At 58.4% G+C, this 53,850-nt stretch carries 66 protein-coding genes, 1 tRNA gene and 2 pseudogenes (1 of these 69 only partly in view); 53 read left to right on the forward strand and 16 right to left on the reverse strand.

Annotated elements, in window-relative coordinates; genetic code table 11:
* From B5G42_RS10820 to B5G42_RS10845, 6 genes and pseudogenes are all read left to right on the forward strand, one after another.
* Window positions 1–252, forward strand: a pseudogene (locus tag B5G42_RS10820) (hypothetical protein); the annotation flags it as partial.
* Window positions 239–1,213, forward strand: coding sequence for a DUF3102 domain-containing protein (locus B5G42_RS10825; protein ID WP_087270182.1), 975 nt, complete (start codon window positions 239–241; stop codon window positions 1,211–1,213). The pseudogene B5G42_RS10820 and the gene B5G42_RS10825, both read left to right, overlap by 14 nt.
* Entirely contained in the window at window positions 1,210–1,560 is a 351-nt protein-coding gene (locus tag B5G42_RS10830; RefSeq protein WP_242961202.1) for a hypothetical protein, read from the forward strand. Before B5G42_RS10825 ends, B5G42_RS10830 begins: the two co-directional genes overlap by 4 nt.
* A gap of 13 nt (window positions 1,561–1,573) precedes the next feature.
* Window positions 1,574–3,286 (forward strand): PcfJ domain-containing protein, encoded by a 1,713-nt coding sequence (locus B5G42_RS10835; protein ID WP_087270185.1) that lies wholly within the window; start codon window positions 1,574–1,576, stop codon window positions 3,284–3,286.
* Window positions 3,283–3,690 (forward strand): hypothetical protein, encoded by a 408-nt coding sequence (locus tag B5G42_RS10840; protein WP_087270188.1) that lies wholly within the window; start codon window positions 3,283–3,285, stop codon window positions 3,688–3,690. Before B5G42_RS10835 ends, B5G42_RS10840 begins: the two co-directional genes overlap by 4 nt.
* Before the next feature lie 64 nt (window positions 3,691–3,754).
* Window positions 3,755–4,036, forward strand: coding sequence for a hypothetical protein (locus B5G42_RS10845; RefSeq protein WP_087270190.1), 282 nt, complete (start codon window positions 3,755–3,757; stop codon window positions 4,034–4,036).
* 205 nt (window positions 4,037–4,241) lie between these two features.
* Here the strand turns inward: B5G42_RS10845 and B5G42_RS18165 are convergent, their stop codons facing one another.
* A complete protein-coding gene (locus B5G42_RS18165) occupies window positions 4,242–4,415 on the reverse strand; it encodes a hypothetical protein (protein WP_162611087.1) in 174 nt (57 codons plus the stop codon).
* Between the two features lie 64 nt (window positions 4,416–4,479).
* On the opposite strand from B5G42_RS18165, the gene B5G42_RS10850 reads away from it, so the two are divergent.
* From B5G42_RS10850 to B5G42_RS11040, 43 genes are all read left to right on the forward strand, one after another.
* Window positions 4,480–4,683 carry a hypothetical protein gene (locus B5G42_RS10850; RefSeq protein ID WP_087270192.1) on the forward strand — a complete coding sequence of 68 codons (204 nt, stop codon included), beginning with the start codon at window positions 4,480–4,482 and terminating at the stop codon, window positions 4,681–4,683.
* Window positions 4,683–4,934 carry a hypothetical protein gene (locus B5G42_RS10855; protein ID WP_087270195.1) on the forward strand — a complete coding sequence of 84 codons (252 nt, stop codon included), beginning with the start codon at window positions 4,683–4,685 and terminating at the stop codon, window positions 4,932–4,934. The genes B5G42_RS10850 and B5G42_RS10855 overlap by 1 nt, the downstream gene beginning before the upstream one ends.
* Complete coding sequence (locus B5G42_RS10860) at window positions 4,927–5,691, forward strand: rolling circle replication-associated protein (protein ID WP_087270198.1); 765 nt, start codon at window positions 4,927–4,929, stop codon at window positions 5,689–5,691. Before B5G42_RS10855 ends, B5G42_RS10860 begins: the two co-directional genes overlap by 8 nt.
* Before the next feature lie 337 nt (window positions 5,692–6,028).
* On the forward strand, window positions 6,029–6,394 hold the full coding sequence (locus B5G42_RS10865; RefSeq protein ID WP_087270385.1) for an HNH endonuclease: 366 nt from the start codon (window positions 6,029–6,031) through the stop codon (window positions 6,392–6,394).
* 261 nt (window positions 6,395–6,655) lie between these two features.
* A complete protein-coding gene (locus tag B5G42_RS10870) occupies window positions 6,656–7,342 on the forward strand; it encodes a DNA-methyltransferase (protein WP_087270200.1) in 687 nt (228 codons plus the stop codon).
* Window positions 7,343–7,363: 21 nt separating this feature from the next.
* Window positions 7,364–7,849, forward strand: a complete 486-nt coding sequence (locus B5G42_RS10875; RefSeq protein ID WP_162611089.1) for a phage terminase small subunit P27 family — start codon at window positions 7,364–7,366, stop codon at window positions 7,847–7,849.
* Window positions 7,842–9,587, forward strand: a complete 1,746-nt coding sequence (locus B5G42_RS10880) for a terminase large subunit (RefSeq protein ID WP_087270205.1) — start codon at window positions 7,842–7,844, stop codon at window positions 9,585–9,587. The genes B5G42_RS10875 and B5G42_RS10880 overlap by 8 nt, the downstream gene beginning before the upstream one ends.
* Window positions 9,587–9,814, forward strand: coding sequence for a hypothetical protein (locus B5G42_RS10885; protein WP_087270208.1), 228 nt, complete (start codon window positions 9,587–9,589; stop codon window positions 9,812–9,814). Before B5G42_RS10880 ends, B5G42_RS10885 begins: the two co-directional genes overlap by 1 nt.
* Complete coding sequence (locus tag B5G42_RS10890; RefSeq protein WP_087270211.1) at window positions 9,811–11,037, forward strand: phage portal protein; 1,227 nt, start codon at window positions 9,811–9,813, stop codon at window positions 11,035–11,037. Before B5G42_RS10885 ends, B5G42_RS10890 begins: the two co-directional genes overlap by 4 nt.
* A complete protein-coding gene (locus tag B5G42_RS10895; protein WP_087270215.1) occupies window positions 11,030–11,734 on the forward strand; it encodes a Clp protease ClpP in 705 nt (234 codons plus the stop codon). The genes B5G42_RS10890 and B5G42_RS10895 overlap by 8 nt, the downstream gene beginning before the upstream one ends.
* Before the next feature lie 18 nt (window positions 11,735–11,752).
* A complete protein-coding gene (locus tag B5G42_RS10900; RefSeq protein WP_087270218.1) occupies window positions 11,753–13,045 on the forward strand; it encodes a phage major capsid protein in 1,293 nt (430 codons plus the stop codon).
* Window positions 13,046–13,057: 12 nt separating this feature from the next.
* The gene (locus tag B5G42_RS10905; RefSeq protein ID WP_087270221.1) at window positions 13,058–13,471 is read left to right on the forward strand and encodes a hypothetical protein; all 414 of its coding nucleotides are present in this window, start codon (window positions 13,058–13,060) and stop codon (window positions 13,469–13,471) included.
* Window positions 13,468–13,782 (forward strand): head-tail connector protein, encoded by a 315-nt coding sequence (locus tag B5G42_RS10910; RefSeq protein WP_087270224.1) that lies wholly within the window; start codon window positions 13,468–13,470, stop codon window positions 13,780–13,782. Before B5G42_RS10905 ends, B5G42_RS10910 begins: the two co-directional genes overlap by 4 nt.
* Before the next feature lie 3 nt (window positions 13,783–13,785).
* A complete protein-coding gene (locus tag B5G42_RS10915) occupies window positions 13,786–14,397 on the forward strand; it encodes a hypothetical protein (protein ID WP_087270227.1) in 612 nt (203 codons plus the stop codon).
* 15 nt (window positions 14,398–14,412) lie between these two features.
* Window positions 14,413–14,889 carry a hypothetical protein gene (locus tag B5G42_RS10920; RefSeq protein ID WP_087270230.1) on the forward strand — a complete coding sequence of 159 codons (477 nt, stop codon included), beginning with the start codon at window positions 14,413–14,415 and terminating at the stop codon, window positions 14,887–14,889.
* Window positions 14,886–15,392, forward strand: a complete 507-nt coding sequence (locus B5G42_RS10925; RefSeq protein ID WP_087270233.1) for a DUF6838 family protein — start codon at window positions 14,886–14,888, stop codon at window positions 15,390–15,392. Before B5G42_RS10920 ends, B5G42_RS10925 begins: the two co-directional genes overlap by 4 nt.
* Before the next feature lie 18 nt (window positions 15,393–15,410).
* On the forward strand, window positions 15,411–16,508 hold the full coding sequence (locus tag B5G42_RS10930; RefSeq protein WP_087270236.1) for a phage tail sheath C-terminal domain-containing protein: 1,098 nt from the start codon (window positions 15,411–15,413) through the stop codon (window positions 16,506–16,508).
* Between the two features lie 12 nt (window positions 16,509–16,520).
* A complete protein-coding gene (locus B5G42_RS10935) occupies window positions 16,521–16,961 on the forward strand; it encodes a phage tail tube protein (protein ID WP_087270239.1) in 441 nt (146 codons plus the stop codon).
* A gap of 10 nt (window positions 16,962–16,971) precedes the next feature.
* On the forward strand, window positions 16,972–17,388 hold the full coding sequence (locus B5G42_RS10940) for a phage tail assembly chaperone (protein WP_087270242.1): 417 nt from the start codon (window positions 16,972–16,974) through the stop codon (window positions 17,386–17,388).
* A gap of 148 nt (window positions 17,389–17,536) precedes the next feature.
* Complete coding sequence (locus B5G42_RS10945) at window positions 17,537–19,588, forward strand: tape measure protein (protein WP_087270245.1); 2,052 nt, start codon at window positions 17,537–17,539, stop codon at window positions 19,586–19,588.
* Window positions 19,585–20,355 (forward strand): LysM peptidoglycan-binding domain-containing protein, encoded by a 771-nt coding sequence (locus B5G42_RS10950; RefSeq protein WP_087270249.1) that lies wholly within the window; start codon window positions 19,585–19,587, stop codon window positions 20,353–20,355. Before B5G42_RS10945 ends, B5G42_RS10950 begins: the two co-directional genes overlap by 4 nt.
* A 4-nt stretch (window positions 20,356–20,359) precedes the next feature.
* On the forward strand, window positions 20,360–21,337 hold the full coding sequence (locus B5G42_RS10955; protein WP_087270252.1) for an XkdQ/YqbQ family protein: 978 nt from the start codon (window positions 20,360–20,362) through the stop codon (window positions 21,335–21,337).
* Window positions 21,334–21,699, forward strand: a complete 366-nt coding sequence (locus B5G42_RS10960; RefSeq protein WP_087270255.1) for a DUF2577 family protein — start codon at window positions 21,334–21,336, stop codon at window positions 21,697–21,699. Before B5G42_RS10955 ends, B5G42_RS10960 begins: the two co-directional genes overlap by 4 nt.
* A complete protein-coding gene (locus tag B5G42_RS10965) occupies window positions 21,696–22,112 on the forward strand; it encodes a DUF2634 domain-containing protein (protein WP_087270258.1) in 417 nt (138 codons plus the stop codon). The genes B5G42_RS10960 and B5G42_RS10965 overlap by 4 nt, the downstream gene beginning before the upstream one ends.
* Entirely contained in the window at window positions 22,105–23,202 is a 1,098-nt protein-coding gene (locus tag B5G42_RS10970) for a baseplate J/gp47 family protein (RefSeq protein ID WP_087270261.1), read from the forward strand. Before B5G42_RS10965 ends, B5G42_RS10970 begins: the two co-directional genes overlap by 8 nt.
* On the forward strand, window positions 23,199–23,747 hold the full coding sequence (locus B5G42_RS10975; protein ID WP_087270264.1) for a putative phage tail protein: 549 nt from the start codon (window positions 23,199–23,201) through the stop codon (window positions 23,745–23,747). Before B5G42_RS10970 ends, B5G42_RS10975 begins: the two co-directional genes overlap by 4 nt.
* The gene (locus B5G42_RS17910; protein WP_140399845.1) at window positions 23,744–24,214 is read left to right on the forward strand and encodes a hypothetical protein; all 471 of its coding nucleotides are present in this window, start codon (window positions 23,744–23,746) and stop codon (window positions 24,212–24,214) included. The genes B5G42_RS10975 and B5G42_RS17910 overlap by 4 nt, the downstream gene beginning before the upstream one ends.
* A gap of 9 nt (window positions 24,215–24,223) precedes the next feature.
* A complete protein-coding gene (locus B5G42_RS10980) occupies window positions 24,224–24,841 on the forward strand; it encodes a hypothetical protein (protein WP_087270267.1) in 618 nt (205 codons plus the stop codon).
* Window positions 24,842–24,851: 10 nt separating this feature from the next.
* A complete protein-coding gene (locus tag B5G42_RS10985) occupies window positions 24,852–25,232 on the forward strand; it encodes a hypothetical protein (RefSeq protein WP_087270270.1) in 381 nt (126 codons plus the stop codon).
* On the forward strand, window positions 25,232–25,369 hold the full coding sequence (locus B5G42_RS18170) for a hypothetical protein (protein WP_162611090.1): 138 nt from the start codon (window positions 25,232–25,234) through the stop codon (window positions 25,367–25,369). Before B5G42_RS10985 ends, B5G42_RS18170 begins: the two co-directional genes overlap by 1 nt.
* Window position 25,370: 1 nt before the next feature.
* Window positions 25,371–25,958, forward strand: coding sequence for a phage upper tail fiber protein (locus tag B5G42_RS10990; RefSeq protein ID WP_087270273.1), 588 nt, complete (start codon window positions 25,371–25,373; stop codon window positions 25,956–25,958).
* A gap of 4 nt (window positions 25,959–25,962) precedes the next feature.
* Window positions 25,963–26,127, forward strand: coding sequence for a hypothetical protein (locus tag B5G42_RS18175; RefSeq protein ID WP_162611091.1), 165 nt, complete (start codon window positions 25,963–25,965; stop codon window positions 26,125–26,127).
* Window positions 26,106–26,768 (forward strand): hypothetical protein, encoded by a 663-nt coding sequence (locus B5G42_RS10995; protein ID WP_087270276.1) that lies wholly within the window; start codon window positions 26,106–26,108, stop codon window positions 26,766–26,768. Before B5G42_RS18175 ends, B5G42_RS10995 begins: the two co-directional genes overlap by 22 nt.
* Window positions 26,768–27,142: a hypothetical protein gene (locus B5G42_RS11000; RefSeq protein WP_087270279.1), complete on the forward strand. Its 375-nt coding sequence runs from the start codon at window positions 26,768–26,770 to the stop codon at window positions 27,140–27,142. Before B5G42_RS10995 ends, B5G42_RS11000 begins: the two co-directional genes overlap by 1 nt.
* A 5-nt stretch (window positions 27,143–27,147) precedes the next feature.
* The gene (locus tag B5G42_RS11005; protein ID WP_087270281.1) at window positions 27,148–27,489 is read left to right on the forward strand and encodes a hypothetical protein; all 342 of its coding nucleotides are present in this window, start codon (window positions 27,148–27,150) and stop codon (window positions 27,487–27,489) included.
* Between the two features lie 13 nt (window positions 27,490–27,502).
* Complete coding sequence (locus B5G42_RS11010) at window positions 27,503–27,853, forward strand: hypothetical protein (RefSeq protein ID WP_087270284.1); 351 nt, start codon at window positions 27,503–27,505, stop codon at window positions 27,851–27,853.
* Window positions 27,850–29,226: an N-acetylmuramoyl-L-alanine amidase family protein gene (locus tag B5G42_RS11015; RefSeq protein WP_140399846.1), complete on the forward strand. Its 1,377-nt coding sequence runs from the start codon at window positions 27,850–27,852 to the stop codon at window positions 29,224–29,226. Before B5G42_RS11010 ends, B5G42_RS11015 begins: the two co-directional genes overlap by 4 nt.
* A gap of 1 nt (window position 29,227) precedes the next feature.
* The gene (locus B5G42_RS11020; RefSeq protein WP_087270290.1) at window positions 29,228–29,710 is read left to right on the forward strand and encodes a phage holin family protein; all 483 of its coding nucleotides are present in this window, start codon (window positions 29,228–29,230) and stop codon (window positions 29,708–29,710) included.
* 26 nt (window positions 29,711–29,736) lie between these two features.
* A tRNA-Lys gene (locus tag B5G42_RS18180) sits at window positions 29,737–29,828 on the forward strand.
* Between the two features lie 341 nt (window positions 29,829–30,169).
* A complete protein-coding gene (locus B5G42_RS11025) occupies window positions 30,170–30,844 on the forward strand; it encodes a hypothetical protein (protein WP_206406184.1) in 675 nt (224 codons plus the stop codon).
* A 71-nt stretch (window positions 30,845–30,915) separates the two neighbouring features.
* The gene (locus tag B5G42_RS11030) at window positions 30,916–31,155 is read left to right on the forward strand and encodes a hypothetical protein (RefSeq protein ID WP_242961203.1); all 240 of its coding nucleotides are present in this window, start codon (window positions 30,916–30,918) and stop codon (window positions 31,153–31,155) included.
* Complete coding sequence (locus tag B5G42_RS11035; RefSeq protein ID WP_087270293.1) at window positions 31,155–31,892, forward strand: hypothetical protein; 738 nt, start codon at window positions 31,155–31,157, stop codon at window positions 31,890–31,892. Before B5G42_RS11030 ends, B5G42_RS11035 begins: the two co-directional genes overlap by 1 nt.
* 181 nt (window positions 31,893–32,073) lie before the next feature.
* Window positions 32,074–32,310, forward strand: a complete 237-nt coding sequence (locus tag B5G42_RS11040; protein WP_206406185.1) for a hypothetical protein — start codon at window positions 32,074–32,076, stop codon at window positions 32,308–32,310.
* A gap of 81 nt (window positions 32,311–32,391) precedes the next feature.
* On the opposite strand, the gene B5G42_RS11045 is transcribed toward B5G42_RS11040, so the two are convergent.
* The 11 genes and pseudogenes from B5G42_RS11045 to B5G42_RS11095 form a co-directional block, all read right to left on the reverse strand.
* On the reverse strand, window positions 32,392–34,137 hold the full coding sequence (locus tag B5G42_RS11045) for an ABC transporter ATP-binding protein (RefSeq protein WP_087270296.1): 1,746 nt from the start codon (window positions 34,135–34,137) through the stop codon (window positions 32,392–32,394).
* A gap of 2 nt (window positions 34,138–34,139) precedes the next feature.
* On the reverse strand, window positions 34,140–35,897 hold the full coding sequence (locus B5G42_RS11050; RefSeq protein WP_087270299.1) for an ABC transporter ATP-binding protein: 1,758 nt from the start codon (window positions 35,895–35,897) through the stop codon (window positions 34,140–34,142).
* A gap of 99 nt (window positions 35,898–35,996) precedes the next feature.
* A complete protein-coding gene (locus B5G42_RS11055; RefSeq protein ID WP_087270302.1) occupies window positions 35,997–36,977 on the reverse strand; it encodes a helix-turn-helix domain-containing protein in 981 nt (326 codons plus the stop codon).
* Between the two features lie 18 nt (window positions 36,978–36,995).
* The gene (locus B5G42_RS11060; RefSeq protein ID WP_087270305.1) at window positions 36,996–38,378 is read right to left on the reverse strand and encodes an ABC transporter ATP-binding protein; all 1,383 of its coding nucleotides are present in this window, start codon (window positions 38,376–38,378) and stop codon (window positions 36,996–36,998) included.
* Window positions 38,372–39,067, reverse strand: a complete 696-nt coding sequence (locus B5G42_RS11065; protein ID WP_087270308.1) for an energy-coupling factor transporter transmembrane component T — start codon at window positions 39,065–39,067, stop codon at window positions 38,372–38,374. Before B5G42_RS11065 ends, B5G42_RS11060 begins: the two co-directional genes overlap by 7 nt.
* A gap of 1 nt (window position 39,068) precedes the next feature.
* Complete coding sequence (locus B5G42_RS11070) at window positions 39,069–39,668, reverse strand: MptD family putative ECF transporter S component (protein WP_087270311.1); 600 nt, start codon at window positions 39,666–39,668, stop codon at window positions 39,069–39,071.
* 137 nt (window positions 39,669–39,805) lie between these two features.
* Window positions 39,806–40,630 (reverse strand): class I SAM-dependent methyltransferase, encoded by an 825-nt coding sequence (locus B5G42_RS11075; RefSeq protein ID WP_087270314.1) that lies wholly within the window; start codon window positions 40,628–40,630, stop codon window positions 39,806–39,808.
* Between the two features lie 24 nt (window positions 40,631–40,654).
* Window positions 40,655–41,470 carry a class I SAM-dependent methyltransferase gene (locus B5G42_RS11080; RefSeq protein WP_087270317.1) on the reverse strand — a complete coding sequence of 272 codons (816 nt, stop codon included), beginning with the start codon at window positions 41,468–41,470 and terminating at the stop codon, window positions 40,655–40,657.
* A gap of 41 nt (window positions 41,471–41,511) precedes the next feature.
* Complete coding sequence (locus tag B5G42_RS11085) at window positions 41,512–42,255, reverse strand: class I SAM-dependent methyltransferase (protein WP_343286699.1); 744 nt, start codon at window positions 42,253–42,255, stop codon at window positions 41,512–41,514.
* Window positions 42,229–43,008 (reverse strand): annotated as a pseudogene (locus B5G42_RS11090) (ZIP family metal transporter); the annotation flags it as partial. The gene B5G42_RS11085 and the pseudogene B5G42_RS11090, both read right to left, overlap by 27 nt.
* A gap of 286 nt (window positions 43,009–43,294) precedes the next feature.
* Window positions 43,295–43,774: a hypothetical protein gene (locus B5G42_RS11095; RefSeq protein ID WP_087270320.1), complete on the reverse strand. Its 480-nt coding sequence runs from the start codon at window positions 43,772–43,774 to the stop codon at window positions 43,295–43,297.
* A 156-nt stretch (window positions 43,775–43,930) separates the two neighbouring features.
* On the opposite strand from B5G42_RS11095, the gene B5G42_RS11100 reads away from it, so the two are divergent.
* Window positions 43,931–44,161 carry a helix-turn-helix domain-containing protein gene (locus B5G42_RS11100; protein WP_040411886.1) on the forward strand — a complete coding sequence of 77 codons (231 nt, stop codon included), beginning with the start codon at window positions 43,931–43,933 and terminating at the stop codon, window positions 44,159–44,161.
* Window positions 44,162–44,251: 90 nt separating this feature from the next.
* Here B5G42_RS11100 and B5G42_RS11105 read toward each other — a convergent pair whose 3' ends face one another.
* The 3 genes from B5G42_RS11105 to B5G42_RS11115 form a co-directional block, all read right to left on the reverse strand.
* Entirely contained in the window at window positions 44,252–45,982 is a 1,731-nt protein-coding gene (locus B5G42_RS11105) for an ABC transporter ATP-binding protein (protein WP_087270325.1), read from the reverse strand.
* A complete protein-coding gene (locus B5G42_RS11110) occupies window positions 45,979–47,724 on the reverse strand; it encodes an ABC transporter ATP-binding protein (RefSeq protein WP_087270328.1) in 1,746 nt (581 codons plus the stop codon). The genes B5G42_RS11105 and B5G42_RS11110 overlap by 4 nt, the downstream gene beginning before the upstream one ends.
* Window positions 47,725–47,799: 75 nt before the next feature.
* Window positions 47,800–48,429 (reverse strand): TetR/AcrR family transcriptional regulator, encoded by a 630-nt coding sequence (locus B5G42_RS11115; protein ID WP_006572684.1) that lies wholly within the window; start codon window positions 48,427–48,429, stop codon window positions 47,800–47,802.
* 166 nt (window positions 48,430–48,595) lie between these two features.
* On the opposite strand from B5G42_RS11115, the gene B5G42_RS11120 reads away from it, so the two are divergent.
* Entirely contained in the window at window positions 48,596–49,216 is a 621-nt protein-coding gene (locus B5G42_RS11120) for a TetR/AcrR family transcriptional regulator (protein WP_006572682.1), read from the forward strand.
* Between the two features lie 185 nt (window positions 49,217–49,401).
* Here B5G42_RS11120 and B5G42_RS11125 read toward each other — a convergent pair whose 3' ends face one another.
* Complete coding sequence (locus B5G42_RS11125) at window positions 49,402–50,610, reverse strand: IS110 family transposase (RefSeq protein WP_087270331.1); 1,209 nt, start codon at window positions 50,608–50,610, stop codon at window positions 49,402–49,404.
* A 285-nt stretch (window positions 50,611–50,895) separates the two neighbouring features.
* Here B5G42_RS11125 and B5G42_RS11130 point away from each other — a divergent pair, with 285 nt between their 5' ends.
* Window positions 50,896–52,647, forward strand: a complete 1,752-nt coding sequence (locus tag B5G42_RS11130) for an ABC transporter ATP-binding protein (protein WP_087270334.1) — start codon at window positions 50,896–50,898, stop codon at window positions 52,645–52,647.
* Window positions 52,644–53,850: the 5' portion of an ABC transporter ATP-binding protein gene (locus B5G42_RS11135; protein WP_087270337.1), read on the forward strand. It continues 533 nt past the right edge of the window; the window shows 1,207 of its 1,740 coding nt (coding positions 1–1,207); it begins with the start codon at window positions 52,644–52,646; its stop codon lies off the right edge, out of view. Before B5G42_RS11130 ends, B5G42_RS11135 begins: the two co-directional genes overlap by 4 nt.

A 53,850-nucleotide genomic window follows, 5' to 3' on the forward strand; every position in this document is an offset into this window, starting at 1 on the left:
CGAATATCCGGGGTGCTCTTTAACCAGTGGCACAGGGCTCCGGTGGTGGAGGATGCTATGACCACCATTCGGGAGGAATGCCCAGTCCCCATCTTCGACACGGTGATCCGGCGCACCGATAAGGTGCCCGAGTCCAGCTGGGCCCGGATGGCGGTCCAGGCCTGGAGCCCCTTCTGCTCGGCGGCCCGGGATTACCGGGCCTGGGTGGCGGAACTGGCGGCAAAGGAGGGGATCCAGTATGGGCAAGCCTGACCTGGGGCGGCTCATCGCCCAGACTATGCCCCCGACGGCGGAGGACAGGACCATCGAGGTCATCACCGGCGATATTTTGGAGGCACAGCGGAAAGGCGGGGAGGCTGTTCTCACCATTGGAAAGTGCCTCATCGAAGCTAAAGATATGTTGTCCCACGGGGAGTGGCTTCCGTGGTTGGCTGAGAAAGTGGGATATTCCGAGAAAACAGCACAGAATTTTATGCGATTGGCAAGGGAGTTCTCAAATCCGCAAGCGATTGCGGATTTGGGGGCTACCAAGGCGCTGAAGCTGTTGGCATTACCTCCGGATGAACGGGAGAAATTTGTAGCGGACCATAATGTGATTGACATGACTACCCGCCAGCTGGAGCAGGCCATCAAAGAGCGGGACGAGGCCAAAGCCGCTGCCGAACAGGCCGCAGCAGACCAGCGCACGGCCGAGCAGGCCCGGGATAAGATGGCGGAGGATATGCGGCTGCTCAATGCCCGTCTGGCTGGGGTCCGTGAGGACCGGGAGCAGGCCATGGAGAATGTGGCCCGCCTGGAGGCTGAACTTGCTGACCTGAAGGCCAAACCGGTGGACGTGGCAGTGGAGACCGTGGTTGATCAGGCTGCCATTGACAAGGCCCGGGCCGACGCCATTGCCGAGATGCAGGCCAAGCTGGATAAGGCCAAGGAGGCAGCGGCCAAGGCCAGGGACAAACAGAAGCAGGCTGAGGCCTCTGTGGAGGTTCTGAAGCGGTCTCTGGAGGAGCGGGACAAGTCGGACAAGCAAGCTACCATAGCAGGGGACAAGGAGCTGGCCCAGTTCGAGGTGCTCTTCAACCAGGGGCAGGAGCTGGCCAACAAGCTCCACGGCCTGCTGCTGAAGGCCCGTGGCAGGGAGGATCAGACCGCCGCCCAAGGCATGGAAAAGGCTCTGCGAGCCCTGGCCGAGGCCATTGGGAGGTGCGCGGAATGAATACCTGGTATGAGCAGGCGGAAACCCGTCTGAAGGAGGAGTACAAGTCCGTCACCGGACACAAGGAGTCCGCCATGAAAAGCGCCGTGCGGGACGCCCTGCTGGAGTTCTGTCGCCAGAATGAGGAATTTGCCCAGGCAGTGGCCCAGGGCGGCTCTTTCAAGGACTGTATGACCGCGGTGGCCAAGGGGGTTGGCGGCTCCATTTCCGATCTGGAAGCCTACCGTCGGGCGGCGTCCTTCTACTTCGACGGGGCAAAGGTCAACTTCTCTATGGCCATCCAGCTGGAACCGGCGGAAACTGAGCCGGACCGGGGCATCCTGCTGGATCTGTCCGACTTCTTCTGAGGGGGCGGGCAGGATGTCAGGATATACAGACCGGGAGCGGGAGCTCCTGAACGGCTGGCCAACCGTTACCGGGGAAGATCTCACCCGGATGAACGATCTGTTCCCACACTACTTGTTTTTCAGAAAAAACGGGGACCTGATGGGTCTGGGGGGAGTGAAGCTGTATGCCTCCTGCTGTGGGCACGAGGAGTACCGGCCTTATCTGACCCGCACGGAGACACCGGAGCACCGTGACCTGCTGGACCACCTGAAACATAAAGAACTCTGGACCTGCCCCTGGTGCGGCCGGACTGTGACCGTCATCAACCTGGCTAAGGCCGGAAAGCGGAAGTCTCTGCGTCGGGTGGAGCTGACGGTGCTGCTCCATGTGCAGGGAGAGGCCCTCTATGCCGACGCCCTGGCGCTGCGGAAGGACTACGCTGATGAGACGGACCTCACCGCTCACCCCATTGCCTGGTGCTCCAGCGGCTACCGGTTTGTTCGGGGAGAGGTGATGCAGGTGGATCACCAGTGGGATGACAAACATCCTTACATAACCTACGAGAGGGACAAGCTGGGGCGGAAAAAGCAGGTCAGCGAACCGTTCAAGGATGGACCCATCTACTGGTACCACTATGAGCCCTATTCCATTCTCAACCGGGAGATCCTGCAAGAGCACCCGCTGTTCCGGTACTGCGGCTATTTTGACCTTTGGCAGTACCGGCCAATGGGGTCCCGAGGGTATGCTGCACGCTTCCACGATTTCATCTCCTATCTGACCGCTTACACCATCTATCCCAGGCAGGTGGAGATGCTGGCCAAGGTGGGATACTGGGAGCCCCTGGACGATCTCATATACAGCCGCAAGAAAAACGCCGCGGCCATGTGCTGGGAGGAGCCGGACCCCCGCAAGTCCTTCAGGCTGAACAAGCGGGAGCTGTCCCTACTGATGGGGATGCAGCCACCCCTGCAGACCCTGGCGGTGCGCAACTATGTGGGGCGGCACTGGGGTGAGGCGTGGAGCCTACCCTTCTGCATGGACTTCTGCAATCTGTGGGGATGCCGGCAGGACCCCATGGAGGTACTCCGGTTTCTGAACCGGTACCGGCTGGACCCGGACCGTTTTCTCCGGTATCTGGGCGGGGAATTTGACCGGGACCACATCGAGACGGTCTGCTATGCGGACCTGTTTGAGATCTACCGGGACTATCTGAATGGCGCTTACCAGCTGGGCTATTGTCTGGAGCACAGCCGGGTGCTGTGGCCGCCGGAGTTGTTTACCGCCCACGATTTGACCATGGAGCAGCTGGCCCAGCGGCAGGAGGTGAGCCAGGCCCAAAACCGCCGGGCCCGCCGGCTGAAGTACGAGTTTGAGCTGGACGGATGGAAGATCGTGTTCCCCGCTACGGCGGCGGCCATCAAACGGGAGGGCAAGATGCTGTGCCACTGTGTGGGCGGCTATGCCGACCGGCACATGAGAGGGGTCACCACCATTCTGTTCCTGCGCAGGTCAAGCGCCCCCGGTACCCCCTATGTGACTATCGAGATGGACGGAAACCAGATCCGGCAGGTCCACGGCTACCACAACGATACCCTGCCGGGGAGCCTCAAGCCCCGGGAGGTCCACAAGGCGTTCCTGGACACCTGGCTGCGCTGGCTCAGTGCCGGAAGCAAGCGGAATAAGGACGGAACGCCTAAGCTGCCCAAGAGGACAGAAAAGAAAAAGCAGGAGGTGGGTGCTGCATGAGTAAAAACCGAAGACACTCTGGCCCGGGCAAGCCCCAGGGTATGAACTACGCCCAGGTGCTGGCACGGCAGGCAGCCATCCGGGCCGGGATCGAAAAGGCTGCCCGGGACGCCACGGTGCAGGCCGAGGCCGATGCCCACACCCAGCGGGCCATGTGGCTGATGGTGTGCTCCATCGCGGATGCCTATGGATACGGACCGAAGGGAATGCAGAAGTTTTTCGCTGCTCTCCAGGAGAACACCGACGAGCTGGAGCGGATGCGCACCGAGGTGGACGAGGAGTATGCCTTTGAAAAGCTCCGGCAGAAGGCATCCAAGGTAACCGGTATGGAGGTCCATTATCTGGAGGACCAGCTGGGCATGCTGGCAGAAATGAGACGGGAAGCGGGGGTTACGCTTGGATAGCTTAGACGTGTGCAGTTTTTGCAGGCACAATCCACCATCTGCTTGCGATGGGAAGCCGTGTACTATGTGCCCTGCAAGCGGAAGGCTTATTACTACCAACGCCGACCGGATCAGAGCCATGAGCGACCAGGAGCTGGCCGCTTTCCTGGATGGCATCTGCTATGGCCGGGACGAGCCTTGGGAGCGGGCATTCAAGGCGTCCTGCTGTGACTGTTGCCCAACCGTGGAGGCAACAGATGAATATGGCAAACACTGCAACCTGCACGAGTGCGATTTTGCAGACGGTGTATGCCCTCATGGGGACAGCATCCTGTGGTGGCTGGTACGGACGCAGCAAGTGGAATAGATCTGTCAGTCCCGGCCCTCTGCCGGGTGGGAGCGCGCCTCACCCGGACCTCTCTTTTCTCTCTGGCCGGGGCCCTGCTACGGCGGGGCGCCCGGCAGAGGGCCGGAACAGCAAAGTACCGCCCACAACGGGGCGGTACTTTGACGCAGAATGCTGCAGCTCTTCCAGATCGGCATAGGATCTCTGGTATACCCTATTCTTTGTGTTAAAACAGCTGCTTGACCTCTTCGGCCATGCGTTTCAGGTCTTCCAGGGTGGCAGGCTGCTGCTTGCGGGCGCGGATCTGGGCCTGGATATAGCCGGGCAGCTGGACGAAATAGGCCTCCATGGCCGGGTCCTCCATCAGGTTGGCGTATCGATCGCTGTAAGTGGATTCCATACGAATCACCTCCAGTGATAGCTTGCCCACGAACCGTATACTTCATTTCAAACGGAGGGATTGGATGAAAAACAAAAATTTGCGACGAATCTCTGTGTTGGTCACGGCCCAGACTGCCGCCAACCTGGAGAAGCTGGCCCAGATGGACGGGCAGCCCAGCATCGGCCGGGTGATGGACAAGCTGGTGCGGGAGAAGATGATTTCCCTCCGTCAGCCGGATTTTCTGTGGCAGGCCCACTATCTCAGCCGCTTCGGGAGGTGTGAGTGATGGGACGGTCCAGTGTGCGGAATGACAGGATCCTGACCATGGACCAGCTCCGGCTGATCGTGGCGCTCCATGATGCCGACCTCTGCATCTCCGGCGCAGCAAAAGCGCTGGGGATCAAGGACGGCACCGCACGGGCCAGGATCAACTCCATTGAGCTCCATACCGGGATCGATGTGCTGACGATCCACGGCATGAGCCAGCTCTATGACGGGGCCAGAGCGCTGCTGGATCTGGAGGCGCAGGATGGCTAAGCGACTCAAAACTGTCACCGCCGGGCGGCTGGTGGTCGCGGTCCTCTACTCCACGCCGACACCCCGCAGCACTCCGGAGGAGAGGGCCGCTCTGCGGGAGATCTCCAGTGCCGCCCAGATGGCGACGAATAACCGCAGGGCTTGGCAGAGGCTGGAGCTGCTGCTGGCGTCCAATTTCAGACGTCGGGATCTGGTGGTGGAGCTGACTTATGACGATGCTCACCTTCCGTCCTCCAGGCCGGAGGCCGTCAAGCTGGTCCGCAGATTTTTGACCTGGCTGAGGGCCCACCGGAAAGCCAGGGCCCAGGAGCTGCGGTATGTGTACGTAACCGAGCAGCTCAGCGCCGAAGGGGGTCGGCTGCATCACCATCTTGTCATCAACGGAACCGGGTCGGCGGATCTGGAGGTGCTCCGCTCTCTCTGGCCGTATGGCAACATAAAACTGGAGCAGTTGGACGATTGGCAGGGGTACGAGGCCCTGGCCAAGTATCTGACCAAAGAGCCCAGGGAGGTGGGGCGGCCGGAACCGGGGAAAAAGTGCTGGGTCGGCTCGAAGAATTTGAAGAAGCCGGTGGCAGAGAGCGAGATGGTCAGGGATACACTGACCCTGGCGGCGCCGCCGGGGGCCATCATACTCAGTGCGCCGCCGCCCATTCGTAATCAGTTCGGCGAGTTCGCCACCATAAAATATATCAAACCCAAATCAGGAAAGGAGAAAAGAGGAACCAGGCCACCGTCCAAACGGAAAAAAGAATAGCCCTCGCGTCTTTATTCGTTCTGGAAACAGGGTGCAACAAGTGAGAAGGACTGTAGAAAGTGAGTGGAAAAGTTGAAAACAGAGCGTGAGTGTGGTAAACTATCCGTAAGGAACGGACGGTATGTCTGTCCCAACTGCAAGCAGACGACCAACCAGAAAGCGGACCCCGAAACCGAAGCCCGTGGGCTGATTCTCTGGTGCAGGAGCTGCAAGGCAGAGTACATCGTGAATATCGACCGTGGCCAGTGCTTCGTTGTAAGCCGGTGCCGATGACTTCCCGTGTGGGGGAGCGTCGGTGCCGGCTTTTTTTGTTGCCCGGAGGTGATAGCCCGTGGCCATGAAGCCCCTCCGACCATGCAGGCACCCTGGGTGTTCCGCCCTCACCCGGGAGGGGTACTGTGACAGGCATAAGCCCAGGCCGGCGGCCAGAAAGGCGTCGGCGGAGTGGCACAGCTGGTACAGTCTGTCCGTCTGGACCGACGATCTGCGGCCCGGCCAGCTCCTGCGGGAGCCCTGGTGCCGGGAGTGTGCTAAGCGGGGCATCCGCACCCGGGCCACGGTGGTGGATCACGTGGAGCCCCACTGTGGGGACTGGGCCAGGTTCATCGACAGGTCCAATCTCCAGAGCCTGTGTAAGCGCTGCCATGATCGTAAAACGGCGCTGGAACAGGCGGAAAAACGGAGGGGAAAGACAAGGCGTTAAGGACCATACCGGGGGAAGGCTTGGGCGCGTGTGTGTGGGTGCGTTGTGTGCCTGTGCGCCCACGGCAAGCCTGTGGCTTGCCAGCCCCTCTCCCCGGCCTGGAAAAGTTTCAGGACCAAGTGTGTAAGACCGTGCGGCCCCCTTCGTGTGGGATTTTCTCCCCACGGAGAAATAGGGCCACCTAGCTGGGTCTGGAGAGGAGGAAGTAACATCAATCGCAACCGTCAGATTCGACTGCATAACTGTGACTGCTTGGTAGGTATGAGCCGTGTGGAAACCGGAAGTGTGGATCTGGTCCTGTGTGACCTGCCCTACGGTACCACCAACTGTGCGTGGGATACAGTGATCCCGTTTCAGCCCCTATGGGAACATTACCGACGGGTGCTGAAACCACGGGGGGCGCTGGTGCTCTTTGCGGCCCAGCCTTTTGCCACCGATCTCATCAACAGCGCCCGGAAGCTCTTCCGGTATGACCTGGTATGGGAAAAGAACTCCCCCGTGGGCTATGCAAATGCAAACCGGATGCCTATGCGCTCCCACGAGTTAATGTTGGTCTTTTTTCAGCGTTTGCCCAAATATCACCCACAGGGGCTGATCCCGTTGGAACGCCCGGTGGTGCGGCGTGGCGAACGCAAGGGCAGCGTCTATCGCCACATGGGCAAGGAAAGTGTGCAGCGTTTTACCAACTATCCGCGCTCTGTACTCCGCTTTCCCAACCGGAAGGAACATCGCTTTCACCCTACCCAGAAACCGGTCGCGCTGCTGGAGTATCTGGTACGGACCTACACCGACCCAGGAGATTTAGTGCTGGACAACTGTATGGGAAGTGGTTCCACGGCCATGGCCTGCCTGAATGCCGGCCGGCGCTTTGTGGGCTTTGAACTGGATCGGGGCTATTTTGAGACGGCCAGAACCCGGGTGGCGGAGTGGGCTGGCCCCGCCACATGAATGGAAGAAAGGGGGGACTGTATGCCTGGACCGAGACAACGCCTGGCTGTGCTGGAGGGGAACGGCCGGAAGCACCTGAGCAAAAGCGAAAAAGCCCGGCGGGCGGACCAGGAAGTGGATCTGCCCAAGCCCAAGACCATGCGGGTACCCAAGTGGCTGCCCCAGGACTGCCGGAAGGAGTTTCGGGCCCTGGCTAAGGAGCTGCTGGCCGCCGATATGGGGGCGGCTCAGCTGGACCGGGACACTCTGGGCCGCTATGTGGTGGCTCAGGCCCAGTATGCCCAGGCCTGCAAGATGGCGGGGGAGGCGCTGACGGCCGAGGACTCTGCTCTAGCGGAGAAGTGGACCAAGATCCAGGACACCTGCTTCAAGCAGGCCAGGGCCTGCGCCAACGATATGGGCATGACCATTACCAGCCGCTGCCGTCTGGTGTTGCCGGAGGGGGCCAAGCCCAAGGAGAAAAACCCCTTTGAGCAGATGATGGAGGAGCGGATGCGCCGTGCCTGAGCTGCTCCAACTGGGACCGGTGACGGTGTGCGCCCCGGACGACGGCGCCGTGCTGCGGTACAGCGAGCAGGCGGTGCAGGACGTGCTGGACTTCTTCTCCCTGCTGTGCTTTGGCTCCAACGAATGGGCGGGAGAGCCTTTCCGGCTGTTGGACTGGGAGCTGGACGCCATCCGCAGCTTCTACGGAGTCCAGGAGCAGGACGAGGACGGCAGCTGGAGCCGGTACCGGCGTTTCCTCTATGACGAGCTGCCCAAGAAGAACGGCAAGACAGAGTTTTCCGCCGGTCTGGGGCTGTACCACCTGCTGTGGGACGGGGAGAAGCGGCCCAAGGTTGGCATTTTCTCCTCCGACAAGGAAAACGCCGCCCAGGTGTACGAGGCTGCCAAATACATGGTGGAGCATACCTGCCTGGGCCAGCCTGAGCACGACCCCATCGCCTGGGCGGTGGATTCCAAGCGGGAGATCCACACCAGGTATGGCGGTGTGCTCAAGGTGTATTCCGCCGACGCCGTGTCCAAGCACGGCTACTCCTTCAGCGCCATCATCTTTGACGAGCTCCACACCCAGCCCAACCGCCGGCTGTGGGACGTGCTCACTGCAGGCTCGGACGCCGCCCGGCGGCAGCAGGCGGTCATTGTCCTTACTACCGCTGGCGACGACCCGGACCGGAAAAGCATCGGCTGGGAGATCCATGAGAAGTGCCGGCGTATCCTGGCCTGGCGGCGGGGGGAACCCGAGCGGGAGCTGGACACCGACGACCCGGCCTGGTGCCCCATTATGTATGGCGTTTCTGTCCTTACCGGCGACGATCCGGACAGGATCGCCGCCTTGGACATCTACGACGAGGCGGTGTGGCACGCCTGCAACCCAGGCCTGGGGCACAACCTGAAGCTGCGGGACTTCCGACGGGAGGCCAGGGCCGCTAAACAGAGCGAGGCGGCGGAACGGCTCTTCCGGTGGCTGCGGCTCAATCAGTGGATCGCCACCCATACAGTGGGCTGGCTGCCCCTGGGACTGTACGACAAGACCCAGTGGAACCGGGAGGAATGGCAGGGCCTTAAGGTCACGGATCGGCGGCAGGCCGTCCGGGACTGTCTCATGGGCAAGAAGTGCTACGGTGGCCTTGATCTGTCCACCACCACCGACCTGACGGCGCTTACCCTGCTATTTCCGCCTCAGGAGGGACTGGATATCTGGGTGACCCTGTTCTGGGCCTGGCGGCCGGAGGACGGGGTGGTGGAGGCCGAGCAGCGGGACCATGTACCCTATCGGGACTGGGCCAGAGCGGAGTTTATCACCCTGTGCCCCGGGGATATGGTGGACTTCTCCATGATTGAGCAGACGGTGGCCTGGTGCGCCAGCGTATTCAACCTGGACACTCTGGGGGTAGACCCTTATCTGAGCCGCACCCTGACCCAGCGGCTGATGGACAGGGGCATCAACGTGGTGGAGATCCCACAGACCATCAAGGAACTGTCTCCGGCCATGAAGGAGCTGGAACGGCTGATGCGTGCCCATGAACTGCTTCATGAGCATAATACCGCCGCCCGGTGGTGCTTTGGTAATGTCCGCTGCCATGTGGACGGCAATGAGAACCTGAAGCCCATGAAGAACCGGAGTATCGGTCGCATCGACATGACAGTGGCCTGGATCATCGTTATGGCAGTGGCCCTGCTCAGAATGCCCATCGGTACTGATATCAATGCCCACATTATGTCAGATGATTGGAGTTTGTAATGGACGAGAAAAAGAACTTTTGGCCTGTGCTGGCGCAGGTGATCCGGGCGGCGGTCGGGTATCTTGGGCTGTACCTTGATGACCTGCTTCTGATCGCAGCGGGCGTGTGCCTGACGGCGGCGGCCTATGAGCAGTATGGTAAGCCGGCCGGGTTCGCTGCAGCTGGGGTATGTCTGGCGGCCTATGCCTTTATCATCGCCAGGTCGAGAGGAGGCGGTAAATCGTGATTTTAGGCCAGGCCATGCAGGGTACCAAGGCCGGTATGGAGGAACAGGTCCTCAGCTGGGATGAAGTCCAGACGTGGTTTAAGCGGATCTTTTTGAGCGGGGAGCTGATGGAGGGAAGCCAGGGAAATGCGGAGCGCCTGTCCCCGGTGGCGGCTGCCCACCGGATCCTGACCAACTCCTTCGGCCTGATTCCCTTCGGGGCATATCGCAAAGATAGAGACGCCAGGATCCCGTATGAAGATGAATATCTGCGCAGGATGCTCAAGGTCCGACCCAACGATCATATGTCGCCGTTCATGCTGCGAAAGGTGGTCATGTCCAACGCATTCTGGCACGGCTTCGGCGCCGTGTGGAACCGGAGGGACAGCGCTGGCCAGGTGATCCAGCGCCTGCCGCTGCCCACCGAGTGCTGTTCCATCCTCAAGGACCCGAACAGCGGCCAGTATTGGTACGAGTACAACGTGGACGGCGTGGTGAAGCGATTCTCCAACTATGAGCTGTCCTTCCTGTTTTTTGAGACCTACGACGGTATCCACGGCCGTGGATTTTTGCAGCTGGCCCGGGAGGCCATTGCGGTGGACGCCATGGCCCAGCGGTACAGTAAAAAGTTTTATCAGAACGGGGCCCGACTGAGCGGCATTGTGGAGATCGAAACGGACGCCAGCCCGGACACCAGAAACAAGGTCAAGGATCAGTTCAAGTCTTATGCCACAGACGACGCCTTTGCGGTGGCGGTGTTGGACCATGGGATGAAGTTCACTCCCATGGGTCTCAACCAGAAGGACAGCCAGTTCATTGAGAGCCGGGAGTTTGCTGTGGAGGAGGTGGCCCGATTTACCGGTGTTCCAAAGCATATGCTTCAGACCGGCAAGGAGAGCTACAACAGCAACTCCCAGCAGCGGCTGAACTATGTGACGGACGTGCTGCTGCCCTATGTGGTGCAGTGGGAGGACGAGGATACCTGGAAGCTGCCCACCCCGGCTCAGAGGCTGGAGGGCGTGTATATCCACGGCGTGGTGGAGGTGCTGCTGCGGGCGGACCCAACTACCAGATCCAACTTCTACCGGGAGATGATTCAGAACTCCATGATGAACCCGGACGAGGCCCGGGCAAAGGAGGAGATGAACCCCATCCCCGGCGGTCTGGGTCAGCAGTTCCTGGTGACAAAAAATCTGGGCTCCTTGGAGTCCGTGCTGAAAGGAGAGGCAGTAACAGATGGTTGACATCTCACTCAGGGGAGAGCTGTGGGACAACGATTCCGCCGACGTGCTGCGCTGGTGGGGCTTTCGGGATATCACGGCCCCCATGGACATCCAGGCTGCCCTGGATGCGGCCGGCGGGGATGAGGTGACACTGCTCATCAACTCCCCCGGCGGGGACATGACGGTGGGCACTGAGATCCGCTCCATGCTGCGGCGGTATCAGGGCAAGACCACGGCTCTGTTCCAGGGCTATGGGGCCAGTGCAGCCACCCTGGCGGCTACCGGGTGCCAGGTCATCCAGAGTGAGCCTGGGGCCCTGCTTTGCTATCACAATCCCAGCGCTGTTGCAGAGGGTGATTACCACGATATGCGCCGATCTGCGGAGGCGCTGCGCAATGCCCGGGACTGCGTGCTGGAGGTCTATACCGCCCACAGCAGCGCCAAGAGCCGGGAGGAGCTGATCGCGCTGATGGAGAAAAACATCTGGATCAGTCCCAGCCAGGCGCTGGACTACGGACTGATTGATGAGATCGTGGGCCTGCCCGGCGTGGAGGAGGACCCGGCGGCCTTCGTGGCGGCGGTGGGCGGGCGAATCCGGCTGACGGCCGCCATGAGGCAGCGATATCAGGACCACATGGACGAGGTGCGGCGTGATACCGAGGCAAAGGAAAAGGCAAAATGCGCTCTGGCAAGGCTGAGAGCGCTTGCAAATTTTTAAATGAGAGGAGCCAAGACTATGGATTTTATGGAGAAGATCACTGACCTGCGGGCCCAGAAGAGCCAGCTGCTGGCCAAGGCCCAGGCCTTCGCTGATGATGGCAACTATGACGAGGTGGACAAGATCACCGAGCAAATGGAGGGCATCAACAACCAGATCAAGAGCCTGGAGAGCCTGGCCAAGCAGAGCCAGGAGAATGCCGTTCCCGTCTATGACGGTATCCTGCACGACAAAGGCAAGGTCCCCAAGGAGGGTAAGGGAGGCGAGGACAAGCCCTTTGCTTCCATCGGCGAGCAGCTGGCCGCCATCTACAATTTCCGGAAGAACCATGTGGAGGATAAGCGGCTGCAGCAGGTGAACAACGCGGTGCTGGGCGCCAACGAGGGCATCGGCGCGGACGGCGGCTTTGCCATCCAGACCGACTTCGCCGGTGCCATCCTGGAGAGCGCCGTGCAGATGAGCCCCCTGCTCAACCGCCTGGACCGTTACACCTGCTCCAGCGCGGCCAACTCCATGCGGTGGATCAGTGCCGATGAGACCGACGTGAGCAAGTCGGTATTCGGCGGCGTGCAGATGTACTGGGCGGCCGAGGCTGCCGCAGTGAATGCCAGTAAGCCCCAGTTCAAGGAACTCAAGATGGATCTGGAGAAGATGATGGGCTTCCTCTACTGCACCGATGAAATGCTGCAGGACGCGGCCTTTATGACCGGCTTTGCCTCTACCGGCTTCTCCCTGGCGGCTGACCGGCTGCTGACCGATGCGGTGATTGCCGGTGACGGCGTGGGCAAGCCTCTGGGCATCATCAACTCCAAGGCCCTCATCACCGTGGCCAAGGAGCAGTCTCAGCCCAACGGCACCTTTGTGGGCAACAACGCCGTAAAGATGCAGGCCAGCGCCATGCCCAAGAACCGCAACCGCCTGGTATGGCTGATGCACCCCGACGTGGAGGAGCAGCTGCCTCTGCTGGCCATCAAGAGCGGCGACGAGTCCAAGTTCCTGTGGAACCCCGAGGGCGGCCTGGGCGGCTTTGATACCCAGCGGGTGCTGAACAAGCCTGTCCTGTTTGAGGACAGCTGCTCCGCCCTGGGTACCAAGGGCGACATCATGCTGGTGGATCCCTTCCAGTACATCCTGCTGACCAAGGGCGCCGCCAAGCAGGACTGGTCCATCCATGTGGAGTTCCTGACCGATCAGAACTGCTTCCGCATGGTGTACCGCTGCAACGGCTCCCCCAAGGTGAACAATGCCCTGAAGATCAAGAACAGCACCAAGCTCCGCAGCCCCTTTGTGGCGCTGGCGGACCGAAAGTGAGGAGGAGTCACTATGAAGCGTATTTTTGAAGAGCTGATCTGCGCCAACGTTTTCGCTCCCCAGTCCGTGGATGCCTCTACCGACAAGACCACCTCCTTTGTGGACACCTCCGGTGCCGGTGAGATTGCTTTTCTGGTGTCCACTGCCGCTCTGGGTAAGGGCAAGACCCTGACTGTCACGCTGATGGGTTCCGACCAGGAGAACGGCGGAAGCCCCACAGAGATCGGTGATGCCGTGGTGCTGACCGATGCTGTTGGTACTGCGCCTCAGATGGCAGTGGTGAGCTACAAGGTGGACCCCACCAATCCTCGGTACATTGGCCTAAAGTTCCAGCACAACGGTGACGCCGCCGTCCTGTGCGGTGTGTCGGTAGCAGCACGCAGCCTGCACCTGCCCGCCGCCAATGGCTGGACCGTGGCAAAATGACTGTGCTGACCGATGAGCGGCGGGCCGGACTGCTGGCCTATTGCCGCATTGAGGAGCCCACCGCCGAAGAATTGCTCACCCTGGAGACCCTGTACGACGCAGCGGTGGGCTACCTGGAGGGCGCTGGGATCTCCCAGCCTGCCCCCGGTACCCCCAGGGCCGCTCAGTACGATCTGGCGGTCAACTTCATGGTGCTGCGGGACTTCGACTTGCGGGATGCCACCATTACCGGCACTATCGTGGCTGACAATCCCGCCTTCCGGCGGCTCATTACCCAGCTCAAGCTGACCGAGCCGAGAGAGGGGGCCTGACCCATGTCATACATCGGAGCGGGCAAGCTGGACCAGCACCTGGAGGTGCTGGAGCTGCGGGAGACTTCCACCGGGGTGTGGGAGTGGGTGGCCGTCCGCCGGGCATGGGCCCAGGTGGAACAGACCGACAAGACCAACCTGTTTTCCAAGGTGGGCGTGGGGGCCAGGGACGCCGCCATTGTGCTGCGCACCCAGCCCCTCACCCTCCACAATGCCCTGCGCTGGCGGGGACAGCACCTGTTTCTCACCTCCATCACCCACCGGAACCGCAACCACCTGGACGTGGCAGCGGCCCTGGTGGAACCAGTGACCTGCACTGCACAGGGATACACCACCAAGATGGGAGAGGGGAACAGACCCCAGAAGGTGGAGACGGACCCGGTGACCTTTCCGGGCGTGCTGACAGAAAAATATGTGAAGTACGAACAGGAGGACACCTTTGCCAAGTCCCGCCGTGGCCTGGTGCTGGTGACCGCCAAGCCCATCCGGCTGCGGGAGGGAGATCTGGTGACAGTCCAGGCCGGGCCGGCGGCTGCTGTGTACAATGTCCAGGCCTGTCATGTGCTGGACGAATACAAAAATGAGTATGAGGTGGAGTTCAGCCGGGATGTGTGAGAGGAGGATCCCAAAATGCCTAGTGTGCAGATGGATGGATTGGATCGGATCCTGAACAGTTGGGATGCCTTGCAGAGAGAGTTTCCGGCCATGAAGCGGGATCTCCTGGAAGATCTGGGCGAACAAATGCTTTCCGGGGTCCAGAGCAAGATCCCCGGCACCGGAACGGTTCGCGGGTGGCAGGAACGGTATATCGGCTCCAAAAGCGGCTATGTGGCGGTCCGCCCCAAGGCCAAGACCTACAAGACAACCCCAGGTGGCAAGAAATATGCCGTGGGCTATGTGACCAACGCCATTGAGGGCGGCCACAAGCACCGGCGGCCCAGCCAGCAGAAACGGGACGGGTACAAATACCGGGCGCGGATCAACGTTCCGGCGGTGCCTGGCCTGCACTTTTACGCGTCGGTCCGCAGTCAGCTCTCCGGAATGGGTGCGGAGCAGCTGCAGGCACTGGCCGCTGAGGTGGCAGCCAGACTGGAGGGGAGAGCATGATAACCAGCATTGACGTTTGCAATGCGATTGCGGATGTGATCGCCAAGCTGTGGCCGGACCGGATGATCTACCGGGATTTTTGCCCAGTGGATCACCACCGGCCCAGCTGCTACCTGTACCTGACATCCAGCGAGATGACGCCAGCCAACATCTCAATGGTCCAATGGGAGATGGAGGCCGAGCTGGAGTTATTTTGCTCCACAGATGAGTATGACATCAGCTCTACCGAGGCGCTGAGACAGAATCAGGAGGCAGTGCTGCTGGCCTTCGCGTCCCCATCTATACAGGTGGGAGAGCGGTGGATCTCCCTGACGGCAAAAGGGGATGGCATGGATATGGGCAGCGCCTTTGTCACATTCTCCGCCGCCTGGATGGATGAGCGGCTGGGCTATCATGATCCGGATGACATGACAGATCCTGTGAGCAGCGCAGTGCCAAAAATGGAGCATATCGAGTGCAGCAGAACGTTTTTCGCTCAGTCCCCGGACGAGCGGACAATCTAATATACGAGGTGAGATATTATGGCAACTACAAACGGCCTGCCCGTGCTGAAGATCGCCTTTGAAAAGGCGGCTGCTGAGGTAGCCAACCGGAGCAAAAAGGGCAACGTGGCTATTTTTGTGCGGGACGCCGCCAGTCAGGGTGTCCATCAGCTGATGTCCACGGCCATGATCCCGTCTGGCCTTGGCAGTGATAATAAGGCGCACGTCATGACGGCCTTTGAGGGCAGCGACCGGGGTGTGCCCAGCCTGGTCTATCTGGTGGTCATCGCCACAGGAACCGAGGACACTACCGCCCTGGAAGCCGGGCTCAAGAGCATTGAGGCCTTTTCCATCGATTATCTGGCCGGCCCGCCCGATGTGACCGATGATGAGATGGAGGTGCTTGCAGAGTGGGTTAAGGCCCAGCGGGCCATTTACCGCCCTGTTAAGCTGGTGAAACCATGGAAGACTGCCGGAAGCGACGATATGGGCGTCATCGAGCTGGACGAGACCGGAATGATGAATGCTGCCGGTGGGGTGACGGCGGCGGAATATTGCGCCAGAATGGCCGGTATCCTGGCCGGTATCCCTATGGGTATGAGCGCCACCTATGCGGCGCTGCCAGAGCTGACAGCCGTCACGGACCGGACCACGGAGGAGCAGACGACGGCTATTAACAACGGCAAGCTCATCCTGATCCACGACGGGCTCCAGGCCAAGATCGCCCGGGCAGTCAATTCCCTGATCACCATCCCTGAGAATGGAAAGGAGGACTGGAGCCGTATCAAAATCGTGGAGGGGATGGACCTGATCTCCTACTACCTGCGCACCACCATTGAGAATGAGTATCTGGGCCGGTATCCCAATACCTACGATAATAAGCAGATCCTGGTCACCGCGATTTCGGACTATTTCCGTTACCTGGAGCGGGCTGGCGTCCTCTCTGCTGGGGAGAGCTATGCCGAGGTGGACTACGAGCGGCAGCTGCTGTGGCTGACCAGTCAGGGGGTGGATACCTCCGGCATGACCCGAAAGGAGGTCCTGGAGTATCAGACCGGGTCCTGGGTGTTCATCCGGTGCGGCGGCCGCCTGGTAGACGCTATGGAGGACTTCGAGGTCCTGTTCAATAACCTGTAAGGAGGAACGATCATGGCAAGATCCAATATGACGGCCAAGCGGGTGCCCAATGGTACATACGGGACCGTGTGGCTGGTCGGTGACCGACTGGCCGAGTGCTATGGGTGCCAGGGTAAGGTAGCCATCAACAGCGAGAAGCTGGCTCTGTGCGGCGAGTTTATGACCCAGACCAAGCCTACCGGAGCTGATGGCACAGGCTCTTTGATGCTCTATAAGGTGGACAGCGGTATGCTGATCCGGATGCAGTCCATCCAGGACGGCCAGATCCCCGAGATGACGATCATCTCCAAGCTGGCGGACCCGGACAGCGCCGGCGCGGAGCGCATCGCCTACTACGGTGTGCAGTTCACCGACCTGACCCTGGCAGATTGGCAGGCAGCGACAGCCGGTAAGATCACGGCGCCGTTTACCTTTACCCGGTTTGAGCTGCTGGACGTGATCCCGGTGGAATGAGGAGGAAACTATGGAGAGCAAGGAAAAATCTATCGCCCGGTCTCTGCTGGATATCCCTGTGACGGAGCCTGAGACGGCTGTGGTCCAGGTAACCCGCCTGGGCCTGTCCATTACCCTGAGGGAGATCCCCTACAACAAACTGACTGCCCTGCGGGGCACGGAGGACGCGGATCTCCACTATATGCTGGCCAGCTGTGTCAGCCCCAATTTTAAGGACAAGGCCTGGTATCAGGACCACATGGGATGTCCCACGCCGGTGGACGCACTGAAAAAGCTGCTGAGACCCGGTGAGGTGCGGGCCATTCTGCGCCAGTGCGACACGCTCAACGGTTATGGTCCGGGCGCTGTGATCACCCTGGAGGAGGAGCCGGATGTGCTGCAGGATATGGCCGTGGGCGCCGCCCTGGAGGACCTGGAAAAAAACTAACCCATGACACAGAGCTGGCAGCGGCTCAGCGGCTGCTGATCCGGCACGGCATTTTCCCCGGGGCGTTCTTCCGCCTTCCCCCCGGGGAGCGTGCTGTGATCTGTGCCATGATGATCGACTATGAGAGGCGGAGGGAGGAGGGACCATAATGCCTACAGACGCCAGCATCGCTATGAGCGTGAAAGATAATCTATCATCCGCTATCGTTGGAATGAAGAACTCCATGACCAACTTCCGTTCCGATGTCACCGCCCTCCAGGGCGAACTGGACCGGCTGAATGCTACCCGGGTACAGATGCGGGTGGACCTGACAGGGGCAAAGCGTGAGGCCCAGCAGGCGCAGAAAGCATTTGAGGAGCTGGGAGACAGCGCCACAGAAGCGGAACGACAGGCGGCTGAGGCAGACTGGAAAAAGGCAGAAGAGAACCTGGAGAACATCCGCCAGCAGTATGATTTGGTGGGACGCCAGGTACGGCAGACTACCAGAGATATGGAGGCCGCATCCGGAGCGCTCAGTAAAGCGGATAACCGGGCAGGCAGTGCGGGAGGTGTGTTGTCTGCTCTGGGCCAGGCAGGACTGATCAGTATGGCGGGGGACGCGGCTGGGCAATGGGCTGATGCCCTCGTGGGCTCCGCTTTCGGCAGCAACGCCGGCACCATGTTCTCCAGCGGCCTGAGCGGAGCGGTGCAGGGCGCTGCGCTGGGCAGCCTGCTGGGCCCGGCCGGCACAGTCGCCGGCGCTGTCATCGGCGGCGGTATCGGTCTCATCACAGGTGGGTCCCAGATCTATCAGGAGCGGGACGAGGCCTTTAAGGCCTATGTCCAGGAGGCCACGCAGGGACAGCTTGAGGATCTTTCCACCTCCATCACATCGGGCAGCGCCACCGCCGCCCAGCGGGAGCTGGACCTGATTGCGTTTGACCAGCTTCTGGGAAGCGGGCAGGGCGCCAAATACCTGGCAGATCTTCGGGAGATGGCGGCCAGCACGCCCATGGAATACAGTGACCTGACTGCCATGTCCCGTGCTCTGGCCACCGGCTTCGGGAACGACCAGCAGCGGATGCTGGATCTGATGGAGGGCATTGGCAACGCGGGCAGCGCCGTGGGCGTGGACGCCAGCGGCATGACCTATATGGCCCAGGTCATGAGCCGGATGCAGTCCAGCGGCAAGGTGGGCCTGGAGGATCTGAACGCCTTCCAGGACCGCGGCATCGATGTGATCGGAATGCTCTCCGACGCCCTGGGCAAGAGCCAGGGGGATATCTACGACATGATCTCCAAAGGCTCCATTTCCGGCACAAAGGCGGTGGATATCATCCAGCAGGGGCTGGAGCAGTATGCCGGGGCCATGGACAAGATGTCCCAGACTTTCAGTGGTCTGGAGTCCACCCTGGCCGATGCCCAGACCGAGATGGATAATGCCTACGGTGAAGGGTACAACGAGACCCGGAAGAAGGGCCTCCAGGAGGAGATCAATTTTCTCAGTGGATACAGTGGAGATATTATGGCGGAGGCCAACCGTGCCATGGGCGCCTGGCAGGCCGAGCTGGAGAACAGCAAAGAGCAATATCAGCGGGAAGCCCTTTCTGCCGTCATGACTGGCGCAAAGGCATCTTCTTTCAGCGAGGAGAAACAGGCCCGCCTTAACGAGATGTGGGCCGACTACCAGCTAGCCGAATCGAAAGGCGATGCCGCGGAGCAGGGACGTTTGCTGGCAGAAGCGAGGGTGCTGGCCCAAGGCGAATATAACGCCAGCGAAGGGGCCCAGCTGATGGTTCAGTATGAGAAGGAGCTGGCCGCCGCCATCCGGGATGATGCTGCTTCCAACGACGCCTATTGGGACGCCGGCTACCGGAAGGGACAGGAGTATTCCAAGGGATGGGCGGCGGCTCGGACAAGCCAATGGATTGAGGATGTACCGGACGAAAACACTGTAGCTGGACGGGTACGGGCGCGTAACCATTACCGATATGCTTATGGCCTGGACCGCGTGCCCTACGACGATTTCCCCGCCCTCCTACATGAAGGGGAGCGGGTGCTCACCGCCCAGCAGGCCCGGGAGGCGGACAGCAAGCCGGGACGCAGTATTTCCATCACAATAACCGGCAACCAGTTCGGCGCGGGGGTATCTGCTGAGGAGATCGCCCAGCGGCTGGCCGACCAGATCGAACTGAAATTCGCGGCGGGGGTGCTGTCATGAGACGGATCATATCCTTTTTGGAGCCGTCCGCCGGCAAGGAGCTGATCCTGCCGGTGACGCCGCCCTCTTACGACTGGACTCACGGCAACCGGGTGGAGACCATCCAGCTGGACCAGCTGGGGGAAATCAACCTCCCCGGCGGCCGCCTGATGGGCAGCTGTACTCTGTCGGATGTGCTGTTTCCGGCCAAGCTATATCCCTTCTGCAACCCGGGCGCCGTGGCCAATCCCTATGTGTACCTGGAGCAACTTCAGCGGTGGAGCGACAGCCGCAAGCCGGTGCGCTGGATTGTGTCGGGGACGCCTACCAACGCCCTGGTGCTGCTGGAGAGCGTGACCTATGGCGAGCGGGACGGCACCAACGATGTCTATGCCTCCATCTCTCTGCGGCAGTATACGGCGCCGGAGACGCCGGTACTGGCCATCTCCGGCGGCGATGCCCAGACGTCCAGAGATGCCAGTACGGGCGCGGCTTCCACCCGGACCTACACCGTCCAGGCGGGAGACACCCTCTCGGGGATCTGCCGTAAATTTTACGGGGACGGCAGCCTGGCCTACCGGCTGGCCGCCGCCAACAGCAAGATCATCAAGAATCCCAATCTGATCTATCCCGGGCAGGTGCTCACCATCCCGCCCAAGGACCAGCTGCCGGCGGCCATGCAGGTGAGCGCCAGCGTCAAGACTGCAAAGGCCACAAAGACGGTCTACAGCAAGGAGGATAAAATCTGGAAGGTGCAGCTTGCCAAAGAGCAGGCGGCCATGAGGTGACGGTATGGACTATGAGCTGATCCTGACGGCCCCCAGCGGGACCTCCAGAGACGTGACGCAGCTGGTCCAGACCGTTACCTGGAGCGGATCGGACAGCCAGACCGCCCGGGAGCTGTCGGCCTCACTGGCGGTACCCAGAGACGGCAGTGTTACCCCGCCCGAGCTGGTGGAGGGCGCTCAGCTGATCTTCAGGCGGGAGGGGACCCAGCTCTTTGCCGGGCCGCTGCTCTCCGCCACCACCAGCTCTCAGTCCTCTGTGGTGGACCTGTCCGCCCTGGACCGGGGGCGGTACCTGGTAAAAAATGAGGGTTGGTACCAATTTGCGAACGCGGCGCCGGAGACCGCCGTGGCCGCCATCTGCCGGGACTACAGTATTCCGGTGGCAAGTCTGGCCAGGACGGGGCTGACCGTGTCCCGCAAGTTCCCCGGCGTAGCGCTGGACAAGATCATCAAGTCTCTGTATGCCCTGGCTGCCCAGAAAAACGGGAAGCGCTATCTGGCCCGGTTTACCGGCGCGGGCGAACTGGAGGTGGTGGAGAAGCCCAGTGCCGCCACCCTGGACATCAAGAGCACCATGGGGGTCACCAACACCTGGGACATCTCCAATCTACAGAACAGTGTGGTTATCCGTACCGATACCGGCGCCCTGGTGCGCCGGGTGGAGGACAAGGACTCTATCGGCCTGAACGGCCGGTTGGAGCACGTCCTGATCCAAAAGGATGGGGAGGACGCCGGGGCGGAGGCCAAGGCCTGGCTGGAGGACCACGGCCTCCAGCAGAACCTGACGGTGGAGACCCTGGGGGATATCCGGCTGATCTCCGGCAATGCCGTCAAGCTGCGGGACACCGGCAGCGGGGTGACCGGCCTGTTTTGGATCGCGAGCGACACCCACACCTGGAAGAACGGCCAGTATTACTGCAAGGCCAAGCTGAATTTCCGCAATCTGGCGGACGACACCATTTCGGGGAGTGAGCTCAAATGAACACATTTGAAGAAAACGCCGGGCGGATCGCCCGGAGCATGGGGGCGGCTGCCAGACAGGTGGCCGACCCCTCCCCGGTTTTGATCGGGACTGTGGTCAGCGTCTCCCCGCTGAAGGTCCGGGTAGATGGGCTGGACGTAGGGGCGGAGTCCCTGCGGATCAATGCGGCGCTGCTGGCCGGATATGATCCAGGCTTGTCCGGCACACTGACCGGCACGGGCTCCATGGGCCCTGTAACCACGGAGGTCAAACCGGGGGATCTGAGCCGGGAAAAGGATGCCTTACAGGCGGGGGACAGCGTGGCGGTGCTGTCCACGGACCGGCAGACCTACTACATCCTCTGTAAGGTGGTGGCGCCATGACGCTTTTCCCCATGTTTTCCACACCGGTGGCTGGTGGGAGTGTGGATCTGCCCCTCTACACCGACGTGGCCATGGACTATGACGCCGGGACGCCCCGATGGGAGAGCGGCCAGCCGGTGGTGGTCACCGGCCTGGAGGCGGTGAAAAGCTGGGCCTGGCGGGCTGTTTCCACCGCCCGCTATCAATGGGCGGCCTTCTCCTGGTCCTACGGCTGCGAGCTGGAGGCCCTGGTGGGCCAGCCATACCAGGCGGATACCAAAATCAGCGAGGCCACACGATACCTGCAGGACGCCCTGCTGGTATCTCCTTATATCACCGCTGTGGACGTGACCGAGGCGTCCTTTGATGGTTCCACCTTCCACATGAGGGTGGAGCTTACCACAGTCTACGGGAAGGAAGGATTCTATGTTTGAGGACCGCACCCAGGAGCAGATCAAGAAAGAGATGCTGGCCGACATCGACCAGACCACCGGCCTGTCCTCCATGGCGGGCAGTTATGCCGACGCCACCGTGGGGGCAGCTGCCCGGCAGATCAGCGAGTTTTACCAGGCTCTCCCCGCCGTGGTGTCCATGCTCTTTGTGGACGAGACCAGCGGAGGGTATCTGGACCTGGTGGGGCAGACCTATTTCAACATCACCCGCCGGCCGGGAACCAGGGCGCGGTGTGATATCACGATCACCGGCAGCGCTGGGACTGTGATCCCGGAAGGGACCCTCTTTCTGACTGCCACAGGCCTTCAATTTGCCCTGATGGAGAGTGTGACCATCCCGGAGGGCGGAACGGCCAACGATGTCCTGGAGGCCGCTCAGGAGGGTGCTGACTATAATGTAGGCCCTGGAGCGATTGTCAGTATGTTTGTCAATCTGCCCGGCCTGACCTCCTTCTCCAACCAGCAGGCCTCCGGCGGCACCGACACCGAGAGCGACGCCGCTCTGCTCCAGCGCATCCAGGAGCGTCGGCAGAAGCCGATTAACGGCGCCAACGGCTGGCAGTACCGGGCGTGGGCGCTGAGCGTCCCCGGCGTGGGGGACGCCAAGGTGGTGGAGTTGGCGGAGGGCCCCGGCACTGTGGGGGTGACCCTGGTGGACAGCACCATGGCCCCGGCCTCCCCGGAGATCGTGAGCGCCTGCCAGACCCTGATTGACGCCCAGCGTCCCGTGGGGGCCACAGCTCTGGTATCGGCGCCCACCGCCGTTGAGATCGATGTGACGGCGGTGGTGGTCATCTCCTCCGCCACCACGCCGGAGACCGTCAAGGCGGAGCTGGGAAAGCGGCTGGGAGCCTACCTGGCCGATGTGATCCGCTCCAAATACGATGTGATCTATTACGGGCCGGGAGAGGACAAGGCATACACGGTGATCTATAACCGCATTCTGGCGCTGCTGCTCACCATTGAGGGCGTGGAGAACGCCACTACCCTGACGGTCAACGGAGGCACGGCCGATGTGGAGATCCAGCCGGACGAGGCCCCAACGGCGGGAACGGTGGAGGTGACGGCATGACGGACCGATACGACCTCATGCTCCAGCTGCCTGAGCTCTACCGCAGCATCCCCTTTGCCGAGCTTCAGCGGGTGCTGGGGGAGATGTGCCGGCGGGCGGGAGCCGATCTGGAGCTGACCCTCCGCCAGCTTTGGCCTCAGACTGCCAGCGGATGGGGCCTGGAGCTGTGGGAAACGGCCTACGGTATCCCGATAGATCTGTCCAAGGATGAGGCATTCCGGCGCACCCGGGTAATCTCCAAGCTGCGTGGACAGGGGACGCCCACGGTGGAACTGATCCAGGCGGTGGCGGCGTCCTTTGTAAACGGGCAGGTGGAGGTGGTGGAGCACAACGATCAGTATTATTTTGTGATCAAGTTTGTGTCGGTGCTGGGCATCCCGCCTAACATTGACGACCTTACCGCCGCCATCAATGAGATCAAGCCGGCGCATCTCAGCTTTGTGTTTGAGTATTTATACCGGCTGTGGAGGGACTTAAAGTCCTACACCTGGAGAGAATTGTCCGGGAAAACTTGGAAAGATGCGAGGGAGGCCAGCTTACCATGACAGAGACCACCAATTATAAACTGAAAAAACCAGGCTACGAGGATTACGTGGACATTGGAGCCCTAAATGGAAATGCCGATATCATCGATGCGGAGATCAAAAAACTAAATGATGATAAGGCTGTGAAAAGCCATAAGCATTCTGCCGAAGATATTTCCAGCGGAACTTTGTCAGTGGGTCGAGGGGGCACAGGAAAAGCGACATTGCCATCTGGAGAAGTGCTGATTGGAAACGGAACAGACCCAGTATCTGGGCGACCAATTACAAATCTAACGAGCACATCACAATCCCTTAATCCTGACACGAATTTGATTACCGCCAATACGCTGCGCTATATGATGAACCGTACGGGATCTGTCGCTGCCGCAAACACATCATACACCACACTGATGGCGAGGGGATCAAGTCTACACAATACGGAGGCGTCTCCGTCTGTAAATGGCGCTATCGCATGGCAGTATGAATGAGGTGATGATATGGCCGGAAGCACAAAAATAGATGGAACCATTTACGCTGTTTCCGGTGGAAAGACGAGGGTCTCCGGAACAATATATGACATCGCTGGCGGGAAAACGAAGATAAACGCATCTATTTATGAGATCTCATTTGGTCCAGATCCGCTGCAAGTTTATTCTGTAGGGGATACAGATCTAAAAAACGGGGCAAGTATCGTAACTAATAATGACAGCACCTTTGCCAGCGATGGAATTAAAATGCGTTCAAAATATGGATCTGCGATAGTTTATATCGGAATAAAGTTGCCCAAAGATGCCATGCTTCGGTACCGTAAGTTAGTATTTTCCTTGTTGTATGTAGATGCTGGAACTCCGCAAGATGCACGCATAGGCTGGGGAAATGGTAATTATGCTTTTAATATGGCCTACTATCCACCGTCGTCTTACGCCAACTATGGGACAACAAAATACCAGGAAGTCAACTATATTGGCGCAACGGAGGAACGGGAATTTGTTCTTGATATATCGGAAATAGCTGGAATTGAAGAAATTCAATTTGGAGTGAAATTTCAAGGTTCCGGAGTTGACGGTAGCAGGGATAAGACCTACGCGTTGATAAAAGATATTCATCTGGAATAAGGAGGTAGTCATGACTGAGGTCAAGGTTGCAGGCCATCTTTATCCTGCCACTATAGCAGGAAAGGTATCAGATCGGGAATGGGGTGGAAGAGAGAGTAAATCCATCACAATGGTCGAAGATTATGCCACAGTAGAAGGCCTTTTTCACGACGGAGTTGCTTGGAGCATTGTGGAGACGAGTTCTGTGCCGGTTTTTGATGAGTCTGGTAATGCTGTTCTTGATGAATCAGGAAAACCAGCTTTTCAGAAGGTTACTGCGGAATATGACAACAGCCATTTCTCCATACTTGGTGACATTACTATACATCAGGACGGTTCTTGCACTGTTAAGATGGGCAAAGAAACGGATGTTGAGAAATTGCTGATTTTACTCTATGGAGGCGACAAGTGATGTATGAAATTATGGCAGACTTGTACCGAAGAGGCCGGGTCACTGCGGAAGGAATCCACAGGGCTGTTGCGGATGGAGTGATTACCGAAAAGGAGGCTTCTGCTATCTTGAATCCGGTGGACAGTCAGGAGGAGTGAGATGATACTGTTTCAGGACTGGACCATCCAGGCTGAGGGACAGGTGCTGGCCCATCAATACGATAACCTGACCCGTGAGCTGCGGGTTGAGGGCCTGATTCCGGAGGGCTGGATCTGGGACCTGCTGGTGCAGGCTGGGGAGCAGCTGGATGTGATCCGCCTGACACCGGGGGATAGGGTGTTGTCCGTTAGGCTGACGGCTGAAATGCTGGCCCTGTCCGGGTTCTATATGCTCCAGCTGCGGGGCACCCAGGGGGAGAAGATGCGGCACACCAATATCATCCGTGTCTTTGTGCCGGAGAGCCTGTCCGGAAACGCCAAGTGGCCGGAACTGCCTACGGAATTTGCACAGGCGGAGGCAAATATCCGGGAGCTCAACGCCCACCCGCCTGTTCCGGGTGGGGACGGCTTCTGGCAGCTGTGGGATCTGGAGACGGATCAGTATCTCCCGTCAGAACTACCCCTGCCCTCCGGCGGGGCCGGCAATGTATCATCCCAGGAGATCGATACCATCCGGGTCCTGAGCCGTGAGGAGTATGATGCCCTCCCAGACAAATCGTCCAAAACCCTCTATCTGATCATGGGGTGAGGTAATGAAGATCGGTGAAAAGGAAGTGGAAGGGCTCTTTGTGGGCCACATGGGTATCAAAACGGCCTGTCTTGGGAAAATGTCCATCTATGAGAGGCCGGGTGGATACATTTATCTGGAACTGAAAGATGAAAAGGAGATGGAAGAATGGCAAGCTACTTCAACCTGACGCTGGACACCCTGGCGCCCAGCGGCCTGACTCTCAGCATCAATGATGGGGCGCTTTATGCCACTAAAACCACGGTCAAGCTGACCATTGGCGTATCAGACGAGCAGACCTCCGGATACCAGATGAAAATCTGGGGTATCAGCGGCGTGGACGACGAGGGGTCCGCCAGCTGGGAGACCTTTGCTACGGAAAAGTCTGTGGAGCTGACGGCAGGAGACGGCCTGAAGACAGTACATATCAAGGTGCGGGACGACGTGGGCAACGAGTCCGCCGAGGTGTCCGACGACATCACCCTCAATACGGCAGTGCCTGTGGTCACCATTACCGGGCCCGACAAGGCCAAGATCTCCAAGATCAGCGGCTTTGACAAGTCCAAGATCAGCTTTACTGTTGATGTGGACTTTGAGGAGTACAAGGTGTGCGTGGTGCCCCAGACCTCCAGCACCCAGGATGCGGGGACCCAGATCCCCACCGACGGTGGCTCTGTCAACACCTCCGGTTCTGTGGGCAGCTATCCCAAGACCACGCCCATTGAGGTCACTATCACCGGTACCGATCTGGCGACTGCCTCCGCCGGCGATGGACTGAAGATCGTCAAGGTCTTTGTGCGCAACGCCGCAGGCACCTGGAGCGTTGCCTGATGGGTGCGCCGGGGCTGACCTTTTCCATCAGCCGGGACAAGCTGTCCGCACAGCCTGGGTTTGATGCCATTACGGTGACGTTTATGGCAGACCAGACGTGTCTGGCTTTTGAGTGCCGGGCCACCAAATCCGGTGAGGACTACGGGGTAGGGAAGGGCGTCCTGGTGGCGTCCTTCTCGGCCACCCCGGCCGGCATCCAGAGGACCTTTGAGGTCTACGATGACTTCCTGGTCCGGGGAGATGGCCAGTACCGTATTTCCCTCTACGCCAAGGGCGAGGATGGCAGCTGGAATGACAATCACCGCTATCTTCCGATAGGAAGTGATGCCTATCTGACTGCGGATGGAAAGGCCTATCTCTGTATGAGGGAGTGAAGAATATGGATGGCTATAACGGCGCCTTTACTGGACAGCAGATTGATGAGGCTATTGGAACGGTGCTGCGGAGTGGTGCAAAGACGGTGCCGTTCACCAGTGGGCAGTGGTCCGGAGGGACACTTCGGATTGGCGCCTCCAGCCACGGCCTGAAGAGCGGAGCCTTTCACTATGTCCTGCAACAGCGGGTTTCCGATGTACTGAAAAGCGGTACCTGGGCTGTTGCAGGTACCAGCGTGACTTATGAGAGCGAATCAGGGGATGTGGTGCTTACCAGCGTTACGGCCTTTGATGGTTCCATAACTTTCTTTGGACAACAGAAAGACCCGACGCAAGCGGTAAAATGAAAGGAGAATGACTATGAAAACGAACCTGAATGAACTGGTAGTAGCTATCTACGCCCGCGCGGACATGGACCGCGAAGAGACCGGAACCTCTGACATTGGCGTTGCGGCATCTAAGATCCGTAATAACATCCGGCAGGGTCTGGCGGTAGACCCCGTAGAGGGCGTTCCTGCCAAGTACATTCCGGACTTTGCTTACCTTCATGCCTATGAGGTCAAGGTCGGAACTGACGCCTTTGTCCATGAGTGGGATTCCATGCGCGATGCCATGCGTGACAATGAGATTCGGCTTTCCCAGCTGTGGCAGGCTGGCGACTACACCGGCATGGTGCGCCTCATGAACAGTTATGAAGGTGATCGCCAGTGAGATTGATTGCTGATCTTCCCATCACAACTGTCGATGGAATCGAGATCTTCGTCAACAAATTCCGCTATACCATCTCGCAGGTAGCCGCTCAGGCCCAGGCCAAGCGGCCGGACTGCAAAGTCTACGTTGTCACGGGCGGGATGTGGAACGCTGACGGCTCCGCCTGCCCGCTGCTGAAAGCCGACGGCGTATGGATCTCCCCCAAGCCGTGGAGCTCCTACGGCTACGCCTGGGACAGCGGCCCCGATATTATGCTGACCCTGGACCGGGACGCCAGGGACAATTTCTGGTCCACCACCTGCCTCATCGGACCCAACGGCCCTGTGGAAAAGCCCAGCTACGACAAAGCGGGTCAGGGCGGCAAACGGGGAAGGGCAGGCATTGGCACAAAGCCCGCCTATCTGCGGCTGTACGCCTCCCAGGACGGCACGGCGGATGCCCGCACCCCGGAGGCTCTGCGGGACGATATGGCTGCCGACGGCTGCACCTCCTTCGTCATGGGGGACGGCGGCGGGTCTGCCCAGTGCTGGTTCGACGGCCAGACCATCAAAGGGGATGGCCGGAAATGCCATAATTACATCATCGTATATGTAAAGAAAGAATCGGCGGATACCCCGCCGGACAAGGAGGACAATCCTGTGAGCAAGCCCATTGTATGTCTGGACCCTGGCCATGGGCCGGGGTGCGTCAACGGCTCCCTGGATGGGAGCTACAAGGAATGTGACTTTACCTGGGATCTGTACACCCGCCTGCGGCCCCTGCTGGAGGCCCAGGGGATCACTGTGGTAGGCACCAGGGAGCAGGAGAGCGACTATCCCGGGCTCGGCGCCCGGGCCTCTGTGAGCAACCGGGCGGGGGCCGACCTGTTTGTCTCCCTCCACTCCAATGCCGCCGGGAGTTCTGCCCGGGGCTTTGTGGCATTCACCTCTGCGCCCCCGGAGACGGCAGCCAGGAACAAGCTGGCGGCCGCCATCATCAACCGCGTCCACGCCGCCGGCGTGGTGCTGTGGGGCAGCGGTCTGGCCCATGAGATGTACACAGTGCTGGCCTCCACCACCGCCCCGGCGGTGCTGCTGGAGTACGGCTTCCACACCAACGCTCAGGACCTGGCCCTGCTGAAGGATATCGTCTACCGGGACAAGCTGGCCCAGGCCACCTGCGCCGGGATCTGCGACTATCTGGGGCTGGAGGTCAAGGAGCCGGACCAGGAGAGCGGGCAGCCCAATGAGCCGGACGGCTGGGCCAAGGAGGCGTGGAGCAAGGCCGTGGCCGCCGGGATCTTCGACGGCACCCGGCCCCGGGACGGGCTGACCCGTCAGGAGGCTGCCGTGGTGCTGGACCGGCTTGGACTGCTGCCGGAGAAAGGAGCCTGACATGGAGCACATCAATTCCTTTAAAGCGGCGGTGGCCGCCCTCTGTGCCGCCCTCACCGCCCTGTGGGGCTGGTTTGGCTGGGTAGTGGTGGCATGGGTGGGCTGTATGCTCATCGACTACGCCACTGGCTCCGCTGCCGCTCTGCGGGCGGGGGAGTGGTCCAGCAAGACCGCCCGGGATGGCATCTGGCACAAGCTGGGCAGTGTGGTGGCCGTCATCGTGGCGGCCATTCTCGATACAGTTATTGGCCATCTACTGGGCAACGTGCCCGGAGTGGAGCTGCCATTCACCTACACGGTGCTGCTCTGCCCTCTGGTGGTCATCTGGTACATCCTCACCGAGGCCGGCAGCATTATCGAGAACGCCGGCGCTCTGGGGGCTCCTATTCCAGCTTGGCTCACCAAAATGATCGCGGCATTGGAGTCCAAAGTAGATCAGGCGGGGGATAAACTGGGAGGGAATAATGCCACTCCGAATGACTGAATAGAGTGCTTTAGGGGGTATACTCTGGGGGTAAATTGGTTGAAATACCTACTACTACAATATTCTTGATTGCCTTTTAAGCAGTGGGTCCGGGGTTCGAATCCCCGACGGGTCACCATAAAATCAAAACGGTATAGATGCCACTGGCGAAAAGCCAGTGGCATCAACCGTTTCCGGGCTTTTTCAGCTCAAAAATTCATGGATGATTCCATAGATGCCAACCGCTGTTTCCCCCTAACTGGTGGGATTCGAACCCCCTCTTCTCGGAGGTTGGCAAAACCAGAAACCATGTAGCGCCCTTTTTGAAGCATCAATTTTCAAAAAAGGCGCTATTTTTCTATCAATAGAATACACAAAATTTGAGGCGTCGATTTGTTGGTCGTGATGGGCCAATGGGTTGGCGCCCTTTTTCGTTTTCAGATAATTTCAAAAAGGGCACTAAATGTCAGGAGGTAGTAAATGAATCGAGAACAGTTTTTTCAAGAACTTCGTACCGCTCTTCACCGTGAGGGTTTTGTCCCGCAGCCGGAACAGGACGAATTGCTTCCTGTGGAGTGGGATGGTCTCCCTCTCTGCCGAATCACAGCGGACGGAAGCGTTCGCTACTGGCAGGAGGATGTAGCGACACCGGAACGGGAACGGGCCTGTGAGCGAGCCACCGATCTGGCCTGCACCGTGCGGGAGTACATGACGCTGCTTGAACAGGCTCCGCCCCTGCAAGCCCAAAGCCTGACCGGTGACTACCGCCTGCTGGCTGACTTCAATGGAGCCGTGCTGGCTGCGCATCCCACCCGGCTTGGCGTCCAATTCGTCACATGGGACTGGAGCTTCGACCGCACAGGTCTCAACCAGGGCAATTACTTTCAGGAAAACTATGTAGGTGCCAAGCAGGACTTCGCCATCCGCGCCGGCCTCATTTCCAAACAGCAGATCTTCAATCAGGAGCAGCTTATCGAAATCTACCGGTGCTGCTCTGACACCTTGGACGCTGGTTTTGACTTGACTGCCGAGCAGGAAAAGTGCATCCGGGGCGTTCAGGAGCAGATTGCCATTGCAGCTCCCGATGCTCTGGATCGCATAAGGGAGCAGGAGCAGCACCCCATGGAACCCTACAACCAAGAACCGATCATGTAATATTCAAGCGCCGAAGTTTTAGAAATAAGACTCCGGCGCTTTTTTGCTTTACTGAAAGGAGCACACCGCCAATGACACGCTATGAGCGCATTCCGGAGGACACTTACGAATACGGGCAAACCGTCCTTCGGCGCATCGGTGCTGATGACGAGCTGATCGATACCATCGACGGATATATGGATTTTGAGAAGCTGGGTGAGGATGCCATGGTGGAAGACGGCGTCCGGCGAACCGAGTTTGGCCTGATCCGCCGATGCAGTAGCCCCTTCGCTGAGGAAACCCAGGCGATGGAGATGGGAGGCCTTTCCTGATGCCCCGTGAAACCAATCTGCTCCGCGTAAAGCTGGTGGCGCACACCCTCCTCGATGTGCAGATCCAGGAAACGGCCCTCTCCCCGGTGATCGTCAGCCACCCCTTCACAAACTCCGGGATCTCCGCGCTTCGAAATGAGGATGGGAGCCTCTCCATGGTCGACCTGATCAACCATTCGGATGACTGCACAAGGTGGCGCAGCAAGGTGGGGGAGCAGATAGACAGCGCCGAAAATGTCCATCAGATCTTCGTACTGCTCAACCCGCCCTATTATCTGACTTTTATCAAATTTGCCGCCTCCGCTCTCTCGGAGAAGGATCTGGGGCAGCTCTTATCCACCGCCTGGACCCAGGAGGAATGCCCCAATCAGGACTGCAATGTGAGCAAACGAGAACTGGTGGCCTTGTTCCGATCCGTCCCTCCGGAGTCCCTGATGGACGAGGAGGAGCGCGCCGCACACCAGGCGCTGGAGGATACGGTGACAGTCTATCGGGGCGTTACACCCTACAACGCCAAAAATATCAGGGCGCTGTCCTGGACACTGGATCGAAAAACAGCAGACTGGTTCGCCCACCGCTTCGGTGAGGATGGAACGGTGTATGAGGCGCAGATTCGGAAGGAACACATCCTGGCCCTGTTCACCGGCAGGAATGAAAGCGAGGTCATCGTAGACCCGCGGCACCTGGAACAGATCATGGAGTCACCGGAGCCGGGATTTGATATGCAAATGATCTGAACGATATGATCCGATGATTGGGAGGAATGTAAATGAAGAAGAAAATCATGATCACAGTAGCATCTCTGGCAGCACTGGGGGCTGCTGTCGCCAGCTATCTCCACTTCTCCGGCAAGATGCCTTTTTGCCATAGCTATTTCCGCTGAGCTGTGGTATTGTTCCGCATGAGGAGGTGAAGCAAATGGCCATTTCTTTATCGGAACAGTTGGAGAGTGACATCAAAGAATATCTTCACAAGACTTTTGGGACATATTTCTCCAGCCTTGATGAAAGATTTGCCGCAGACATTGAGGAAGATGTTATCAACACATCGGATTTCCATCATGGATTTTACAACGATGATGACATCTTCATCGCATTCCAGCGAGTAACTCTGGGTAGGATGGGTGTTACCAAAATGGAATTATCTCGCTGGTAGCAGGATAAATTGAGACCTAACATTTTCACTTTGCATACCTTCATTTGTGTTCATTGGGCATAATTTGCTCCTCCGTACTTTTTATATCCGCCAGCCCTCAGCCCGCTGTCGGATCTCGATAAAGTTCCGGTAAGTTCCCTCCTGGCTCATCAGCTCCTGATGGGTACCATGCTGAGCAATGCGCCCATCCTCCACCACTAAAATCCGGTCAGCATTCTGGATCGTAGCCAGACGGTGGGCGATGGTGATGATAGTCTTTCCCCGCACCAGAGCAGAGAGCGCCTCCTGGATCTCATGCTCATTCTCCGGGTCCACGCTGGCGGTGGCCTCGTCCAGAATGACAATGGGGGCGTCCTTCAGAAGACACCGGGCAATGGAAATGCGCTGCTTTTCTCCGCCGGAGAGGTTGGAGCCGCCTTCTCCCACCATGGTGTCGTACCCTTGGGGCAGCGCCATGATGAAGTCATGGCAGCGGGCCGCTTTGGCCGCGGCGATCACATCCTCCTCGGCAGCATCCGGACGGCCAAAACGGATGTTATTGCGGATGGTGTCGTGGAACAGATACACATTCTGAAATACCATAGCAATGTTGCGTAAAAGGCTGTCGCAGGTCATCTTCCGGATGTCATAGCCGCCCACGGTGATGCGTCCCTGATCCACATCATAAAACCGGGCCAGCAGTGCGCAGAGGGTGCTCTTCCCGCTGCCGGACGGCCCTACAATGGCGGTGGCGCTGTTTTGCGGCAGTTGGAAAGAAACATCGTGGATCACCTCCCGTGTTCCGTAACCGAAGGAGACATGGTCGAAGCAGATGTCGTAACGCTCCAAAGAGACGTCTTTCCCATCCTGATCCGGCAGTTCCGTTCCCTCCAGTTCTTCCAGACGGTCCAGCACCGAGTCCGTGACAGAAAGGATATGGGCGGCGTCGTTGATGGACTCCACACTGCCGAAGATCGTGAAGGAAAACATGGCAGCCATCAGGAGCACCGGCAGCTCCAAGGTTCCGTTCATAGTCTGCCAGCCGGCGGTGAACACCAGGCCAACAGCTGCGGCCTTCAGAGAAAACAGGTGCAGGCAGTTCCAGGGCACAAATCCAAACTCGTTTTTGATACGGATGTCCTTATTGGCCCGGCACGCCTCAAAAAACCGCTGGGAGGACGCCCCCTCCTGTCCGAAGGATTTGACCACCGAAAGGCCGTGGATGTACTCAATGGCTGCCCCGGACAATGCCTCTTGGGCCCGGTGTCCCACCGGAGCGGTGCGGGCACTCTGCCGCCCGATGCCGCGGAGGGCAAAGGCGGACAGCAGCACACCCACCACTGCCACCAGCGCCGCCTCGGGGCAGAAGAACGCCATGCACAAAACGATGACCAGTACCTGCAGATAGCCGTTGATGACCGCATCCACCATCTTCATGCTTTGCAGCTCCAGGGTACTGAGCTCCGTGGTCAGAGCAGCCAGAATGTCGCCCAGGTTATTCTTAGAGAAATACCCCAGGGAAACCCGTTTGAGCAGGTCACCAAGTTCCAGTCTCTGCTGCGCCGCCCGCTCTGTTCCGATACTCTCCTGGAGCCGGTTTTTCCAGTAAGCACACACGAAGCGCAGAACGATCAGCAGGATGATCCCGCCCAGGCACAGCCAGGGGAGTCTGGCGTCCAGCGCCGTCCCCTCCTGGGCACTCTCGATGACCAGCCCAAGGGCCCAGGCCGTCAGCATCACCGGCCCGGCGGCGGCCCAGGTGGCAAGAAACGAACAGAGGCTTCCGAGATACAGCCGTCTGTGGTACCCCTTTGTCCAACGCAGAATCCGATTCATACTCTGAAACATCGTCAAGCCTCCTTTCCAACCGCCCAGTTCTGGGCACCCACATGGGCCTGCCATAGCTTTTGATATAGCGGGCATCGGCTGAGCAGCTCCGGCTGTGTGCCTTTGTCCACAATACGGCCCTTCTCCAGCACCACGATCTGGTCGGCGTTCTGAATCGTGCTCAGCCGGTGGGCAATAACCAGCAGCGTTTTCCCCCGGGAGAGCGCCATCAGTGAACGCTGGATTTTGTCTTCGTTCTCCGGATCGGTAAAGGCGGTGGCCTCGTCCAAAATTACAATGGGGGCATCCTTCAGAATCGCGCGGGCGATGGCGATCCGCTGCCGCTCCCCACCGGAGAGCTGCTTGCCCGCTTCACCCGCTGGGGTATCCCATCCATGCTCCAGCCGTCCTAAAAACTCCTCACACTGAGCGGCCCGGGCAGCCGCCCAAACTTCCTCCTCCGTGGCGTCCGGCTTTCCCAATCGAATGTTTTCTTTCAGAGAGCAGTCAAAGAGGAAATTGTCCTGTGTCACGAAACTGACCTGATCCGCCAGCTGCTTCAGTGTGAGATTCCGAATATCCACACCGCCTATGGCAATGCAGCCATCCGTCACATCCCAGAACCGAGCGATAAGCCGGGCTGCCGTAGATTTGCCTCCACCTGAGGGACCCACCAGAGCGGTGAAGGTTCCAGCGGGAAGTTCCAGATCAATGTGACGCAGCACAGTGTCCTCTTCTTTCCCGCTATACGAGAAGGACACATCCCGCAAAGTGATACCGCTGCCGGAGAGGCGGGCGGGCTCGGACGCCTCGGGCAGCTCCTCCAGATCCAGCAGATGCCGAGTGTCCCGGACGGCAAATTCCATGCTCTTCATGGAATTGAGAAAGGCTGCAGCCTGCACCAGCGGGGACACGATACCCAGCACCAGCATCAAGCACAGAGCCAGCCGGGCCGGGTCCAGGACGCCGGTCTGATACAGGGCGATCCCAACTGGCAGGGTGGCCAGCAGCGTGGTAGGCAGGATAGACAAGCACAGGTTCATGGACTTCCAGGTGCAGCGGAACCAATCCAGCGTGAAATCACGGAAGCTGGTCACCGCCCGGACGAATTTCTCATAGGAGGCACCGCTCTGGTTGAAAGCCTTTACCACCTCGATGCCCTCCACATACTCCACGATAATGCTGTTGACCTGAGCATTGGCCGCCATGTAGGCGGCATACTTTTCGTTGTAGGTCCGCAGGCTCGCCGCCATGGGGATCAGCGCCGCCGGGATCGTGGCAAGGGAGGCAAGGCCCATCCGCCAATCCATGGCAAAGAGGGCGATCACCACCACGATAGGCAGCAGCACATTGGAGCTCAGTTCTGGGATCATGTGGGCCAGCGGCGGCTCAATGTCCTCGATCCGATCCACGATGGTGCTTTTGAGGGAGCCGACGGGCTTCGACAGCACACTCCCCAAGGGAGCGTGCATCAGCTTTTGGGCCACTTGACGGCGCAGGCCCTCCAGGATGGTGTAGGCAGACACATGGGCCAGCATGGTTGAAAAGGCGTAAAAAGCCACCTTGACCGCATATCCCGCCAGACACACTCCAGCCCATCGGAGAAGCTCCATTCCGGAGGCCGACTGATGGATAAACAGGCGAAGAATCTCATAGACCCCCAGATACGGCACAAAGCCCCCCGCCACGCTGATAATTGCGCATATAACAGATAAGACCAGCTTCCCCCGGCAGGGACCGGCAAAGGAGAGCAGGATGGCCAGCCAGCTGCGTTGTTTCACAAAACCACTCCTCTCAAAAAAATCGGCATGGTGAGATGTCTCTCACCATGCCCTATTGTATCGGTTCTTGTCCGTGCTTGCCGCTCCACCCGGCCGGCATCACTCCATTTCGTCAGGAAAAGAAAGAACAGGGTTCCCGCCGCCCCGCCGGTATTCCAGCGGAGTTTGTCCCTTTACCGCCCGGAAAGCCGCAGCAAATTTGCTTGCGCTGTCATAGCCCACCGCCCCGGCGATCTCCGTGACGCTGGTCTCTGGCTCTTTCCGAAGCAGCAGAGCCGCCCGGTCCATCCGCAGAGCCCGCACATAAGCGTTCACCGGACTGCCATATATGCTTTTGAAGCAGGCTTTCAGGGTGGTCAAAGGAATCTGGTACTGTCTGGACAGGGCCTCCAATGTGATATGCTGATCCAGATGCTCCGCCAGGTAGGAGCGGATAGCCTTGACTGTCTCCACCTGAGAACGGTAAAAATATGGCTTTTCCGTTCCGCTTCCCAATTCCAGGGCGTCGAGATACAGCAGCAACTCCAGAATCTTTACTCTAAAGTAGGGCATTTTGATCCGCTCCGGTACGGCACACAACTCCTGAAAAATGTGATCCACCGAGGGTGCTCCGTGAATGACCTGCGGCCGGGCATCCGGGCAGAATTTCCGCTGAATGGCGGCCAGATCCAAAGGATAGTCTCCCGCCAGACGAGCCAGTTCCACGGGTGCCATGGACAGGTCAAAGCACATGGAGATGCCATGATAGTGGGACAACGGGAGAGAAAAGTATCCTTTGTGCTTCAGGCGGCGATCCACTTTCAGGTCACCTGCCTCCACATAGGAGAACGCATCGTTGCCCACAGCATATTCCATCCGGCCCTCCCGGCAATAGTCGATGCAGAGGAGATCCTGCCGGGTTTCAAAAGAGGAGTCGCAATAGGCCATGTGGAAATCGTTATACAGGATGGTAGCGCCGGGGAACACCTCGTAGACGGTCATGGTTCCCTCGCCGCTCTCATTTCGCAGCTGATAAACGCTGCACCCACCGCTTTTGGCCAAGAGGCACAGATCCGGCTGGCTGTCCTGTAACAATGCCACTGCGGCTCAGCTCCTTTCTCAAAGTTCCAGGACTCGATCACAGGCGCACTGGAGAAATTCGCGGTCATGGGTTACCACCAGAACCACCCGCCCCTCGTCCGCCAGTTCCCGTGCGCAGCGAGCCACTTCCTGCATTCTTGCATAGTCCAGACCACTGGTGGGCTCGTCGAATACCAGCAGCGGCTTTTGGGACAGCATGGCGGTAGCCACCGCCAAACGCTGTTTCTGGCCGCCGGAGAGAGACATAGGGTGCTTTTCCCGGAACGCAAGCAAATGGAGCCGCTCCAACACCTCCTGGATGCGCTGGTCAGAGAGTCCTTCCATAGCCAGCCGACACTCTCCCCATACGCTGTCGGAAAAGAGCTGATGGTTCACATCCTGCATGACGCAGTAGGCAATCCGCTGCCGCTGCTTCGCACCAAGGATGCGGCCGTTGAGGCGGATCGTTCCGGCACTCTCCCGCATCAGGCCGCACAAGCAGCGGGAAAGGGTGCTTTTTCCCACGCCATTGTCACCCGTGACGGCCAGCACCTCTCCCGGGCGGGCGGAGAAGGAAAGGTTTTGAAATACCGGCGGCTCCCGCTTGTACCGGCAGCTCAGTCCCTCCACAGACAGTCCATCCTGTTCCCCCGCGGCGCGGGAGGGCGGCAGAGTCACCTGAGTAGGCGTGAGCGTGCGAAGACCCAGAGCGATCCGTTCTGTCTCAGCCAGCCGCCGGAACTCTGCTCCGCTCCAACTTCGCTCCACAATCCCATCCCGCAGATAAACGGCCCGATCTATGAGGTCCGCCAGAAAGTATAGCCGATGCTCCGCAATGAGAATGGTGTGCCCCTGACGTTTCAGGTATGCGATTTGATCATGGAGCCGGTTAATGGTATCCCGATCCAAATTAGCCGTAGGTTCATCCAGAATATAGAGTTCCGGCCTCATGGCATAGACCGAGGCAAAGGCCAGCAGCTGCTTTTCCCCGCCCGACATGGCAAAGATGTTCCGCCCCCTCAACCGCTTCAGATGCAGGCGGTCGGTGGTATCATCCAGCCGACGGAGGATCTCGCCCCGGGCCACACCCTGGTTTTCCAGGCCAAAAGCCAGCTCGCTGTCGGAATCCAGATTGAAAAACTGACTTTTGGGGTTCTGGAAAACAGACCCCACCTGCCGGGCCAGTTGGTAAAGAGGCTGTTCCCGCACCGGTGCGCCGTTGAGCAGAACCTGTCCGGTCAGCGTGCAGTCCTCTGTAAATGCCGGGATCAAGCCGTTGACCAGCTTGGTGATGGTGGTTTTTCCGCAGCCGGAAGCGCCACAGAGCAGGATACACTCGCCCGGTTTGATGGTCAGATCAACATGGTTGAGGGTGCCCACATCTTTTGTATAGGAAAAGGATACATCCTGCAGCTTTACCATGGAAACACCCCCAATTTGACCGCCAGGAGGGCAGCAGTCAACCCCACGCCCACAAGGAACGCGGCGCCGTCCACCGGCGAGGCCCGCAGCTCCACCAAACTGGTCTTAGGCGCCGGGTCCTCGATCCCTCGTGTCACTGCCGCTGCGGACAGCTCCTCCGCAGTGCCGGTAGCGGAGACCATCAGGGGAACCATGATCCCCTCCAGTTTTGCCAATCCCCGGATGCCCCGCAACCGCATCGCATCCCGGATATAGCCTGTCTCTTCCCGAATGGCGGGAAAGTACCGCAGCGTCACCGAGACGGCCACAATCAGCCGCTGAGGGAAGTGGATCTTCCTCATTCCAGCCACCAGATAGGGCATAGGCGTCCGGCGAAGCATCAGAAAGCCGATCATCAGGCAGGGCATCATCCGGCGGGCATAGTTAGCGAAAATGGAAAAGCTGGTAGCAGCCCATCCCGGCGCGGCCGGCAGAATCCAGTATTGCAGGCACAGAATTCCCCCAAAAATCAAGAGGCTTTTCCCCGCCATGGCAAAGCAGCGATGGAGCAGCATCAGGAACAGGAGAAAACCGATCCATATCATTTCCATCCAAAAAGGTTGCTCACTAAAGGCTGCCAGATTGGCGAAAACCAGCAGAGCAAGACCCACCCTGGGGTCGAACACCAAACAGCGCCGTGCCTCCTCCATGTTACAGAATCCCCGCCTTCTCAAAGTGCTTGCGGAACATTCCCTTGGCCAGCAGGATACCCAGTATCGCTCCTACAATAGGAGCCCCCACCAGAACCACGATCATACCCGGGGAGGTCAATGCTGCCAAGGTAGAGACATAGGCTTCCGGCATTCCCTGCTGGCTGATTTGCGCCAGGAAACTGTCCCGCATGATCCAGACAGGCAGCGGGGAGCCGATCATCCCCAGCGAGAAGAACACATAGGCCAGAGCGTTGCCGCGGAAAGACCGGTAATGGCTACAGATCCGGCAAAGCTCCGCCAGAGCGCAGCTCACTGCAAAAGCAATGAGAATCACCACCGTAAATTGGCCAGTAACAAAGTAGATCAAGGCCGTAATAAAGCCCATCAGGACCACTGCGCCGGTCTTTGGCACCTTGGCGCACATCATCAGGAATGGGATCCCCGCAAATACGGCGATCAGGCCGGGCATCAAGATCCAAAGCAGGGGATGCAGACCGCTGAGAAGCATAAAAGCAAAGTTGATGACAAAGTAGATGGCGGAGAAAATTCCCACCGTAATGATGTCCTTTCCCGTCATCCCTTTTTTCTGCGTGTTCATGATGTACCGCTCTCCTTCAACATAGTTAGATTACACTAACCGTTATTTCTGAGAAAAGGCGCTCAGCGCGCCCCTTCTTACTGAGTATAGCGGCACATCGCTGTTCTTTCCGCTCCGATTGGACGGCTTTATCCCGTTTAGTCATGGAATTTAGCGCTGTGACAGAGATGTACCATCTTCACCATACAGAATCGGTCCGAAACTGCCATGCTGACCTTGGTGGACAGCTTCAATCCGGTTCGGGTGATATGGCGGTAATAAGGCTCCTCAGCCAGCACCCTGACCCCACTGCCGATTTTTCCGGCCAGCACCGATGCGGAATCCACATAGAAAAACATCTGCGCATCTCCGTGGCCCACTTGCTTCATGTACTTTTTCCGCATCATGGCCATACCGCTTTTGCTCACGGTATCAAAGACGATTTCAATCTCTCCAAACCCCGTGAGCATCCGCAGGAGGCCCACAACCTTGCTTTCCTCAAAATAGTGGAACAGGCCGCCGGCGGTGACCAGAATAGGAGCATCCGGCACATCGGCGCGGATCTGCCTGATCCAGTCCTCGGCAAAGGCGTCTCCGGCGAGATAGGTCTCCCGCTCCGGCTCCGGCAGCAGCTCTCGCCGGTACTCCACCACATGGGGCAGATCCACGGTATACCAGTGCGACCTTCCATTGTCGCAGCGGTAATAGGCCGTCTCCAGACCGCAGCCGAGTTGAACGATCACACCGTCCGGCCTGCGCTCCAGAAACGCCCGGATGTACCGATCCATATTGGCGGACCGGGCGGCGGAGGCCAGCAGAGTATACTGGCTCTGTCCGTCCTGCTCCGGCAGGCTGGAAGGCAGTTTCTTTTTCAGTTCCAGCGCCTTTGGATCGTACAGGATCTGCGGGCAGTACTCGCTGGCATAGATCCTGCCCAGCATGGGGACAAACAGCGTGTCCTCTACAACACCCAACTTGGACATGGTCAACCCTCCTATTTGGACGAATTACTTTCTGCCCACAAGCAGCCGGGAAGAGCCCAGCATCATCATGGCAGCCCGGCGGTGGGAGCCGAAAGCTTCTTCTGCGGTATCAATGAGCCGGACGTCCTGATAGCCCATCTCCCGCAGTTTTTGGGCAAAGACATCCATATCGCCGTACAGCCTGGGCTTCATGTCATCATTCAGAGCGAAGACGCCGCCTTTTTTCAGCACCCGCAGGCTCTCCAGCAACAGTTTGTGCATATCGGCTCCCATGACATTGTGGTAGACATAGTTGCTGATGACCGCGTCAAAACTCTCATCGGGGAAATCCAGATGATTGGCGTCGCCATGCCGGAACACACACCGGGAGGCCACGCCTTCACTTGCGGCGTTTTTCTCACAGAGGGCCTTGCTGTAATTGTAAACAGCTCCCCAGTAGTCCATGCCAGTGACCTTTGACTCCGGCCAGGTCAGGGCCGCACGAATCGACAGGGCTCCGGAGCCGCAGCCGACTTCCAAGAGACTGCCCTGGCCGTCATAGTCCAGATGAGAGAGAACGACCCGGTGAACCTGTTCCATAATCCCGCCGCCGCCAAAGGCATACTGACGCCTGATCCATGTGATCCAGACCAGCAGGGCCACCAGCGCCGCCGCAACAACAGAGAACAGAACACCGAGAACCGTGATGTGGAACACCGAAAAGGAGAGTACGGCCAAAACTACGGCCAGAGCCGTGATACCGCCAATAATATAGAACACGGGATTGGACATCCAGCTTCCGTAGTCTTCGCCATGGCTACCGAGACGAATTTCTGCTTGTTGATTACGCTTTTGCTGCATTTGATTTTCCTCCTGTTGTTCAATATTTGTGTACAATTCGTTTACGGGTGTTTCTCCTTCGCCTTCCGGCAGACAAAAGAGGCTATGCCCTGAACGGTGCGAACCTTTGCCGGCCCGAATGTTTCCTCCAGACGATGCCACAGGCTCTCCGCCGTCTCAAAGGGCGGGGTGAAATAGCCCTTTGGCACATACAGCCTGCGGATTATCCAGTCGGTGCGGCGGTTTTGCCCCCTCACATAGAAGCAGCCGCAGAAAACTCCGCCTGGCCGCAGTACACGAAAGATCTCACGCCAGGCGGCCTCCTTATCCGGAAACGCATGAAACCCGTTGAGCGAGAGCACGATGTCGAAACTGCCATCCCCAAAAGGCAGCGCCCCAACATCCCCCTGCTGAAAGCACACATGGGCAAGTCCCTCGCCCCGGGATTTTGCCCGCTCCAGCATCTCCGGCGAGTAATCCAGGCAGGTGATCTCCGCCTCCGGCATTTCCCGATAGAGGGGCATGGTCAGTATGCCGGTACCCACGGGGACTTCCAGCAGTCTTCCGGAAAACCCCTCCGGTATTCCGGAAAGGGCGGCGGAAAGGTAGTCCTGGGCTTCCGCCCGATCCATTCCCCATATCAGGCGGCATACCGCTCGGCCTGACAGGGTGGAACAGGTGATCATGCCATCATAAAATGTCCGTTTGCCTCCCAATCCCCGGTAGGCGTTTTGAATCCGCTCTTCTTGTCCCATTTTTTCACCTTCACTCACGCAAGCACCCAGCGCCACATCCAGCGTCATCATGAGGGTAAAACCGACTGCAAACAGAATAGTCCCTATATTGGAGTGCTTTCCCACTGACATCTCCGGGATCAATTCCTCCACTACCACATAGACCATCGCTCCGGCGGCAAAGCTCAGCGCATAGGGCAGCACCGGAACCAAAATCCCCGCCAGCAGGATGGTCAGGATGGCGCCTATTGGCTCCACTGCGCCGGACAGCGTCCCATACAGGAAGGAGCGGGATTTGGAGAACCCCTCCGCTTTCAGGGGCATGGAAATGATCGCGCCCTCCGGGAAGTTCTGAATGGCAATTCCCAGAGAAAGAGCCAGCGCCCCCGCCAGCGTAATACCGCTGTCTCCGTAGAGCCACCCGGCATAGACCGCCCCGACCGCCATTCCTTCCGGAATATTGTGCAGCGCCACAGCCAAGGTCAGCATGGTTGTTTTTCCAAGACTGCTTTTGATGCCCTCGGCCTCCGCGCTGCCGCGGTGCAGATGCGGGATCAGCCGATCCAGCCCCAGCAAGAAAAAGATTCCCAGCCAGAAACCCACAACGGCGGGGACAAAGGACCACCGCCCCATGTCCGCTGCCTGCTCCATCGCGGGCAGCAGCAGGCTCCAGATAGAAGCCGCCACCATGACCCCCGCCGCAAAGCCGGTGAGCGCACGCTGTACCATCTCACCCAAATTGTTCCGCATAAAAAAGACGCAGGCCGCCCCCAGCGTCGTCCCGGCAAAGGGAATCAGTAGCCCTTGCCATAGTTCAATCGGCATATTCTCCTCCAATCTTGCCGCAGTGGTTTTCTGCAAAGTCGATCCGGATGATTCGGAGGCACATCGATCTGTCGGCCAGCTTTACCAGTGGCTAACAGGTGCAACCGAACACTGTATAAGAATCTCCTGTACAGAGCCCTTATCAATTTTACATTTTTCATAGTCGCTCTTCAAAAGGTATGATACTCTATGCTTGATTATAGTTAGCTATCGCTAACCAGTCAAGTCATTTTCTGTTAGGGACAGTTAATTTTCCTATCAGCTGTGTAGAGTGTTACGCAAACTCTCACCCGCAACCTTCAAAGTGTGCGAGATTCAGGATTTCTTTTTTCTTTCTCTGGGCGTAACGCAGAGTTTGATATGCTCCGCCGCTGGAATGATCCACACAGAATACCACAAGGTCGCTTCGATCCACCATCTGCCGGTTGCGAATCTGAATGGCACCCTTCGGATGGCTGCCAGCGGCGGCGCTGCACAGTTCAATTTCATCATAATATGCTTCAAAGCCCTCCAGATTGTCCCGTAGCTCTGCCGTCGGATACGGAAGTGCCAAAATCAGGGCGCTATTGTCATCCCGCACACGGCGCTGTTGGCGCTTGACGGCAGAGGAAACAATCTGATCAAAGTCTCCGTTACGGCCAACCAGAAACTCCACATATTCCTTTTCCAAAAGCAATGTGTGGATCAACGACTCCACACGCTCTTCCGCTTCCCGAAATTCCGGAACGATCCGATGTCCAAAGAAACTGACGGTAAATAGATCCATGTCGTTCTCGTTGGCATTTTCTGACCAACAGCTCCCTCAAGTAAATATTTCACCTCTTATTATATATAAACATTTATTTGAAATAAATAATCCTCTAATTGGTTTCAATTATATTTTACCTATTCTGTTGGTAGCATAATGTCGGGAGGTGAAGTGATGCAGACAGAGTTTCCGGAACGATATATCACTCTGGGTTTAAAAATCGCCTATTACAGAAAAAAGGCGGGATTGACGCAGGAGGTTCTTGCTGAACGGATCGGAAAAAGTGTTAATTTTGTCGGCCAGGTAGAAGGAACAGGAACAATTCGGGGTGTATCCTTGGAGACCCTGTTCAAAATCGCCCAAGTATTGAAGATTCAGCCCTCCAAACTGTTGGAGGACGACTGATTAGCATTGTAAAAAGAAAGCGAGTGCTGCCACCGGGGATATATCCGGTGACAGCACTCCTCATTTATAACGGTTTAGGCGTTCCTTCTCTCAGAGCTTCCACTGGCCGGACTCTTTACGGCCGGATACGAACGCTTGATACAAGCCCTCCTGGGCCATGAGCTGGCTGTGGGTGCCCCGCTGAACGATCTGTCCGCCGTCCAGCACCAGGATCTGGTCGGCGTTGCGGACCGTCTTCAGCCGGTGAGCGATCATCAGAATGGTCTTATCCCGGGTCAGGGCTTCGATGGCCTTTTGCAGCCGGTCCTCATTCTCCGGGTCTACATTGGCGGTAGCTTCATCCAGAATCACGATGGGAGCATCCTTCAGGATAGCCCGGGCAATGGAGATGCGCTGCTTCTCGCCGCCGGAAAGACTGGAACCGCCCTCACCGATGACGGTGTCATAGCCTTGGGGCAGGGTGAGAATGAAGTCGTGGCAGCAGGCCTTCTTCGCCGCGGCCACCACCTCCTCGTGGGTGGCATTGGGGCATCCAAACTTGATGTTGTTTTCCACCGTGTCAGCAAAGAGATAGACCTTCTGAAATACCATGGAGATTTGATCCATCAGGCCCTCCAGGGTATAGTCCTTCACATTCTGACCGCCCACCAGGACGGCGCCACTCTCCACATCCCAGAACCGGGCGATGAGATTACACAGTGTGGTTTTCCCGGAGCCGCTGGGGCCCACGATGGCGGTGGTGGTTCTGTCCGGGATGGTGAAGGATACATCCCGCAGGATGGGCCGCTGGTCATAAGAGAACGAAACATGGTCGAAGGTAATGCCGTGATCCCTGGGCGTGCCGACCCGACCGGTCTCTGCCAGCTGAGGCATGGCATCCGTCTCATCAGCATGGGCCATACAGCTGCTGACGATACGCAGCAGGGACATACCGCTACCCGCCGAGGAGATCTGAGCAAAGACCAGGAAGGACATGATGACCACCATCAGGGCGTTGGCCAGGATCATGGTCCCGGAGAGATAGAACCATACCGCTGAGAGCATCATGGCCACGCTTCCCAACTGGAGCGCGATCCCCTGCGCCATAATATAAGGGGTGAACATCTTTTCGATGTTCAGGTTGCTGCGGCAATTGTATTCCAGTGCTTCCTGCAAGGTGCGGTCGCCCCGTCCGGTGAGGTTGAAGGACTTCACCACGCTCATGCCCTGCACATATTCCAGCACCGCCTCCACCAACTTGGCCTCGGACTTCTGACGGTGCGGGGCGAGGGCGGCGGATTTTTGCTCCATGGCCGAGGTGATGAACAAATAAACTGCTGTGGCCGCCACCACAATGAGACCGATCCGCCAGTCAAAAATCAGGATCATCACCGTAAAGACCAGAGCGTTGAGCATCCCGCCCAGCATGGTCACCAACACCATGGGGGCCACAGACTCCACATTGTCCAGTACGGTAGTGCAGACCCCGGTAAGCTCTCCCAGGCTGTTGTCGTTGAAGTAGCCCATGGGGACGGATTTCATCCGCTGTCCGATGGTAACGCGTTTATTGGCCGCCATAAAGTATCCGGCGTGGGTCTGCTGGAGCTGGGAGAAATACCTGGTCACAGCGCTGCCCAGAATACTGACTGCCAATAGCCCCAGCGCCTGCCACGCCGTGGCAGGGCCGGTTTTCCCATCCAGCAGAGCCAGGATGGTGTAGTAGATGGCGGCAATCTCAAGCATATGGAACACCGCATTGAAAAAGCAGGCGATCACCGAACGCCGGACGTTGCGCTGTTCCTCACCGGCAAACCGCCAGATGCTTCTGAATGTCTCAATCATACCGTTTCACCCTCCTTTACACCCATGTGAGCCTGCCACAGATCGGCGTACAACGGGCAATGGCGCAACAGTTCTTCATGTCTGCCCTGTGCCTCGATGCTTCCATCCTTCACCACCACGATCTGATCTGCGCCGGTGATGGTGGACAGGCGGTGGGCAATGACGATGACCGTCTTACCCTCCACCAGTTTTGCCACTGCCCGCTGGACCACCGCTTCATTCTCCGGATCAATGTAGGCGGTGGCCTCGTCCAGAATCACCACGGGGGCGTTTTTCAGCATAGCCCGGGCGATGGCGATACGCTGCCGCTCTCCTCCGGAGAGATGGGCGCCTCCGCCGCCCACCCGGGTGTCATAGCCATACTCCAACTGGCGGATGAAGCCGTCGCATCCGGCGGCTTTGGCGACTTGTTCCACTTCTTGATCCGTGGCATTTACCCGGCCCATACGGATATTTTCCCGGATGGTATCGTCAAAGAGGTAATTGTCCTGAGAAACAAAGGCCACCTGGTCATAGAGTTGTTCCAGCGGGATACGGCTTTCCTCCACGCCGCCCAGGGTAATGCGGCCCTCGGTCACATCCCAGAAACCGGCGATGAGCTTGGCAATGGTGGACTTGCCCGAACCGGAGGGACCAACCAAAGCGGTGAGGCTGCCGGCCGGAATGGTGAGGGAGATGTTGTGGAGGATCTCCTTGTCCTGGGCATACCCAAAGGAGACATGATCCAAGGCGATATCCGGTCTTCCCAGCTGTGACGGCTGTGTTCCGTGATCCTGCTCCGGCTTCAGGAGGATCTCGTCCACCGAACCTACGATGGTACCCACCTTGGCAAGATTATCCACAAAGCCCATGGCGGCAATGAGAGGCCCCACTATGCTCATGGACAGGATGATGGTGGTGAGAAATACCTCCGCGGACAAACTGCCGTCCGTGTAGAAGATCCAGCCCACAGGCAGCACCGTGATAAGCGTGGTGGGAGCGATGGCATAGGCCAGCGCCATTCCAAACTGGCATTTCTTCATCCAGTTGTAGTAGTAGGCAGCATTGGCCCGCACCCGGGAGGAGAACTTCTCATAGGAGTTCTTTCCCTGATTGAAGGCCTTGATGACCTCAATGCCGCCGATGTATTCCACAATGGTCTCGTTCATGGCCTGGGTCGTCTCCACCGCACCCTGATAGTCCTTGCCATAGCTGCCCATGATGGCCATCATAAAAGCCATGCCCACAGGAATGGACACCAGACTCAGCAATGCCATGCGCCAGTCCAGCGTAAACAGATACACGAGAACGCATACCGGCGCCAGCAGATTGGAGGTCATCTCCGGCAGCAGGTGGGCCAGTGTCGTCTCCATACTCTCCACCTGATCTACCACGATCTGTTTGAGCCGTCCGCTGGAGGTGTCCAGAATGTCTCCCAAGGGTAAGCGGGGCATTTTGGACAGAACCATCTTCCGGATGTCCCGCAGGATCTGGAAGGCGGCCTTGTGGGAGAGGGAGAGCGCCAGATTGTAAAGCAGAGTTTTGGCCAGATAGCCACCAAGGGCCACCATGCACCACAGAAGATAGAAGTTCCAGTCCCGCTGCCCGGTGAGAAGCGCTACCAGGATACGCCCTGCCGAGAGATACGGCAGCAGACCCAGCAGGACACCCGCCACCGCGCAGAAGATGGCGGCAATCAGGCCACCGTGATGATCCTTGCCCAGCTGCCACAACCGCAGCAGTGGGCTTTGTGTTTGCTGCATAAATAAGCCTCCTTTGGTTAGTTATTGCTAACCTTTGGTTCTATGAAAAGGCCGCCGGAAAAGCGGCCTTTTGCACTACCGGAAGTTTTCAGGATGAAAAATCGTTTCAAATCCTGCCATGTGATAGCGGTTGAGCTGGCGGACATAGTGGAGCGCCCGGGCCTTATCCATGCGGTGCCGCACCGGCTCAAACATTCCGTTGAAGTAGGCGGTGGTAACGATATGGATCAAGTCCTCGGTGACCTGACCGGAGCGGACGCTCTCACAGCCGATGACCTCCATGTATTTGTAGGTGTAACTGACTTCGATCTCCACCAACTCGTCAATATAGTGGGCATATTCCGTCCCGGCGGCCCGGCGGAGCAGCAGTTCAAACTCCGGCAGGTGCTCATAGATGTAGTCAAACAGTCCCTCCTGGGCATGGGCCGTGTAACGCCCCATCTCCTCCTGCTGGGTTGGGCCGTCAAACTGGTGAAAAGACTCCTGAATCTCCAAAAAACGGCGCTTCAGCTCTCCAGCGGCAGGCTCCACCAGGGCCCGGAACAATCCCGCCTTGTCAGTAAAGCGGGTATAGATGGAGCCGGTGCTGGTTCCCGCCGCTTTGGCGATGTCCCGCAGGGAGGCCAGAGCAAAGCCCTTTTCCAAAAATTCCTGACGGGCGCAGCGGAGTACATTTTCATAGACCCCTTCGATCTGCTTTGCCATGGTATCGCCTCACAATTCAAAACAGTGTTTTATAACGATGTTTTGAATATACAACCAAAGAGCGAGTTTGTCAAGAGAGGATTTCCCCTTGACAGGGGCAGAAAGGGATGCTATATTGATAATCAGATTATCGGTAATCAAATTATCATTTGTCGGGAGGGGTGTTATGGCAAGACCGGATACTTCCATCGACCCTCGGATCATGGACAGTGCCAGAGAGGAGTTCCTGGCGCTTGGCTTTGAGAGGGCTTCCCTGAAATCCATCTGCCAGCGAGCGGGTGTGACAACCGGGGCTCTTTATAAGCGTTACGCCGGAAAAGAGGAACTGTTTCGCGCTGTGGTGGCGGATACGGTGGCGGATTTGGATGCTGTTTATGAGGAGCGGACGGCGGTGCCGGCATCCGCCCTCTCCGACGAAGACCTGATCCGGGCGTGGTATATGGATGAGGAATACATGCTGTGGTGGTTCCGCTTTCTCAATGAGCGGCGGGATGGCTTTGTGCTGCTGCTCACCGGAGCGGAGGGCACCGCTTACGCCAACTTCCAGCACGACTGGGTGGAGAAAATGACGGAAGGCACCTGGACCTACTACGCCGAGGCCAGACGCCGGGGCTTGTGTACTGTGGATATGACGCAGGAGGAGCTCCATGTAGTCCTGTCCGCCTTCTGGACCACCATTTACGAGCCCTTTATCCACGCCTTCGCCTGGCCGGAGATCCAGCGCCACTGCACTTTGGTCTGCCGTCTCTTTGACTGGTACGCTGCCCTGGGATTCCCCAAGGGATGAAAAACGCCTCTGCGGAGGCTTTTTTCTCGCTAATAAGTTAGCAATAACTAACTAAAAAGACCTGCTAATAAAAGTCAAGTAGAAATTTCAGATTTTTAGAGAAGCAAAAAAGGCAACACAAAATCAAGCCGCTGAGCGTTTCAAAATTAAAACGGCGGCCAGCCAGATGGTATAACGCTGGGAAATCAGTCGTGTTCCAGAGAATCCAAGTAGGCTTTCACAGAAGCATAGTAAATGCGCAGGAACTTGTTGGCGGAGGCCATCATGTAGACACGGTAGGGCTTGCCCTCAGAGCGTTTCTTGTTCATGAACTGGTAGACCGGCTCATCCATTGGAGCGCATTGCAGGAGAACGCCCATCACCAGAAAAAGCGTTCTGCGCAGCGAGGCAGATCCCCGCTTGGAAATGCTGCGGCTACGAATATCCATTTGGCCGGATTGGTAAGGAGGGGCGTCAATGCCTGCAAAGGCCACCAGCGCTTTCTTGGAATGAAAACGGCGCACATCGCCAATTTCAGCCATGAGTTGGGGGCCGAGCGCGGGGCCAACACCAAACATCTCCATCACCACAGGATACTCCGGCAGAGAAGCCGCCAGAGACTGCATCTCCTGCTTAAGAGCAGCTAACGCGGCGGAAGTTGCCCGGAGTTGAGAAATGGCCTGTTCTACCAAAAGTTTTGCGGTATCCGTTTTGGGCATGACACCGAAGTGTCCACAGGCGGAAGCGTAAATGTCCAGCGCCTTATCTTCGCTGAAATTGTAGCCGTGCTTTTTGCACCATTTCTGGTACTTGGCGGTAAAGGCCTTCTCAGACAGGCCGCAGACGCACTCGCAGTGCCAAAAAGCAGCTACAAAGTCCACCCATTTCTCGCTGCCGTCGGCGCGGGGCGGACTGGTAAACAGGCGGTTTGCGTCCGGGAAAGCGGTGTCCAGGAGGGAAATCAGGTTGTTCTTCAGCATGGTCCGCACTTTGGAATACTGCTGGTACTGCCGGTAGCAAGACTTCAGCATGAGCCGGGTATCTTCCTCCGGGACATATCTCGGTAGCGTGAGCCAGTGGTCAAGGCCGTAGTTGGCCAGCTTCACGGCATCCTTCTTGTCAGTCTTGGCCCGTCTTAAACTGTTGTTCCCATAGTCATGCACCAGCATTGCATTGACTACGGAGACATAAAGCCCCGCGTCGTGGAGCAGCCAGGCCACCGGCGCGTGGTAATTGCCCGTGGACTCCATCACCACACGGGTCTCACCGTCCAGACTTTTGAGCAGCCTTGCCAGCTTACTCAGTTCGCTGTCGGTGTGAAGTACCTCAAAGGGTGAGACTACCACCTCTCCGAAGGGCCGCATGACGGCGATCATGCTTTTTCCTTTGGAAATATCGATGCCAACGCAGTTCATCCACATTCCTCCAATACAACGAATCTGCAACCGGAATCCATCTTTTCTCGCTGCCGATTCAATCTATTGGGTGACACGAACTCTCCGGCATCCGGTGGCTCAACCTGCTCAAATCGAACGCTGCAACAAGAGGATGGCTGACAGTCTTTCTAACGGACATAGAAGCCCAAGGAGTGAATGGTCAGCCAGTTGCTCCTCTTATTGTAGCTTAGGCACGAGATGGAGGGGAAACCGGACTGGCTGCCCGGCTTCCTTGTCCAAATTTATTGTAATAGGAGTGATACTGTGTTTCAAAAAGTCCTGCGCTACACTGGACGCCACCGGAAGACGACTTATGCCTCCATTCTGGTACTGGTGGCCGGCGTGGCCATGAGCGTGCTGCCCTATTTCTTCCTCTACCGCCTGCTGAGACCCCTGCTGACTGGGGGCAGTCTCACATTGGAGGAAACCCTGTTCAACGCCGGGGCCATGGCTCTGTGCATGGTCCTCTACGGCCTTCTCTATGTGGAGGGGCTGGCACTGTCCCACCGTTCCGCCTATCATACTTTGGAAAACCTCCGGCTCCATCTCCAGAGCAAGCTGGAAAAGCAGCCCCTGGGCGCGATCCAGGAGAAGGGCGTTGGCGTCTGGAAGAAGATGTTCATTGACGACATCGAGAGCATGGAACTTCTGCTGGCCCACGCCCTGCCGGAAGGGTTGTCCAATCTGGCGGTGCCGGTGGTGGTATTTGCGGCCATGTTCCTCACGGACTGGAAGCTGGGTCTGCTTTCCCTCTGCTCCCTTCCGCTGGGCGTACTGGCCATGGGCATGATGTACCGCTCCGGCATGAGCAAGATGGGAGACTACTACGCCGCCGGGCAGAAAATGAACAACACCATCGTGGAGTACATCAACGGCATGGAGGTAGTGAAGGTCTTCAACCGGGACGGAGAGTCCTATCACCGCTTTGAGACCGATGTAAAAAACTACCGTGATTTTACTCTGGATTGGTTCCGGGCCTGCTGGCTGTGGATGGCCCTCTACACCAGCATTTTGCCCTGCGTGGCGCTGGTGCTGCTGCCAGCCGGCGGCTATCTGGTACTCACCGGCGCCTCTACCTTGCCGGATTACGCGCTGGTATTGTGTATGTCTTTTTCCGTGGGACCGCCTCTGATCCGAGCCATGAACTTTATGTCGGTGCTGCCCCAGCTGAGCTACAAGATTGACCAAATGGAATCTCTGTTCAATATTCCGCCCCTGAAAGAAGGAAAAACGGATTTCAACGGAAACGATTTGCAGATCCGCTTTGAGAATGTGCGGTTTTCTTATGAAAAGGACGAAGTCCTCCACGGCATCTCCTTCTCTGTCCCACAGGGGAGCCTCACTGCTTTGGTGGGAGAATCCGGCAGCGGGAAGTCGACCCTTGCCAAGCTGCTGGTCCACTTTTACGATGTGACGGACGGACGCATCACGCTGGGGGGGCAAGACCTGCGAGAGATGTCCCTCGCCTCTCTGAATGAGCAGATCTCCTTCGTCGCGCAGGAGCAGTTCCTGTTCAACACCAGCCTGTTGGAGAACATCCGGCTGGGAAGACCCGGCGCCACCGACGAGGAGGTGCTGGCGGCGGCGGAACGGGCTCAATGCGGAGAGTTTCTGAAACGGCTGGAAAAAGGAATCTATACCATGGCCGGCGATGGCGGCAAAGGGCTTTCCGGCGGGGAGCGGCAGCGGATCGCCCTGGCCCGGGCGATTTTGAAGGACGCTCCCATCGTGGTGCTGGATGAGGCCACCGCTTTTTTGGACCCGGAGAATGAGGAGAAAATGAACGCCGCCATTGCCGAGGTGATCCGGGGCAAGACGGTCATCGTCATCGCCCACCGGCTTCAGTCCATTGCAGGTGCCGATCAGATCGTGGTGCTGGATCAGGGCAATGTGGCAGGGATTGGCCGCCACGATACATTGCGAAAGACTTGCCCCGCCTATGAAAAACTGTGGCGGGCTGCCGAGGGAGCCGCTGCCTGGCGTGTCTCTGCGGAGAAAGGAGGCGACGAGGCATGATCGCGCTGATGAAACGAATCCTGTCCGTATCCGGCCCCTATCAGGGGCGGATCAAGCTGGCCTTTGTCTTTGCGTTCCTGAAGGCCATGCTGTCCAAGGCCCCCATCGGTCTGTCCTTCTTGGCCCTGAGCGCTTTTCTCCAGGGAACCATGACGGCACGGCTGTGCCTGTGGCTGGCGGTGGGCACGGTGGGCTGCGTTCTGCTGGAGTGCCTGTGCCAGAACATCGCCGACCGGCTCCAGGCCGCGGCGGGCTATATGGTATTCGCCGATCTGCGCATGGAGCTGGGACGGCATCTGCGCCGCCTGCCCATGGGCTATTTCACAGAGGGCAACATCGGCAAAATCAGTTCCGTTCTGTCCACCGACATGGTGTTCATTGAGGAGAACTGTATGCACGACATTGCCAACATGATGAGCTATACCTTTGCCCAAGCCATTCTTGTGCTGTGGCTGGCCTTCCTGAATCCCTGGCTGGGACTGGCCGCCTTGGTGGTGGTAGGGATCATTTGGCAGCTGGGCCGCGCTTCCCTGGGGAGCACCCTGGCTCACTCTGATGTCCGACAGGAGCAGAGCGAGGCTCTCACACGGGCAGTGCTGGACTATGTGGAGGGCATTGGTATTGCCAAGACCTTCAACCTGCTGGGAGAGCGTTCCGAGCAACTCACCGAAAATTTCGCCCGGAGCCGCAAGGTCAGCATCGAGTTCGAGGAGAGCCAGGCTCCCTGGATGCGGGCCCTCTATCTGGTGTGCGGTCTGGGCTCGGTGCTGATAATCCCCCTGTCACTCTGGCTCTATGGCCGTGGGCAGCTCTCCATCACCTTCCTGCTGGGTGTCTTGCTCTTCGTCTTTGACCTCTTCGGCCCCATTAAGGCACTCTACAGCCAAGCCACCCGCCTGACGGTGATGAACGCCTGCATGGACCGGATCGAGGCGGTACTGGCCCAGCCAGAACTACCCGACCGGGGCCGGGAGACCTTACCCAAAGCCGGCGGTGCCCCGGAGGTGGAGTTCCGAAATGTCACCTTCGCCTACGGGGAGAAAGAGGTACTGCATGATGTCTCTTTCACACTGGAGAAAAACCGGATGCTGGCCCTGGTGGGGCCCTCTGGCGGCGGTAAAAGTACGGTAGCCAACCTGCTCTCCCGGTTTTGGGATGTCAAACAGGGCCAAATCTTAGTGCGGGGCAGGGATATCCGCGATA

The organism is Flavonifractor sp. An91, from assembly GCF_002159225.1.
Lineage (GTDB): Bacteria > Bacillota > Clostridia > Oscillospirales > Oscillospiraceae > Flavonifractor > Flavonifractor avicola.

Bases quoted from the DNA above. Each gene is read 5' to 3' on its own strand.
- B5G42_RS10945 (WP_087270245.1), top strand. From the start codon at position 17,537: ATGCCTACAGACGCCAGCATCGCTATGAGCGTGAAAGATAATCTATCA.
- B5G42_RS10940 (WP_087270242.1), top strand. From the start codon at position 16,972: ATGGAGAGCAAGGAAAAATCTATCGCCCGGTCTCTGCTGGATATCCCT.
- B5G42_RS11100 (WP_040411886.1), top strand. From the start codon at position 43,931: ATGCAGACAGAGTTTCCGGAACGATATATCACTCTGGGTTTAAAAATC.
- B5G42_RS10930 (WP_087270236.1), top strand. From the start codon at position 15,411: ATGGCAACTACAAACGGCCTGCCCGTGCTGAAGATCGCCTTTGAAAAG.
- B5G42_RS10850 (WP_087270192.1), top strand. From the start codon at position 4,480: ATGAAAAACAAAAATTTGCGACGAATCTCTGTGTTGGTCACGGCCCAG.
- B5G42_RS10925 (WP_087270233.1), top strand. From the start codon at position 14,886: ATGATAACCAGCATTGACGTTTGCAATGCGATTGCGGATGTGATCGCC.
- B5G42_RS11085 (WP_343286699.1), bottom strand. From the start codon at position 42,255: ATGATGACGCTGGATGTGGCGCTGGGTGCTTGCGTGAGTGAAGGTGAA.
- B5G42_RS11125 (WP_087270331.1), bottom strand. From the start codon at position 50,610: ATGAACTGCGTTGGCATCGATATTTCCAAAGGAAAAAGCATGATCGCC.
- B5G42_RS11065 (WP_087270308.1), bottom strand. From the start codon at position 39,067: ATGGAGGAGGCACGGCGCTGTTTGGTGTTCGACCCCAGGGTGGGTCTT.
- B5G42_RS11005 (WP_087270281.1), top strand. From the start codon at position 27,148: ATGGATGGCTATAACGGCGCCTTTACTGGACAGCAGATTGATGAGGCT.
- B5G42_RS11000 (WP_087270279.1), top strand. From the start codon at position 26,768: ATGGGTGCGCCGGGGCTGACCTTTTCCATCAGCCGGGACAAGCTGTCC.
- B5G42_RS11020 (WP_087270290.1), top strand. From the start codon at position 29,228: ATGGAGCACATCAATTCCTTTAAAGCGGCGGTGGCCGCCCTCTGTGCC.
- B5G42_RS10990 (WP_087270273.1), top strand. From the start codon at position 25,371: ATGATACTGTTTCAGGACTGGACCATCCAGGCTGAGGGACAGGTGCTG.
- B5G42_RS10955 (WP_087270252.1), top strand. From the start codon at position 20,360: ATGGACTATGAGCTGATCCTGACGGCCCCCAGCGGGACCTCCAGAGAC.
- B5G42_RS11045 (WP_087270296.1), bottom strand. From the start codon at position 34,137: ATGTTTCAGAGTATGAATCGGATTCTGCGTTGGACAAAGGGGTACCAC.
- B5G42_RS11080 (WP_087270317.1), bottom strand. From the start codon at position 41,470: ATGCAGCAAAAGCGTAATCAACAAGCAGAAATTCGTCTCGGTAGCCAT.
- B5G42_RS11120 (WP_006572682.1), top strand. From the start codon at position 48,596: ATGGCAAGACCGGATACTTCCATCGACCCTCGGATCATGGACAGTGCC.
- B5G42_RS10840 (WP_087270188.1), top strand. From the start codon at position 3,283: ATGAGTAAAAACCGAAGACACTCTGGCCCGGGCAAGCCCCAGGGTATG.
- B5G42_RS10825 (WP_087270182.1), top strand. From the start codon at position 239: ATGGGCAAGCCTGACCTGGGGCGGCTCATCGCCCAGACTATGCCCCCG.
- B5G42_RS10920 (WP_087270230.1), top strand. From the start codon at position 14,413: ATGCCTAGTGTGCAGATGGATGGATTGGATCGGATCCTGAACAGTTGG.
- B5G42_RS11075 (WP_087270314.1), bottom strand. From the start codon at position 40,630: ATGTCCAAGTTGGGTGTTGTAGAGGACACGCTGTTTGTCCCCATGCTG.
- B5G42_RS11070 (WP_087270311.1), bottom strand. From the start codon at position 39,668: ATGAACACGCAGAAAAAAGGGATGACGGGAAAGGACATCATTACGGTG.
- B5G42_RS10915 (WP_087270227.1), top strand. From the start codon at position 13,786: ATGTCATACATCGGAGCGGGCAAGCTGGACCAGCACCTGGAGGTGCTG.
- B5G42_RS10845 (WP_087270190.1), top strand. From the start codon at position 3,755: ATGTGCCCTGCAAGCGGAAGGCTTATTACTACCAACGCCGACCGGATC.
- B5G42_RS10935 (WP_087270239.1), top strand. From the start codon at position 16,521: ATGGCAAGATCCAATATGACGGCCAAGCGGGTGCCCAATGGTACATAC.
- B5G42_RS11040 (WP_206406185.1), top strand. From the start codon at position 32,074: ATGGCCATTTCTTTATCGGAACAGTTGGAGAGTGACATCAAAGAATAT.
- B5G42_RS10995 (WP_087270276.1), top strand. From the start codon at position 26,106: ATGGCAAGCTACTTCAACCTGACGCTGGACACCCTGGCGCCCAGCGGC.
- B5G42_RS10975 (WP_087270264.1), top strand. From the start codon at position 23,199: ATGACGGACCGATACGACCTCATGCTCCAGCTGCCTGAGCTCTACCGC.
- B5G42_RS10855 (WP_087270195.1), top strand. From the start codon at position 4,683: ATGGGACGGTCCAGTGTGCGGAATGACAGGATCCTGACCATGGACCAG.
- B5G42_RS10895 (WP_087270215.1), top strand. From the start codon at position 11,030: ATGGTTGACATCTCACTCAGGGGAGAGCTGTGGGACAACGATTCCGCC.
- B5G42_RS10980 (WP_087270267.1), top strand. From the start codon at position 24,224: ATGGCCGGAAGCACAAAAATAGATGGAACCATTTACGCTGTTTCCGGT.
- B5G42_RS10865 (WP_087270385.1), top strand. From the start codon at position 6,029: ATGAAGCCCCTCCGACCATGCAGGCACCCTGGGTGTTCCGCCCTCACC.
- B5G42_RS11025 (WP_206406184.1), top strand. From the start codon at position 30,170: ATGAATCGAGAACAGTTTTTTCAAGAACTTCGTACCGCTCTTCACCGT.
- B5G42_RS10835 (WP_087270185.1), top strand. From the start codon at position 1,574: ATGTCAGGATATACAGACCGGGAGCGGGAGCTCCTGAACGGCTGGCCA.
- B5G42_RS10985 (WP_087270270.1), top strand. From the start codon at position 24,852: ATGACTGAGGTCAAGGTTGCAGGCCATCTTTATCCTGCCACTATAGCA.
- B5G42_RS10950 (WP_087270249.1), top strand. From the start codon at position 19,585: ATGAGACGGATCATATCCTTTTTGGAGCCGTCCGCCGGCAAGGAGCTG.
- B5G42_RS18170 (WP_162611090.1), top strand. From the start codon at position 25,232: ATGTATGAAATTATGGCAGACTTGTACCGAAGAGGCCGGGTCACTGCG.
- B5G42_RS10830 (WP_242961202.1), top strand. From the start codon at position 1,210: ATGAATACCTGGTATGAGCAGGCGGAAACCCGTCTGAAGGAGGAGTAC.
- B5G42_RS10870 (WP_087270200.1), top strand. From the start codon at position 6,656: ATGAGCCGTGTGGAAACCGGAAGTGTGGATCTGGTCCTGTGTGACCTG.
- B5G42_RS10905 (WP_087270221.1), top strand. From the start codon at position 13,058: ATGAAGCGTATTTTTGAAGAGCTGATCTGCGCCAACGTTTTCGCTCCC.
- B5G42_RS10875 (WP_162611089.1), top strand. From the start codon at position 7,364: ATGCCTGGACCGAGACAACGCCTGGCTGTGCTGGAGGGGAACGGCCGG.
- B5G42_RS10910 (WP_087270224.1), top strand. From the start codon at position 13,468: ATGACTGTGCTGACCGATGAGCGGCGGGCCGGACTGCTGGCCTATTGC.
- B5G42_RS10965 (WP_087270258.1), top strand. From the start codon at position 21,696: ATGACGCTTTTCCCCATGTTTTCCACACCGGTGGCTGGTGGGAGTGTG.
- B5G42_RS17910 (WP_140399845.1), top strand. From the start codon at position 23,744: ATGACAGAGACCACCAATTATAAACTGAAAAAACCAGGCTACGAGGAT.
- B5G42_RS11115 (WP_006572684.1), bottom strand. From the start codon at position 48,429: ATGGCAAAGCAGATCGAAGGGGTCTATGAAAATGTACTCCGCTGCGCC.
- B5G42_RS11105 (WP_087270325.1), bottom strand. From the start codon at position 45,982: ATGATTGAGACATTCAGAAGCATCTGGCGGTTTGCCGGTGAGGAACAG.
- B5G42_RS11095 (WP_087270320.1), bottom strand. From the start codon at position 43,774: ATGGATCTATTTACCGTCAGTTTCTTTGGACATCGGATCGTTCCGGAA.
- B5G42_RS11110 (WP_087270328.1), bottom strand. From the start codon at position 47,724: ATGCAGCAAACACAAAGCCCACTGCTGCGGTTGTGGCAGCTGGGCAAG.
- B5G42_RS10960 (WP_087270255.1), top strand. From the start codon at position 21,334: ATGAACACATTTGAAGAAAACGCCGGGCGGATCGCCCGGAGCATGGGG.
- B5G42_RS11030 (WP_242961203.1), top strand. From the start codon at position 30,916: ATGACACGCTATGAGCGCATTCCGGAGGACACTTACGAATACGGGCAA.
- B5G42_RS11010 (WP_087270284.1), top strand. From the start codon at position 27,503: ATGAAAACGAACCTGAATGAACTGGTAGTAGCTATCTACGCCCGCGCG.
- B5G42_RS18165 (WP_162611087.1), bottom strand. From the start codon at position 4,415: ATGGAATCCACTTACAGCGATCGATACGCCAACCTGATGGAGGACCCG.
- B5G42_RS11035 (WP_087270293.1), top strand. From the start codon at position 31,155: ATGCCCCGTGAAACCAATCTGCTCCGCGTAAAGCTGGTGGCGCACACC.
- B5G42_RS10900 (WP_087270218.1), top strand. From the start codon at position 11,753: ATGGATTTTATGGAGAAGATCACTGACCTGCGGGCCCAGAAGAGCCAG.
- B5G42_RS10860 (WP_087270198.1), top strand. From the start codon at position 4,927: ATGGCTAAGCGACTCAAAACTGTCACCGCCGGGCGGCTGGTGGTCGCG.
- B5G42_RS11060 (WP_087270305.1), bottom strand. From the start codon at position 38,378: ATGGTAAAGCTGCAGGATGTATCCTTTTCCTATACAAAAGATGTGGGC.
- B5G42_RS10970 (WP_087270261.1), top strand. From the start codon at position 22,105: ATGTTTGAGGACCGCACCCAGGAGCAGATCAAGAAAGAGATGCTGGCC.
- B5G42_RS10885 (WP_087270208.1), top strand. From the start codon at position 9,587: ATGGACGAGAAAAAGAACTTTTGGCCTGTGCTGGCGCAGGTGATCCGG.
- B5G42_RS18175 (WP_162611091.1), top strand. From the start codon at position 25,963: ATGAAGATCGGTGAAAAGGAAGTGGAAGGGCTCTTTGTGGGCCACATG.